Here is a 53,728-nt window from a genome sequence, read left to right as displayed (position 1 = left end):
CGAGCGCCGCCGCTACGGGTGCCAGGCCCGCCAGTGTGCGAGTGCGCATCAGTGTCTCACCTCGGCGGCCTTGCGCATCCGGCGGCGTTCGTGGAGGAACCACCACACCAGCGCGGCCGCGGCGAGCACGCAGATGACGATGATGTCCACGGTCGTCGACGACCACGAACCGACCCACTCCTGCATCTGCGCCAGCGAACTCGTCGACACCACCGACGGGGCCGACACCAGGCCGTTCGTGATCCAGAAGACCACTCCGATGACGATGAGCAGCAGACCGGTCACCATCGACACGACCGGCAGCCGACGTCCGAAGACCGTGATCGAACCGCCGCGCAGCACCTTCCGCACGCGGGCACCCAGCCGGGACCAGAGCGCGGCGATGATGAACAGCGGCACCACCATGCCCGCGCCGTAGATGGCGAGCATGAGCCCGCCGAGCACGATATGCCCCTTCGCCGCGGCCAAGGTGAGCACGGCGCCGAGGATGGGCCCCGCGCAGACTCCGGCGATCCCGCTCGTGGCTCCCAGCAGGAATGTCTTCGTCCATCCCGTCGCGGTCGATGATCTGGTGCGGGCCGCCTCGGCGCCGGGAAGATACTTCGCCGGATCGAAACCGAAACCGAAGAACTGAACGATTCCCAGAATGATGAGCACGATCGAGGCGATGCCGACGATGAGGCCGCGATGGTCGGCAAACAGCGACCCGAGCGTGCCCGCGCCCATGCCCAGCGGGATGAGCACGAGCAGCATGCCCAGATAGAAGACGAGCCCATGGCCGATCAGCTTCGATCCGGTGCCGACGGTCGAGCCGAAGAACGCGGGCAGCAGCAGGGCCGCACACGGGCTGAGCAGGGCGAGGACTCCACCGAGGAAGGCGCTGAGCAGGGTGATGTCCATCAGTTCGATCCCTTCGCTTCTTCGATGGCGTCGACGAAGACGTCCGTCGGCTGCGCACCGACGTACGGCTGCCCGTTGAGCAGGAACGTCGGGGTGGAGAACGCGCCGAGGTCGGTGCCCATGGCCGCGTTCTCCTCGACCGCCTCGGCGGTGGACTTCGCGTTCATGTCGTCGGTGAACCGGTCGACGTCGAGACCGACCGTGTCGGCCGCCTCGGTGAGGGCTTCGGGGGTGAGCTCACCGGGAGAGCGGGGTTCGCCGCCTGCGAAGAGTTCGGCGTGGTACTCCCAATGCCTGTCCTGCAGGGCGGCCTGCACCGAGGCGGAGCCGAAGACATTGACCTCGCGCCATTCGATGCGCAGATTCCCATCGTCGACGTACTCGAGCATCGTCGGCAGAGTGTCCTTGCTCCAGGCGGCGCAGAACGGGCACTGATAGTCGGAGAACACGACGAGGGTGACCGGGGCATCGGTCGGTCCATCGGCCAGCGGGTCATCGTCCTTGGCCGCGGCGTCCTTGTCGACGTCGGCCTGCTCCGGGTCCTCGACCTCGGTGACGACGGGGTTCGGTTCGAGGGGCGACCCGGCGGTGGGCGCGGAGTCCTCGCCGGTGTCGTTGACGAGGATGAGGGCGATGAGGGAAGCGGCCACGGCGATGACGAGGACGGGGATCCACCACCGGATGTGCACCCTGGGTGCGGCGTGCTTGGCCATCAGGGCTGCCCGTGCCCGTCATCGCGAACCGCGCTGTCCGCGCTGCCGGTATCGTCCGCCTCGGCGAGGGCAGAATCGACGGCGTCGACGAACTCCTTGGTCGGCTGTGCCCCGAGGATGGGGGTGCCGCCGATGATGAACGCGGGCGTGCTGGTGACCCCGATGGATCGGGCCTCCGCCGAATTGGCTTCGAGGTCTTCGTGGGCCGTGACCGCGTTCATGTCCTGGTTGAACTGCTGCCCGTCGAGGCCGAGGTCCTCGGCGAGGGTGATGAGTGCGTCCTGTGACAGCGTCGATTCCGACCGGTGCTTGCCGTCGTCGAACAGTGCGTTGTGGAATTCGAGGTAGGCGTCCTGCTCGCCGGCGGCGAAGGCGGCCCGGGCGGCTGTTCCGGATGCCTCGCCGAAGACCGCGAGGTCGCGCATCTCCAGGCGCAGCTCACCGTCGTCGACAAAGTCCATGAGCTCCGGCAGGGTTTCGTCGTTCCAGGTTGCGCAGTACGGGCACTGGTAGTCCGAATACATGATGAGGGTGACCGGGGCGTCGTCATCGCCGACGGCGCGACTGTCTTCTGCGTCGTGGCGTTCGAGGAAGCTGAAGTCGGGTTCGTCGCTCGTCTGACCGGACTCGCTCGTCTGGCCGGTTCCATCCCCTGAGCCGCTCGTGCCGGACGAATCGGCAGAACCATCGGATGCCTCAGAGGCGGCTGAGTCGGAGGAGCCGTCTTTGTTGACGACGACCACGCCGATGAGAGCGGCGGCGAGGACGACGATGCAGATGGGCACGAGCCAGAACATGGGGCCGCGTTCCGACCTGAGCACTGATTCCTCCGAAGATCGACGAGCGCCGAGGGCCCACGGGCGGGGAATCGGCAGGGGACGGTGCAGTTCCGATTCTACCGATCGGCTGTTGTCTGTCAGACTCAGGACCTAGAATAGAACACATGTCTGAATATGATCCTCCGGCGTGGATGGTCCGCTACCGGAACTTCAAAACGCTGTGCTCCTATGTCTGTGGTGAGTTCATCCGCTTCTACCTCACCACCGGCTGTGATCAGATCAGGTATACGCATTCGCAGATCACCGAGGGTCTGCCGAACTATTCGTGCCGCCTGACCTCCGACGACGGTTCGGTTCTGCTGCTGCCGCTCGACGACTGGGTCGAGTCTCTGGACGAGGTCATGCCGCTTGTGCGGATGTGGCTGGGAGAGCATTCGGATCTGACGGGGTGCACGCCGGAGAAGTCGCATTATCAGGGCGACCGCTATTGGTTCACCCGCTGGCAGGAGGCCAACCCGTGGTGAGACCGGAGTGGCGCTGTGACTCGACTGCGGCCAGGTGTGCCACGGTAGAATCCGGACCATGCGCAAACGTGTGATCGTGTTCGTCGTGGCAGCCTTGGCAGTTCTCGGGCTGATCGCCAGCATGCTGGGCGGCGTGCCCGCCTGAGTGGCTCATGTGGCCTCGCGTGCACTGCGAGCCGATGCCACATCATCGACGATGACGACGATATGGCGCAGGCTCGTGATGAGAGTGCCGTAGATGGGCCACGAGGTTCCCGTCAGCCTCCGCTCCTGAGCAATCGCCGTCGACAGCTGTTCGAGGCGATCGTAGATCGGACTGACTTCGGCATCCGGGTCGGCGATCGACCGGCCGGCATCGGCGACGATCGCCGCCCATTCCGTGCGGAAGGCGTCGTCCCAATCGCGTTCCGACGCTGAGGCTTCGCGCAGCGTGCGGGCGAGATTGCGCAGATGCGAGACGCCTTCGTCGGCCCTGAGCAGGATGCTCTCAAAACCTTCCTGCTCAGTCGTGTCGGCGGCGGGGGACCGGCGCTGCCTCCTCACCCCGAGCGCCGTTCTCGGGTTGACACGGCGGCTCTCGCGGGCGAATCGCACGGTCTGCCAGGCGGAGTCGAGCTCTCGGCTCATCGCCTCGGTCCTCTCGAACCAGTTCTCGGCAGATTCCGTGTTCCACGAATGGGTGAACTGGTCGGACATGTCGATGAGCACCTCGCCCATCTGCCGATTCACGCTGTCGATATAGCGCTCCGCCTGACGGTCGCGCAAGGGCGGCAGCACAATGAGGTTGACGGCGATACCGACGCCCACACCGAGGGCGAGCTCGAGGAGGCGGTCGGCGAGCAGCGGCTGCTGTGAATCGAAACCGGCACCGAGGATGAAGATCGCGGTCGTGGCGATCGCGACCCCTTCGTCACGGATCCAGGAGAGTCTGGCTCCGGCCAGACCGACGAACATCGCCAGAGCGAAGGTCCAGAGACTGACACCGAGGTAGCTGCCGATGAGGAAGGAGATGCCGACGCCGATGGCCGACGCGATGGTCGTCTGCACCCCTCGCGACAGCGACCTGTAGACCGTGGCATGGACGGTCAGCAGAGCCGTCCACGGAGCGAGGAACGGCATCCGACTGTCGAAGACCGTGCTGGACAGCCACCAGGCGCCGGTGGCGGCGAGCACGCCCTTGGCGATCTGGAGCAGATCGGTGGCGAACTCCGGGCGTTTGATGTGCCCGAGCGCCGCGTCCAACGCCGACCGGCCGGTCTGAGCGCGGCGGTGAGGTGATCGATCATCGGTCATGGTGAACCTTTCGATTCGCTGGGTGGCTGTCGCGGCAGAATGCGATCAGAGTCGACCTGCGCCGGGGCAGCACTGGCCCCGCGGTGCGTGGTCTTACGCGCCGCGGGGCCAGAGATCCCGGGGAACTCAGGTGAAGATGCTCACGCCTCCGGGGCCCACCAGGCATCCGACGACGATGAGGACGATGCCCCAGAGGAGCTGTTTACGGAAGATCGCGAAGATCCCGGAGATGACGAGCAGAGCTGCGATTATCCAGAGGACGAATGCCATGGCGGACTCTCTTTTCTTGTTCGGTGGCGGAGCCACTGTGTGCATTGCTGTTCCGTCGGCGCCGGGGATTCGGTGCCGGCGGCCGCTCAGCAGCATCGGGGAAAGATCCCCGTCACTGCGGAGCCGGCTGGTGGGTTTTGCGTCCGAAGCTGGACTTCAGAGCTTGGAGACCCGATCGGAGGGCGGCATCGTCATCGATGGACTTCCATGCGATCGGGCAGGAGACGGTGATCGGGATGCGACGGTTGCGGGTGTCTTCGATGGCCAGGCGCATGAGTTCCCGGCAGTGCTGATCGGCATCGGTGGGGTCGATGGCCTCGCAGTAGACGAACATGATCTCCTGCGGCGAGATCGTATAGTGCAAGGAGGCGACGAGGCGGCCCGGCAGATAGAGGTCGAACTTCGCGGCCGCACGATTGTTGAGAAGGGTGTACACAGCGGTCTCCTAAAGAAGGCAGGCCGACTGTTTGACCTGAGTGAAGTCTAGCGAAGCTCCCCACCGTCGCCAAACCTCGAACGAGAGGGCATCGCGGCCGGACCTCCGCGGCGCTCAGCCGGCGGCCGCTCCCGGCAGAATGCCCGTGGCGACGAGCTCCTCGGCGATGCTGTGGAGCTTCCTGTTCGACCGGGAGCTGGCCGCCGTGAGCACGCGGAAGGCATCGTGTTCGCCGATCTTGTGGCGCTCCATGAGGATCCCTTTCGCCTGACCGATGAGATCGCGGGACGACACCGCTTCGAAGAGCTGCCCCTGCCTCTGCGAATAGGCCAGCGCCAACGATGCATGTGCCGCCAGCGCCGATCCGATCTCCTCGGAGTCGCGGGTGAACGCGCGTGGTTCGACGGAATAGAGGTTGAGCGCGCCGAGGCTGTCGACCTCGACGAAGAGCTGGAAGGCGAGCATGCTCCGCACTCCTTCGTCGAGGGCACGGGCGGCGAAACCCGGCCACGGCGACGACTCGTCGAAGACGGGCGCGCGCACGATCCGCTCCTGACGAATCGATTCGAGGCACGGGCCCTCCTGGAGTTCGGACTGGACGGCATCCAAACGTTCCGGGATCGGATGCGATGGCGCGCATGACCGGATGCGGCGGTCGCGGCCGACGATGGACAGGGAGGCATAGTCGACTCCCGGAATCACTCGCAGGGCCTCCTGAACCATCATCTCCAGGACGAGGTCGTCGGACTCCTGGGCCATGGAGCGCGCCCATTCTCCGATCTCCGCGGTCAGGGCTGGCGAATCGGCGTCGTTATCGGCTCCCTCAGCCGGGGAGGGCTCGGTGGGACGATCATCGGTGGCTTCGACCTGATTGTCATGCATCGGTGTTCTCGCTTTCGGCGGACTGTCCTGAATCGGCGACCATCGGGGCCAGACGTCGTCACCGTAATCGATGACCCTATTGTGGCTGTCGGATGCGGCGGTGTCGACTTGTGAGGGACAGCGTCGCCGAGGCTGTTCGATCGCGGCCTCCCATGCGGCGGGAAGCGACGACCGTGAGACCCGTCAACGGTGGCGCAGCGGTGCCGTTGCGAGTTCGGCGATGCCCTCGTCGGGACCGATCCTGGCCTCAAAGCCCAGGCCGTCGGCAGCCGCCTGCGGGGAGGCGGCGACGTGCCGGACGTCGAAGGACCGGTATCGGCCGTTGACCACCGGTGCCGGGCCGTTCATCACCGCAGCCAGTCGTCGGGCCATGTCACCGATCGTGTAGGTCTGCCCCGAGCAGATGTTGTAGGCGCTCACTCCGAGAGGGTGGTCCCCGACCGCGTCGATCGCGGCGACGTTCGCACGGGCGAGGTCGGTGACGTGAACGAAGTCCCGGAGCTGATTGCCGTCCTCGAAGACCTGCGGCGGCTCTCCGTGTTCGAGCGCCGAGCGGAAGATGGCCGCGACCCCGGAATAGGGAGTGTCCGCCGGCATGCCGGGCCCGTAGGCGTTGTGGTAGCGCAGAGCGATGGCGCGGCCCGATTCCAAGGTGCACCAGGCGGCGGCATAGTTCTCCTGAGCGATCTTCGACGCGGCATAGGCCGTGCGCGGAGCAAAGGGTGCCTCTTCGCCGATCAGGTGGGGCGCGACCTCGCCTCCGCAGCGTGGGCACAGCGGGTCGAAGCGGCCCAACCGCAGTCGCCTGTCCTCCCGTGGTGCCGGCGGCACATCGCCGTCGACAGGGCAGGTGTATCGTCCTTCGCCGTAGACGACCATGGACGAAGCCAGCACCAGACGAGTCGTCTGAGTCCGGGCCATCGCCGCCAGCAGGGTAGCGGTGCCGAGATCGTTGTGGGCGGCGTAGCCGGGCAGGTCCTGGGCATCGACGCCGTTGCCGACGGTGGCGGCCTGATGGCAGACGACGTCGACATCGGCGAGCAGCTCGTCGAGGAGGTGCGGATCTCGGATGTCGCCGTGCATCACCCCGGCAGGCGCCTCGGCGGTGGTCCCGTGGGCTTGCGGAAGCATGAGGTCGACGCCGGTGACCTCGTGGCCCGCGGCGGTCGCGGCCTCATGGATGTGGCGTCCGATGAATCCGGCGGCGCCTGTCAGCAGCACCTTCATGGCAGCTCCAGCGGCAGGGTCATTCCGTCCAACGCCTTGGAGCAGTCGCACGGCCGGTCGGTCGACAGGGAGGCGATCACGGTGCGCAGGCTCGATTTCAACCGCTCGGTGTGCTCGGCGAAGACTTCGAAGACCTCGGACTGAGCGACGGCGTGTGAGGCGTCGATGCCCGCGTCGAGGTCGGTGACCAATGCTGTGGTGGCATAGCACAGCTCGAGTTCGCGGGCCAGGATCGCCTCGGGCTGGCCGGTCATGTTCACGATGTCCCACCCCTGTGCGGCATACCACTGGGACTCTGCCCGGGTGGAGAATCGCGGGCCCTCGATGACCACCATGGTTCCGCCGTCGATCGGCGGTTCGCGATCGGCGGCGAGCCCGTCGAGCAGAGCGGTGCGCAGCCGCGGACAGTACGGGTCGGCGAAGGAGACATGGCAGGCGCCTTCGTCGAAGTACGTCTGCTTCCGTCCGTATGTCCGGTCGGCCAGCTGATCGGGGACCACCAGCGAGCCGGGCCCGAGTTCGGGGTTGAGGCCGCCGACAGCGCAGGGCGCCAGCACCTGCCGGACTCCGAGGCTGCGCAGGGCCCACATGTTGGCGCGGTAGTTCACGCGGTGAGCCGGGTATTCGTGGCCCTGACCGTGTCGGGGCAGGAAGGCCACGGTCCGGTTCGTGCCCGCGTGGGCGATGCTGCCGATCGCGACGGGCGCCGATGGTGCTCCGAACGGCGTCTCGACCTCGATCTCCTCGGGATTCTCGAGGAAGGTGTAGAAGCCGGAGCCGCCGATGATGGCGACGTCGGGTGATTCAGTCATCACGTTCTCCTTCGGTTGTTGGTGTTTGTCGTCCCCGGCGCACGCAGAATCGGACTGCGTAGGCCAGGGCGCTGAGACAGCAGAACAGGAGCGTCATCCACAGCCAGCGTTCGAGGAACGGCGCATGAGTGTGTCCGGTGGCAGCCAGGTGGGTGCGCGCACCCTGTTCGATGATGCCGGGCAGGAACACGATGAGCAGCAGTCCGCTGGCGAGCACCGGCACCCGGATGTGGTTGATCACCGGAATTCGGGGACCGGTGTGCGGATCGGTACGTGGGGAGCCGAGGGCGGCGAGGAGCGCCCTGTTCGCCGCGGCGCACAGGGGAAGCAGGACGAGATCGACGACGATCGCCGCACCCACGAACCACACGGCGATGGACTGCCACCACACGTCCGCTCCGAACAATCGGTCCGGGCCCAGGGCAGTCAGTGCACAGCCGGCGATGAGGAAGCATCCCGTCAGCACCAGCAGATGCGGCAGACCGGCTCCGTAGAATCTGCGGAATCGTCCGTGAGAGTTCGGCACATCAGCTCCTGAACTCGATCGAGCGCACCCATTTGGTGTTGTGCACACCGGGCATGGCCGGGACGATGATCCGGGCCGGGAAGCCATGATCGTCAGACAGGTCTGCGTCGTTGACGCGCAGTGCCAGCAGCGAGTCGGGTGCGAGCACCTGATTGCGCTGCAGCGAGGCGGCCCGGAACGCCCCCGACTTCTGCAGCGATTCGACTCGCGCCGAGGACGGTTCGCCGACGCCGGCCAGGTCCGCCAGGTCGGCCAGGCGCACACCGGTCCAGGTCTGCGTCGTCGACCATCCCTCGACGCACGCGATCGGCAGGTCGGCGGTGTGCTGGGGCATCGCCAGCAGCTGCGCGCGGTCGACGACGACATCGTCGGGTCCGCCGCTGAGCCGCAGACGCCATGCCTCGCCGGTGTCATCGGGGCTGATCCGGGCGGCGGCGGCCGTCCGATTCACCTGGAAGTCGTTGGGTCCGTCGCCGAGGACGCGCCCTCGGGGCAGCAGCACGGACAGCGGCCGGAATGCGCCGCCGATCGACTGGCCGATGGTCAGCAGCGCAATCAGCGCGGATCCTCCGCCGACCATTGCCAGTGCACCGCGACGACTCATCGTCGGCGGGTCCGGGCGAGCGGCCACCAGTCCGTCGGCATCGGCCGGTTCCGGGTGAGTCTCGGCAAGCGGCGTGCGCAGCTCGGCGCGAAACGACCGGGAACGCAGGGACGAGATCATCGTCGGAAGTTTGAGGCACACATGAGCTACGAAGGCGGCGATGAAGACCCACGCCCCGTAGTAGTGGGCGACGTAGAAGCTGAACCCGAAGAGGTAGTCGTATTGGATGTTCAGCACGCCGGTGACGAGTTCGAACAGGATGCTGCCGACGAGCAGGAGCAGCGACAGCCGCTCGAGGGCGTGCGCAATCGAGCGCACCGGCGGCCAGGCGAAGAGCTTCGGCGTCACCGACCACAGTTTGGCGAGCACGAGCGGAATGACCGCCATGCCGAGCACGACGTGGGTGCCCTGGTTGAGCTGGTAGGCCCAGGAGGGAGAGGTCGGCCATTCGAGGGGCGGGGGCCGCAGCCAGCCCGCGTCCCCGGGGATGGCCTGTCCCAGCTGCGGTGCATAGGCGAGGTAGGAGAGCAGACCGGTCAGTGCGACGATCGGCAGTGCGACCAGGAGTACGGCGCCGAAGACCGAGGTCAGCCACGGTCCGCGCAGGGGGCTGCGCCAGCGCATCGTTCAGGCCTGCCCGTCGCGGGTCAGCTCGGCGACGTGACGGCTTCCATGGCTGTGCAGTCGGCAGCCGTGCAGACCTGCGGCTGCGGCCACGTCGGCGATGGCGTCGGCACCGACGCGTGACCAGGCGAATGCGCCGGTGAGCTGTCCTCGCACGCGGAGTCGGATTCTCTCGTGGGCCAGTCCCGTGCCGGGCGCGTCGACCTCGACGAGGACGGATCCTGCCGGGCGCATCAGCTCGCGTATCCGCTGCAGCAGCCGGACCGGATCGCCGCCGATGCCCACGTTTCCGTCCGCCAGCAGAGCGTACTGCCAGCTGCCTCCGTCGAGCACGGCATCGAAGATGCTGCCGTGGACGGCGGTCGCGCCGCGTTCCTGGGCCAGCCTCACCGCGACGGGGGAGACATCGATCCCCAGAGCCGTGCCGCCGCGAGCGGCCAGGGCTCCGGCGAGACGTCCCGCACCGCAGCCGACGTCGAGGGTCGGGCCGGTGCAGCGGTCGAGGAACAGCGCATGGTCGGCGGCGTCGGGGGCGCCGATCCACTGTTGGACATCCAAACGGATCGTCGTGCCGTCCGCCCTGACCACGTCGCAGTCGTGACCCGACATCGCGGCGTTCAAGGCGTCGAGCGGTGCGAAGTCGATGGTGTCGGTCATGGTTGGCTTCCGATCTGTTCACGGTCGGCGGCGTGTGCGACCTCGGCGGCGAAACGGCTGTGCGGGATGAGGGAGGCGACCGCGTGTGCGTCCTCCCACCGATCGACATCGGCCAGGACGGGAACGGCGGCGACCCGAGCGCCCTCGCGCAGGAGCGCCTCCTCGGTGCGCACACCGGTGTCGGGTCTCGACATCGGCACCGCAGACAGGCAGGACGACCAGCCGGGCCTGCGCACCGCCAGCACCCACCAGCCTCCGTCCTCGGCCAGGCCGAGCGCGGCGTCGTGGCTGTCCAAGGCCGTTGCCGCAGCCTCGAGGTCGGTGGCGGTGACCTGCGGCGTGTCCATGCCGATCTGGATGACACCGTGCCCGGAGTCGGCATCGTGGTGCGCGGCGATGAGCCGGGAGGCGAAGGAGTCGCCGCGTTGGGCGATGACCCGGTGCCCGGCGCACGCCGAGGCGATGTCGCCTCCTCGGGCCGCCTGATCGAGGTCACCGGTCATCGCGATGACCACGGGCCAGCCCAGGCCGTTCACGACCTCGAGCGTGTCCAGCAGCGATGCGGCGGCGATCCGTGCGGCCGTCGCGTCGCCGATGGTCGCCGCCAAACGGGTCTTGGCCTGACCGGGGACGGGTGCCTTGGCGACCACCAGCACCGTCGGCGTCGCGCTCACCTGAGCACCCCGGCGAAATCGACGATGGTCCGCCATGTCCCCACCACCGTCCCGGAGACCTTGGATTTCGTTCCCTGTGCGCGCCGACGGTAGACGATGTCTTTCTCGTGCACGGTCCAACCGGCTCGAGACGCCCGGATCATCAGCTCCAGCGGATAGCCGAACCTCCGGTCTCTGATATCCAGGGCCAGCAGATCGTCCCGGCGGCAGACGCGCATCGGGGCCAGGTCATGCACCGCGAAACCGCTGCTGTGCCGTATCCACCAGGCGAGCACGGCGGTTCCGGCCCGTGCGTGCCACGGCCAGCTGTCTCTGGTCTCCGGGCGGCGGCGTCCGATCGCCATCGTGGCCGTTCCGCGGTCCACCACGGTGACCAGCTCGGCCAGGTCGCCGGCGTCCATGGACCCGTCGCCGTCGAGCACTGCCACCAAGGGGGTCGTGGCGGCGAGGATTCCGGTGTGCACAGCGGCGCCGTAGCCGGCGACCTCTTCGTGGACCACGTCGGCGCCGAGGCGGCGGGCGACGTCGGCGGTGTCGTCGACCGACCCGTTGTCCACGACGATCACCTCCATGCGCTCGGGGATCGTGCTGAAGACTCCCGGCAGGGCCGGTGCCTCGTCGCGGCATGGAATCACAACAGTGCAGGCAAGCGGCTCACGTGCAAGGGGATCGGGCATAGGGCGACACTACCAGTGTTAGAATGTGAACGTGCCCACACAAGCCTCCTTCCCTTCGCGCAAGGTCTGGGTCGCAGCAGTCGTCAGCACACTCATCGGTGCGGTCGTCGTCGCCGTCGCCATTGCCTGGCCGCGAGTCACCGGAACCGATGTCTTTATCTACTGGCCTCCGCTGAAGGCGAGATGGACGCCGGGCTTCACCCCCACATTGCTGCTTCCCGTGCTGGTGGCACTGGCCGGTCTCCTGGTGTGGCGGCGGATGATCTCCGCTCTGAGGTGGGGCCCTTTCCTGGCCGCGGTCTTCGCCGCATCCTGGCTGTGGACGGCTGCGCTGGGACATGTCGGGGGCACGGAGAGCATCAGCAAGGTGTTCGCCCGTCCGAGCGAGTACTTCGTCGGTGCCAAGGAGGTGCCGTCGATCTCCGGGTTCCTGACCGGGTTCATCGAGCGAGTGCCCCTGGACGCTAAGGATCACTGGCCGATTCACATCGCCGGTCACCCTCCGGGCGCAACGCTGTTCTTCATCGTGCTCGACCGCCTCGGCGTCTCGGACCCGTACACGGCGGGCATCATCGTCCTCACTCTCGGCTGCACGGCAGTCGTCGCGGTTCTGCTGACGGTGCGCACCCTGAGCTCGGAGAGGTACGCACGCCGTGTCGCCCCTTGGATCGTGGCGACCCCCTCGGCGATCTGGATGGGCGTGTCGGCGGATGCGATGTTCACGGCCACGGCCGCCTGGGGGTTGGCGCTGCTGGCGCTGGCCGCGACGGCGTCCCGCCGAAAGCGACTGATCGGCTGCGGTATTCCGGCAGGGCTGCTGCTCGGGCTGTGCGTCTATTTCTCCTATGGCCTGGTGCTGTTGGGCATCCTCGCGATCGCCGTGATCTGGCTGGGCGGCCGGTGGGAGGCTCTGCCGTGGGCTCTCGGTGGTGCGCTGCTCGTCGCTGCGGCCTTCACCCTGGCCGGTTTCCGCTGGTGGGAGGGCTTCCCCGTTCTGGTCACTCGGTACTACGACGGAATCCAATCCAAACGGCAGTACGGCTACTGGGTGTGGGCGAACCTCGGCGCTTGGACCTTCACCATCGGTCTGGCGGTCTGGGCGGCCATTCCCCACGGCATCGCCGAAACTTGGCGGCGCGGCGAGAGGAATCGGCGGGCCGTCGCTGTGCTGGGCAGTGCCGGGTTGTCCACGATCCTGCTGGCGACCCTGTCGAGCATGAGCAAGGCGGAGGTCGAACGCATCTGGCTGCCGTTCACGATCTGGGTGCTGCTGCTGCCGTCGCTGCTGCCACTGCGGTGGCAGCGCCCCCTGTTGGCGACGCAGTTGGCGTCCGCGATCGCCATCGAATACTTCCTCACGACACAGTGGTGACCGCGCCGCGGTTCGACCGCGACCGCCGACGCCTCCCGACCGCGGCAGGTGTCGACGAGGTGCTCGGCGCCGGTGCCGATGAAACAGAGAAGTTCGAAAGTGATCTCGACGACGGAGCGATTCTGCTTGTGATCGACGAACCCGCTGTCCGTGCGGATTATAAAGGCGAACGCCGGAGACCGTAAGGGGGCTGGTCGCGGCCATCGAGATTTGGGACGGTGGATTCTCGGTTCGGCAGAGGCCGCGAAGCAGACACGATTCCTGCTTCGCTGAGCGCCTTGACGAACCTCGAGGAAAGGAGAAGCCGTGACCGCTAAATTCAACACCACGAACCCGGCAACCGGAGAGGTTCTCGAGGAGTTTCCCACCGCCAGCGACGCGGAGATCTCCGCCGTCATCGATGCCTCCGACGCAGCCTTCCAGTCCTGGCGGACGACCGCTGTCCACGACCGCACTGCCCCGCTCGCTCGAGCGGCAGACCTCATGGACGAGCGCAAGTGGGATCTCGCTGAGCTCCTCACAATCGAAATGGGCAAACTGCGGGCTGAGGCCGCAGCAGAGGTCGAACTGGCAGCGAGGATTCTGCGCTACTACGCGGAGGAGGGACCTCTGCTGCTCTCCGACGAACGGCTCGAACCCGCCAGCGGAGGCAGCGCCGTGATGAAATGCGAACCCATCGGCCCGATCCTCGGCGTGATGCCGTGGAACTTCCCCTATTATCAGGTCGCCCGACTCGCCGCACCGAACCTCGTGACGGGCAACACCATCATCCTCAAACACGCATCGAACTGTCCGCAGTCGGCCCTCGCCTTCGAGCAGGTCATGAACGATGCGCAGCTGCCGTCCGACTGCTATCGCAACGTCTTCGCCGACAACGACCAGATCCAGACGATCATCGCCGACGAACGGGTGCGAGGCGCATCGCTCACCGGCTCCGAAGGTGCCGGAGCAGCCGTGGCAGGGGGCGCCGGGAACAATCTCAAGAAGTCGATCCTCGAACTCGGCGGAAGCGACCCGTTCGTCGTCCTCGACTCCGCGGATCTGGACGCGACCGTCACCGCCGCCGTGAAAGGGCGGATGACGAACTCCGGCCAGAGCTGCATCGCCTCCAAGCGCCTCATCGTGGTCGAAGATCTCTATGACGAATTCGTGGACCTGCTCACGGCGAAGATGTCGCAGTTCGTCGCCGGTGACCCCGCAGACTCCGTCACCACGATGGCGCCGCTGTCCTCCGAGCAAGCCGCACAGGACCTCATGGAGCAGGTTCAGGACGCCATCGATCATGGGGCCCAGGTGCACACCGGCGGGCATCGTGTCGACAGGCCGGGTGCCTTCGTCGAACCCACGGTGCTCACCGGAGTCACGAAGCAGATGCGCGCCTACTCGGAAGAGCTGTTCGGACCGGTCGCAGTCGTCTACTCGGTCGCAGACGAGGATGAAGCGGTCGCTCTGGCCAACGACTCGTCCTTCGGCCTCGGCGGCACGGTCGTCAGCGATGACATCGAGAAGGCCCAGCGCGTCGCTGATCGGATCGACACCGGGATGGTGTGGATCAACCAGGCCACCTGGACCGAACCCGACCTGCCTTTTGGGGGCACGAAGCGCTCAGGGGTCGGACGGGAGCTCGGGGCCGAGGGCATCCGCGAATTCGTCAACAAGAAGCTCATCCGCACCCCATGACAGGGCCGCCCTGGTGCCGACCGGACAACAGCCGGCACCGGGGCGACGGGTGTTCGGCCCTGACGCACCGAGAGGGAGACATGGATCTCAATATTCGCAACCGTGCTGCACTGGTGACGGGGGCGAGTTCGGGCATCGGGCTGGAGACAGCCCGACAGCTCCTCGCCGAAGGAGCCGTCGTCGTGATGACCGGACCCGAACCCGACGAACTCAAAGCCGCGGTCGACGAACTCGCCGAGTTCAAAGAGCGGATCTACGCCCACGACGCCGACATCGCCGATGGCGAATCGGTCGCCGAACTCGCCGCGTACGTCGCCGCCGAGGTCGGCGACCTCGACATCCTGGTCAATCTCGCCGGCATTCACGGAGCCGACGGCCTGTTCCACGAGATCAGCCAGGAGGGCTGGGATCGAACCATCGATGTCGACCTCATGGGACCGGTCCGTGTCACGCGGGCGTTCCTTCCAGGACTTCGCCGAGGCGGCTGGGGCCGCATCGTGTTCGTGTCCTCCGAGGATGCGGTGCAGCCCTATGACGACGAGCTGCCGTACTGTGCGGCCAAAGCCGGCGTGCTTTCCTTGGCCAAGGGACTCTCGCGGACCTACGCCTCCGAAGGACTGCTGGTCAATACCGTCTCTCCGGCGTTCATCGCAACCCCGATGACCGACGAGATGATGAATGAGCGAGCCCAGCAGAAGGGAACGAGCTTCGATGAGGCCATCGCCTCGTTCCTGCGCGAGGAGCGTCCGTTCATGGAACTCGGTCGCCGCGGCCGACCGGAGGAGGTTGCCAAGGTCATCGCATTCCTCTGCTCGGACGCCGCGAGCTTCGTCAACGGCTCGAACTATCGCGTGGACGCCGGATCCGTCGCAACGATCTAGTCCGCCACAGTGCCCCTGAACCGAATACAGGCACAGCAGAGACGACAGGAAGAGGAGCAACCGACATGGCTGAGTACCGTTATGTGATCATCGGCGGCGGGATGGCCGCTGACTCCGCGGCCCAGGGGATCAGGGAGATCGACGGGGAGGGTTCGATCGCCGTCATCAGCGATGACGTCGACGAGCCCTATACGCGTCCCGCGCTGAGCAAGCGGCTGTGGACCGACGAGAGCTTCGACGAGAGTGACAACTACTTCGACACCGCCGAGGCGACCGGCGCCCGGATCAGCCTCGCCACGGAGGCGACCGAGGTCGACGTCGACGCGAAATCCGTGAGGACGAGCCGCGGCGACTTCACCTATGACAAGCTGCTCTTCGTCACCGGCGGCCACCCGAAGGGCATTGATCTGGACGAAGGTGAGCGGGTCATCTGCTTCCGCGATTTCGCCGACTACCGCCGTCTGCGGGATCTGTCGGGCCAGAACCTGAGCATCGCAGTCATCGGCGGCGGTTTCATCGGCACCGAACTCGCCGCCGCCCTGGTGCAGAACAAGACCCGAACGACCCTGATCTTCGACGACGACACCCTCGGCGGCGCCATCTTCCCGCCGGACCTCGCCAAGCAGTTCCACGAACTCTATCGCAGCCACGGAGTGACTCTCGTGCCGGGCACGAAGGCCTCGGGAGGGCACGTCGACGGCAATCGAGTGGTGCTCGACTGTGACGGCGGGTCCTATGAGTTCGACGCAGTGGTCGTCGGCCTCGGCATCGAACCGGCGACCCGTCTCGCAGAGGACGCGGGCCTGGACACAGACGATGGGATCATCGTCGACGAATCCCTGCGAACCTCCCAACCGGATGTCTTCGCCGCCGGAGATGTCGCCCGCTACCCCGACAAGATCCTCGGACGACAGCGTGTCGAACACGTCGACAACGCCACCCAGATGGGCAGGACAGCCGGGCGGATCATGGCCGGTGCGGACGAGTCCTACACCCATACACCGTATTTCTACACGAACGTCTTCGACTTCGGATACCAGGCGGTCGGGGAACTCGATCCCGGCCTGCGAACCGTCGAAGACTGGCAGAAGCCCCATTCGGATGGAGTGGTGTACTACCTCGGCGAGGATGGACGCGTCCGCGGAGTTCTGATGGTGAATATGGAGGACCGTCTCGACACCGCGCGGGAGATCCTCGCCGAAGACTGGGACCACACACCGGGTGACCTCGTCAAGAGGATCTCGTGAACTGATTCTCCGGGGACGGGCCCGCGGGAGTCGTAGGCTACTCGCTTTCGGGCATTTCCGCCATGTCTTGTCGGCCCTGCGGAGTGTGCTTAGACTTCCTGACATTCAGAAGACCCTGTGCGGGAAGCGTCCAGGAGGCGTGTGATGAGTGAGAAGATCGAACTCGGGACGATCAAGACCGATGTGCCGGCACGGTTGGATCGGCTGCCGTGGGCCCGGTTCCACTGGATGGTCGTCGTCGGACTCGGCAGCGTGTGGATCCTCGACGGTCTCGAGGTCACGATGGTCGGCAATGTCGCGGCTCGGATGACCGAAGAGGGCAGCGGCATCGACATGACTGCGGGTCAGATCGGCACCGCCGGTGCCATCTACGTCCTCGGCGCCTGCGTCGGCGCAATCGTCTTCGGCCAGCTCACCGACCGATTCGGACGACGCAAGCTCTTCCTCATCACTCTCGTGCTCTATCTCGTCGCCACGGTCGCCACCGCGTTCTCCTTCTCTCCCTGGTACTTCTTCCTCGTCCGTTTCCTCACCGGTGCCGGCATCGGCGGCGAGTACGCAGCCGTGAACTCTGCCATCGACGAACTCATTCCGGCCCGCGTGCGCGGTCGTATCGACCTCATCATCAACGGCTCCTACTGGCTCGGTGCCGCTGGCGGGGCCGCGACCACCCTGCTCTTCCTCAACACCGACATCCTGCCGAAGATGATCGGCTGGCGTCTGGCCTTCGCCGTCGGCATGCTGCTGGCGATCTTCGTCTTCGTCGTGCGCAAGAACGTGCCCGAAAGCCCGCGCTGGCTGTTCATCCACGGCCAGAACGATGAAGCCGAACGCATCGTCGGTGAGATCGAAGACGGCATCGAGTCGGAGACCTCGCAGACCCTGCCGCCGCCGAAGAAGACCATCACCGTCCGGCAGCGGACGACGATCTCGTTCGTCGAGATCATGAAGGTCGCACTCACGATCTACCCCAAACGCGCGATCCTCTGTCTCGTCCTCTTCGTCGGGCAGGCGTTCCTCTACAACGGCATCACCTTCAACCTGGGCACGATCTTCAACGGATTCTACGGAGTCGCGGCAGCCACCGTGCCGATCTTCATCATCCTGTGGTCGTTGAGCAACTTCGCCGGCCCCGTCGTTCTCGGCAGACTCTTCGACACGATCGGTCGGAAACCGATGATCTCGTTCAGCTACCTCGGGTCGGCGGTCGTCGCCGTCGTCCTCGCACTCGTCTTCAATGCTGAGGTCGGCGGCGAATGGCTCTTCCTCGTCATCCTCATCGTCTGCTTCTTCCTCGCCTCGTCCGGTGCCAGTGCGGCCTACCTCACCGTCAGCGAGATCTTCCCGATGGAGACCCGAGCACTGGCGATCGCGTTCTTCTACGCCGTCGGCACCGCCGCCGGCGGCATCGCCGGTCCGATGCTCTTCGGCGGCATGATCGAGTCCGGTGATCGTTCCCAAGTGGCCTGGGCGTTCTGCATCGGGGCGGCCGTCATGGCGCTCGGCGGCGTGGCCGAACTGATCTTCGGAGTCAAAGCGGAAGGTGCCGACCTCGAAGACATCGCCCGACCATTGACGGCCGAGGACGCTGAGAGTGCCGAAGCCGCCGTGGAGAGCGGTTCTGAGCAGACCGAGCGAGGAGAGCGGCCAGAATCCGCCGCGGCGGCCGAACAGGCGGCGAGCCCCGAGGCTCGAAGCCAAAGAGATCGTCTGCGTCCGGGCCCGGGATCGGCCGGCGTCTATGCACCGTGGCCTTCGGTGTCCTCACGCGACGTTCCGCCCGAAGTCTCGGCCAACGAGGTCAACGGCATCATCGATTTCGTCCGCGACATGGAACCTGTCGGAGAGGTGGAGCTCTACCGTGCGATCGGAGCTCGCCGGTGGGGCCCCGGACGCTTCCGCGCGGCGGTGCGTGAGGCGATTCGGCAGGGAGCCGTCCGTCGCAATCGCCGCGGCAGGCTGGAATACCGAAGCGACCGGTCATAGACCGGTTTCGTCGGTCAGCGAGGCTCGCGGAGGCGGGGGAAGCATATCGATGAGTTCATTGACGGCCTCGGCCAGAATGTCGTGCTGATAGGGCGTGAGGAAGTAGGCCTCGTGGAGGTAGGCGTCGAGTTCGTATTCGGTGAGGTCACCGCCGAGGCTGACATAGTGCAGCCACACTCCGGCAACCGACATGTTCCAGAATTCGACGGCCTCTTTGAGCTTTCTCCGCCTCCTGATCGCTCGCTCGGCTGGGAATGCGATGTCGGAAAGGGAATCGATGCGCTTGGGGTTCTGATCGTCCATTCGTCTGCTGGTTCGGCTCGTGACTTTCGCAGCAGGAGGTTCCTCCTGCCCGGTGTGCCAGTGATCCGGAACCCAGCGACCCTCGCCCATGTTCGGGTCACTCGTCTCGGATCTTCCGGAAAGTGTATGTTCTGTTCCTCGATTGAGGCCAGGGGCGATCTGCGATCCGCCTGCCGCGTCTGAATCGCCGCGAGCGACCACTGCTCACACCTGCCTTCGGTACCTCTCCTTCGGTACCTCTACGCAGGTATTTCCGTGAGGCCCCGTCGCCTCTGTTGCATTTGCCTCCCGTCAAATAGCGTGAGCGGGTCAGAAGCGGAATGAGGTGACGATGAGCGAATTCGGCATCGAGGAGGAATTCCTCCTCGTCGATCGACGTTCGCTGCTGCCTGCTCGATCGAAGAGCAGCCTGCAGGAGATCGAGCGTGCGGTGAGTCCGAGCAGCGGAGCAGCCTGTGCCGAATGGCTGCCTGGCCAGATCGAGTTCGCGACTCCGGTCCTGACCACGGCCGACGAGGCGTACGAATCGCTGCACACTTTTCGCCGCAGTCTTTCGGCAGCGGCTCAGGAACGCGGGCTGCTCGCAGTCGGCCTCGGCACGCCGCCTCAGATCCCGGAGGTTCCGGCGGGAGTCAGCGATGGCAGCCGTTACCGTGAATTCGCCCAGCTCGCTCCCGGGATCGCCGCAGACCAGTACGTCAACGGCATGCATGTCCATGTCGACATCCCCGATAGGGAAGCGGGCCTGAGAGCTGTCAACGGCCTGCGCAAGTGGATTCCCGTGCTCACAGCGTTGAGTGCGAATTCTCCCCTCTGGCGCGGAGCCGACAGCGGGTTCGCCAGCTGGCGTTCCATCCATTACCGGCGCTGGGTCGTCTTCGGCATTCCGCCTCACTTCCACGACCTCGACGACCACGATGCGCAGATCGATGCTGCACTGCAATCCGATGTGGTGTCAGACGAGGCGACTCTGGGGTGGCTGGTCAGGCTCTCACCCCGACACAGGACCGTCGAAGTCCGGACCTGTGACATGCAGCTGGACGCCGCGACCACTGTGACCCTCGCGCTGCTCACCCGTGCGCTCGCAGACGTCGCTATGGACGAATCCGGAACTGACGCGGTCACTGCGAATCTGCTGAACATCGCTCATTGGCAGGCTGCGCGTTTCGGTCTCAGGGGAACGTTGTTCGACCCGGAGTCGCAGACAACCGTACCGGCTGCAGAGGCCGTCCGAAAAGCCTTCGACCACGCACGACCTGCCCTGCTGCGCACTGGGGGCGTCGACCGTGTTCACCAGGGACTCTGTCGTCTTCTCAATCGGGGCACCGGGTCCGAAGAACAGCGCCGGGAGGTGGCGAGAAAGGGGGCGGGAGGCCTGCTCGAATTCGCATCACACAGATTGACAGACATTTCTCACGATGAGCCCAGGCACTATGCCGCGACACTCTGAACCGCTTCTGACCCCCCTTGACGGATCCGGGGTGGCTGAACAGACGATTGTGAAAAGGGCAGATTGCTCTTGGCTTCTGAGAAAGCCCGCAGACGCGTTCAGGACTCTGCGACGGTCTCGGATGACAGGCGGAGACGAACTCCTTCCGTACTCGTCACGAGGCGATACAACGCTCAACAGCGATCAGCACAGAAGAGCGCCAACCCATCCCATGGCAATCCCAGGCCTGGGCTCCTGGCATCCATTCTTCAATCTCGGTCCGCGCCCATCAACGCGGAGACGGAGGCAATCATGAACAACAAGATGAAGATCACCGGTCTGATACTGGCGGGCTACATGCTCGGCAGAACCAAGAAACTCGGCCTGGCACTCACGGTCGCCTCGGCTGTCGCCGGAACCACTGCCGCGAAGAATCGCGATCAGCTTCTGGGCGGGCTCAAGGATTTCGCTGATTCTTCCCCCGAGCTCAAGAGTCTCCAGGAGAAGATCACCGGCCGTCTGGCCGAATCCGGCAAGAGTGCGGTCAAAGCCGTGGCCGCGAAGGGAGTCGACCAGCTCAGCGTCAAGCTTCAGGATCAGACCGAGAAGATGAAGTCGACCCTCGACGACGCCGCCGACTCGATCGACCCCAATGTCGATGACAGCGAGGGCGCGGACGACGAAGAGGACGCTCCCGAGACAGAGGACGAGAACGTTCCCGAGAACACCGAGGAGTCTGAAGCCGACGAGGCGGAGCCGACCGACGATGAGCAGGAGGCCGACGAAGAGACGCAGGTAGAGGAGGAGGCTCCGAAGAAGCCGGCAGCCAAGCGGTCCTCGACAGCGAAGCGCTCTGCGAAGGGCACGCGTTCGTCGAAGTCCTCGACAGCTTCGCGCGGTTCGCGCACGAAGTCAGGCTCCAGGCGCTCGACGACTGCGAAGAAGACATCGTCCTCCCGCTCCGCTGCCAAACCCGAGGAGGCCGAAGATGAGTGATGACTCGATCTTCAGCGGCCTCAAACAGCAGGCTGGAGACTTTGCCAAGACCGTCGGCCGCAAGGCGGTGAACTCCGTCGGCGACAGGGTCGAGAAGATCGCCGACCGCCTCGACGGTGTGGGCGATGCTCCGGCGCCCGCGGCCCAGGCCGGCGCAGAGGAGATCGCCGAGGGCAAGTCACCGGCGAAAGCGGCGTTGTCCGCGGCGACGACCGGTGTCAAGGAGAAGGTCAAGGGTCTGTTCGGCGGCGGCTCGAGCGGTTCGGGCGGCTCCGGTGATTTCAAGTTCTCCAACATCGTGGAGACCGCCGAGGTCGGTGTTCCGCTGAACGTGGCCTACAACGCGTTCACGACGTTCGAGGACTGGCCCGACTTCATGAAGAAGGTCGAGAACGTCGAACGCACCGACGACGTCACCCTCAGCATCAAAGGGCAGGCCGTCTGGTCGCATCGAACCTGGGAAGCCACGATCACCGAGCAGGTCCCCGACTCTCACATCGTCTGGGAATCGACCGGCGAGAAGGGGTATATCAGCGGCAGCATCTCCTTCCACGAGGTCGCGCCCAGGCTGACCCGGATCATTGCGGTGGGCGAGTACCACAAGCAGGGCTTCATGGAAGGTGTTGGTGCACTGTGGTTCACCGTTCCCCGCCGTTTCCGCCTCGAACTGAAGTTCTTCGTCCGCCATGTGATGAGGCAGATCATGGTCGACCCCGACAGCGTCGAAGGATGGCGCGGAGAGATCCGCGACGGAGAACTCGTCACCTCCCACGAGGACGGCCTCGAGCAGGATCAGGCCCAGCCCGAAGACAGCGAGGACGAGCCGACCGAGGATCAGGTCGCGGATGACGACTTCGGCGCGGATGAACCCGACGAATCCGAGGCGGAGGAGACCGAGGCCGAGCCCGCCGAGGGCGAAGCCGAAGAGGAGTACGAGGAGGAGCCGGTCGAGGAGTACGAGGACGAGGGACCGGCCGAGGCAGACGACGCGGAGCCCGCAGAGGACTTCGAGGAGGAGCCGGAGGGCGCTGAGTCCGGGGAGCCCGTGGAAGACGAAGAATCTGAAGAACCCGCCGAAGACGATGAGGGACGCGGCTGAGCGCCCTCCGATTGGGAAGTAGGCAAGGACAATGAGCACGAGCACAGTAGAACGATCACGCGGAAGCTACGTCGACCGTCCGTCATCGAGTTCGCTCGCGGACGTCATCGAGATCATCCTCGACAAGGGCCTGGTCATCGATGCATACGTACGCGTCTCACTGGTGGGGATCGAGATTCTCACGATCGACGCGCGCATCGTCATCGCCAGCGTGGACACCTATCTGCGCTTCGCCGAGGCGACGAACCGCCTCGATCTGACCCAGCAGGGCGGACGCGATCTGCCGGAGATGATCGGCGGAATGATGGAGAACGGCTCCAAGGGCAAGACCCAGGGAGCCGTGGAAGGCATCAAAGATGCCCTCACCTCGGATGACTCCGATGACGACTCCGGCGAGAGTTCGAACCAGGAGAAATCGCGTCGCCGGACCAAACGCCCGGCGCGCAGCTCCTCGGAGTCCGAATGAGTGAAGAAGGCGCACCCTTGGCCGATCGGTATCTGTACGGGATCGTACGCGCCGGTGCCGAGCTGCCGAACGGGCCCGACGGAGTGCAGGGCAATGCCCTCGCTCTCGTCGAGTCCGGGGCAGTTGCGGCTGTGGTCACGGAACTCGCGGACAGTGGGATGCTGGGCACTCCCGAAGCTCTGCAGAACCACAGCGTCGTTCTCGACGAGCTGGCCGAGAAGCAACCGGTGCTGCCGCTTGCATTCGGAACTGTCGTCCCCGGAGGGGCCGATATCGCCGAGGAGATTCTCGCTCCGCAGGCGGAGGCCTTCGCCGAGGCGCTCGAACAGCTGTCCGGATGCACGCAGTTCACCCTGAGGATCACCTTCGATCGCGACGCGATACTGCGGGAGATCGTCAGCGGCAACCCCGAGGTCGCCGAGCTGAGAGAGTGGATCAGCGGAACGAGCGAAGACGAGACGAGGAACGAACGCATTCGGCTCGGAGAGATCGTCGTCACGACGATGGAGAGCTGGAGAAGGACCGAAGCTCCTCCGATCCTCGAGCAGATCCGCTCCGCGACCGTTGAGACGGCGATGCGAGAAGTCGGCCAGGCCGAGGACGTCGCCGAGGTGGCGATGTTGGTCCGCAGGGACGCCCTCGACGAGTTCGACGCCGTCATCGAGGAGTTGGCGGAGGCGAACCAGGAGCGGATGAGATTCCGGCTGATCGGACCGCAGGCACCCTACGACTTCGTCCCCGAGGCATAGGCGACGTCATGGGACTCCTGTCAGCAGTCTTCGGTGCTCCCTTGGCACCGCTCAAGGGAACCGTATGGGTCGCCGAGCAGGTCAGAGGAGAAGCCGAGAAGCGCTATTTCGATCCCGGTGCCATCCGGCGCCAGCTGGAAGAGGTCGCCGGAGCACGCGAGCGCGGATCGATCAGTGATGACGAAGCCGATGCCCTCGAGCGTGAGCTCGTCGGACGACTGCTCGAGGGCCGTCGGCGCAGAACCGAGGAGGACCGATGAGCGAAGAGTCGAGAGCGAACGAAGGGGCGAAAGCAGAGGGCAGCTCTGCAGACGACGGAGGCACGACCACGAAGCGCGCCCGGAAACCGGCGGAGAAGGAGCGCACGACAGCCGGGACGTCCCGCCGGTCGTCCGCAGCGGCGTCGTCCTCACGCGAGAAGGCGACGTCCTCGTCAACTGAGAAGGCGAAATCGTCCTCGCGCTCGGAGAGTCGGTCCCACAGCGCGACCGGTCAGAGGATCTCTGCCGTCAGAGCGGTGAAGAAGGCGATCGAGCAGTTCAGCACCCTCACCGGCAGACCTCCGGAGTCCGTGGTCGGCACGAGGTGGAAGGACGACCGCTGGTCCGTGCGTCTGGAGGTCGTGGAATCGCGACGCATTCCCGACAGCGCGGATCTGCTGGCCGAGTACGAGGTCGAGCTCGATGCGGACGGTGAGCTCATGGCCTATGACAGGAAGGATCGCTACGTTCGCGGTCGGCCGAGCGAGTGATCGAAAGGGCGATATGAGCATCATGAATCAGCCGAACGACGCGATGCAGCCGCAGCGCAGCCAGGAAGGCACGCTGCTGCACGTCGTGGAGACGCTGCTGGACAAAGGTCTGGTCCTCAACGCGGACATCATGGTCTCCGTGGCCGGTGTCGAGCTGCTGGGAATCCGGATCAGGGCCGCCCTGGCCTCCTTCGAGACCGCAGCCCGCTACGGTCTGGACTTCCCCGCCGGCACGGACCGGGAGACCGTCGCGTGGAAAGAAGCAGTCGAGCAGACGGACACCTGCCCCGAGTGCGGGAAGCGCTCCGCACTCGCGCAGCTGATGAACGACTACTGCCCCTGGTGCGGGTGGCAGAGTGCGCGTTCGAAGCGGATCGAGGCTGGTGAGCCGGCCCAGCTGAACTCCGCGGACGACGCTGACACCTCCTCGGAACAAGCCGCCGGCTCATCCGCCGATGCAGGCACTCCCGCCGCCGGCTCTCCCGGCGACGACCGCTGAGGCGACCATGCCCGGAGACGCGATCATGCAGCCCACACGCGACCCGCGAGCGACTCTGCCCGACCTCATCGAGGTGCTTCTCAACAAGGGCGTCCATCTCAACCTCGACCTCATCATCTCGGTGTCGGACATCCCGCTCATCGGAATCAATCTGCGCGCCACGATCGCGGGGATCGAGACGATGATCGAGTACGGGATGATGCAGCAGTGGGACCGCGACACCAGGGAGTGGGTGCAGAGAGCCGTCCGCACACATCTGCCGCTGGCCGCCGACGAGGAGATCCTCGCCAAGATGGCCGGAGGGCACTATCAGGACAACTTCTATCGGACGTGGCGGCCCGGCAGCGCCTATCTCACCACCCAGCGTCTCATCATCCATCGACGTGACCCTGCAGAGACACTGTGGCAGACGCGCCTGGACGCGATCGCCTCGGTCTCCGCGCTGCGCGAGCCCTCCATCGGAGGTGAAGAGCGCACGCGCATCCTCGTCGAGCTCAACGACGGCACCGAGGCGATCCTTTCGGCCCTCGAGCCCGATCGCCTCATCTCCCTGGTCCAGGCTCGGCTCGACCGGGCCGACGTCGCCTCATCCTCGACTCCGGAGGCGACGACGGCGGAGGACCGGCCTCTGCGAGAGGGTCGGATGTGGTTTCTCGAGACTCTGTCATCCGGGAGCACGTGGCGCGGCGGGCAGGCGCAGCTTTCGAACACGGAACTGACCTGGAGGTCGCCGATGGACGGCCGCGCCCGAGTGCGGATCTCCCCTGAACAGCTGAAGGCCTTGCACCGGGAAGAGCACAGCAACCCCACCGACGACGGGCAGGCTCTCATCCTCGAGACCGGGGACTCGACCATCACGCTGGCCGCAGACGATGCCGGTGCATGGGCCAGGATGCTCGACGACTGGCGAACAGGAGCACTCGTTGACAGGGGCTCCGTTCCGCTCGAGGAGCCCACGCGACCTGACAGCAACCGCGCCGACCGCGCCGAAGAAGGAGCAGCATCATGACGCTCAACGTCAACGAGGAGAGCCTCAAACACGGGGTTCTCACCCTCGTCGTCACCCTCGTCGAGGTGATTCAGGAAGCCCTCGAGACCCAAGCGGTGCGCCGGATGGAAGGCGGGGACCTCACCGAGGACGAGCAGAACCGCCTCGGCGAGGCCCTCCTCGAACTCGATGAGGCGATGGACCAGATCAAGGATCAGCACGGAATCACCGGTTCCGTCGACGATCTGCACCGAGGACTCGACGATGTCGTCGATGAAGTCGTCGACAAGCTCATCAATCCGGCCAGATGGGCCGAGGAGAACGGAAAGGGCGTCGAATGAACGCCGAGGGTGACATGCTCTACGTCTACGCCATCGTCGCCGGCGACGACTACACTCCTGCCGTCACGGGCATCGACGGTTCCGCGCTGCACACGGTCGGACGCGACACAGGCCCGAGGGCCGTGGTCCACCGCCACACCCGAGGTCCCTTCGACGGGCCGGACGATGCCGTGCGTCGGTGGGTGCTCGAACACAGCGAAGTCATCGAGGATGCCTGGCAGAACTCACCGGCCCTCCTCCCGGTCTCTTTCAACGTCATCGTCCGCTCGGACCCCGAGACCGAGGCGACGGCGACCCAACAGCTCGAACATTGGCTCGACGGCTCCGCGGAGACGTTGTCGAGACGACTCGAGGAGCTGCGCGACACCTCCGAACTGCGCGTCGAACTGTCTCTGGACGGAAGCCTGCTCGAGGAGGTCGACGCAGAGGTCGGCGACATGAGGACGGAGATGGAGAGACGTCCTGCAGGAGTGCGCCGGCTGCTCGAGAAGCGACTGGAGAAGACGGAGAAGGAGATCGTCGATCGAGCGGCCGACAGGATCTATCCGGAGGTCAGGGCCAGGATCGCCGCCCGCTGCCTCGACATCGAAGAACACCGCTCCACGAGCCTCGAGAGTGGATTGACACCGGTGATCATGGCCTCATGCCTGGTGAGAAGCACAGAGATCAGGGCGCTGGGAGCCGAGCTCACCGCGCTCAAGAAGGCCCAGCCCGCTCTGTCCATCCGCTTCCTCGGCCCGTGGCCGCCGTATTCCTTCGCCGACGTCTCCATCAGCGAGGAGCGGAACCCGAACGGCTCTGCATCAGACGCGCCGACGCCGAACCCGCAGGGGGAGACAACATGAGAGTCGCAGTCATCGGAGCCACCGGCAACGTCGGTACAGCGGTCCTCGACGTGCTCGGGCGCGCGCCCGACATCACCTCGGTGCTGGGGATCTCCAGACGGATGCCCGACATCGAGGCCGAACCGTATTCCGGGTGCGAATGGAGAGCGATCGACATCGCCGCCGCGAGCAGCGAGGACACGGCCCACCGCGATCTCACAGAAGCGCTGACCGCTGCCGACGCCGTCATCCATCTGGCCTGGCTGATCCAGCCCAACAGCGACCGGGATCTGCTCCGACGCGTCAATGTCGACGGCACGGCCCGCGTGGCCGCAGCCGTCGCGGCGGCCGGCGTCCCGCATCTCGTCGTGGCGTCCTCGGTCGGCGCCTACTCTCCCGATGACAGCATGGACATGCACGATGAGGCGTGGCCGACCGAGGGGATCCGCTCCTCCCACTACAGTGTGGACAAAGCCGCCCAGGAACGCGTACTCGACGACTTCTGCGCCGACCACCCCGAGGTCACGGTGACCCGGCTGCGTCCTGCACTCATCTTCGGTGCCCCTGCCGCCTCGGAGATACAGCGGTACTTCCTCAGCACCTGGATGCCCGTCCAGCTGCTGCGCGCGGGCCGGCTGCCGTTCCTGCCGCTGCCCGCGGGACTGCGCGGCGTCCAGGCAGTGCACTCGACCGATGTCGCCCGCGCCTATGTCGCCAGTGTCCTCCGACGCCGTTCGGGCGCCTTCAACATCTGCGCCGATGGTGTGCTCCAACCGAAGGATCTGGCCGAACTGCTCGACCACGGCAGACACGTCCCGGTGCCGAACGGCGCAGTGCGCGCAGCTCTGAGCATGGGCCACAGCAGCTCACTGGTCGCCGCCGATGCAGGATGGCTCGACATGGGACTGCACGTGCCGCTGATGGACAATGCGCGCGCACGGCGGGAACTCGACTGGGAGCCGGAGTACAGTGCCATGGATGCCGCGCGTGAACTGCTCAAAGGCATGGCCGACGGTGAGGGGGCCGCTTCCGTTCCGCTCCGTCCACGCGATGTCGAACATACGCGGCTGCGGGCAGCGGACGATACGAGCAGCGGGCACGAAGCACCGGGTGCGGACGAAGAGCACAGTGAGGTCGACATGGACCTCTTGGGGCTCTATCTCAGCGATCATCTCACCGGGGCCACCGCCGGAGCGGAGAGGATCGAACGGATGGCGGCCGACTTCGTCGACACTCCCGTCTTCGCGGCTCTGTCCGAGCTCGCCGCGGAGATCCGCGGAGAGCATCTGTACGTCCAGCACCTCATCGGCGAGCTCGGTCTCCGGCGCCGTCCCATCGCCGAAGCGGTGTCGTGGGTCGGCGAACGGATCGGCAGGCTCAAGGCCAATGGTTCGCTGCTCAAGCGCTCGCCCATGACCCTTGTGCTCGAAGCCGAGCTGATGCGCAGCGCGGTCATCGGCAAACTGGGGATGTGGCAGACGCTCGACGACAACGCCGAGGGACTCGGCCTGGATGCCGAACAGTTCCGTGAGTTCGCGCAGAAGGCAGAACACCAACGCGAAGTGCTCGACACAGTGCACAGCTATGCTCGGAGCCGAGCGTTCCGCCGGGATCTGGCTGTCTACGATCAGGCCTCGGGAGTCAGCCCTGTGCGGGGCGACTGAGACCCCCGCTCATCCGTCCCCGGCGGAGGTTCTGCCGACGGGGGTGGAGCGGGGGCACGGAAGCCGACTGCCCGATGGGAGCCGTCGCACAATGGAGGTATGCCGGTCTTGCCGCACCGGCACAGGGCAACCACCCGGCGATCGGTTGCCGTCTCTTCCCGTCCCGGCACCGTGAGGACGGTGAAGTCCCCACGGACGAGCAGAGGTCCGTCGGGACAGGGGGTGATGGTGACCGGGTCGCTCGAACTATCCACAGACTGCCTCCGTCGGGGTCTTCCTCAGCGAGGACTCTCCTGCCGACCAGGATTCGAGCATGTGGGAGCCGCTGATGTCGTCGAGGCGGAGGCAGGAGGCGGCACCGAAGAGGATGTCGGGGATGAGGTCGGGCTCGTCATCGGCGGCTCTTCCCGCGAGGTCGTGCGCCGCGATCTGCTCGTGCACGGCATCGGCCTCGACGTGCTCATCGAAATACCATGTGACGTCCCGGCCGAAGCCGTTCCTGCTGAAGGCGCGGGAGTAGAGGCCGTTGGGAATGGACGAAGTCATCTCGAATGCGGCCAGATGGCCGATCGCGGCACCTCGCAGGCGTCGGTTGAGGCCGAAGAGATTCATCGAGTTCACCGTAGCGAGAGTGATCGCGGGGACCTCGTCGAGGTAATGGTCGGGCCTGTCATCGAGGCCGAACCCGCGCATCGTCCCGGCGAAGATCTCGGCGTGGACGTGGTCGGGTCTGCCGCCTCCGTACTCGTCGGCCTGGATCTCGACGAGAGCTGCCTTCGCCCGGCCGCGGAGTCGGGGGATCGCCCAGGAATGGGGATCAGCCTCGCGGAGGGTATAGATGGACTTGTGGATGAGGAGTTCTCGGAGCTGATCGACTGAGGCGTGCCGCGCCGCCCACGTGGCCAGTTCCGGCTGTGCCACCTCACTCGTCATGGAGAACAGCGTCTCGGCGAGTTCTGTGCCGGAGCGCGGAATGAGGTCCGGCACAGGCGCGAGTGCTTGCAGCGCGGTCTCGAAGCGGCGCTCGATCCTTCCGCGGATTCCGATCAGCGAGGGGTCCCACTCCCAGTCTCCGTGCACGAAATCAGCAGGGCCGGTGTGCAGGATGTAGAGAAGGTGGAGCGCCAGCTGCAGATCCTCGTCGCGGAACATGTCGTCACTCGACACCAGCGCAGAAGAAGTGGCCGCGTCGAGTTCGGGCAGCAGCTCAGCAGCTTCCCCGCCGTCAGATGTGAGCACGCTGAGCAGCAGCGAGGTGACCTCGCCTCTCGGCCGAGGCGCGAGCCCGCGCTTCGGCGCAGTGAACGGTGCAGGGCTGTTCAGTTCGTCGATCGCACCTGTCTGTGTCATCCGCTGGTTCCTCATCGTCGGTGGTGGCTGAACTGACAGCGTGACAAAGTGCAGCGCCGGTGTCAGCGGCCGTACGAGACTCACACTTCATCGCCGCTGAGGATATGCGCAGCCGCGCAACGAGGACTTCGCCTCCGTCTGCGGTCCGGAACGGCAGCGGTGTCTGAGGCACCCGTCCGGGGCGGCTGCCCCCTGGACACCCCTCGGGAGCACTCAGCATGATGGGTGTCCCGCACCCGGAGAGTCGGTCAGCCGCCCGTTTCCGCTGCGGGAGAGCAACCGACTCGCACACTGACACGAGGAGACGATGACGATGACGACAGCACGTGAGCTGATGACTCCGGGCGCGAGGTGCGTCGGCGAGAACGAGACACTCGAAAAGGCTGCGCAGCACATGCGCGAGGACGGTTTCGGATCCCTTCCGATCTGCGGAGAGGACCACCGACTCAAAGGGATGATCACGGATCGTGACATCGTCGTGAAGTGCATCGCCGAGGGCGGAGATCCGAAGACGGCGATAGTCGGGGACCTCGCCCAGGGCAAGCCGGTGACCATCGGTGCCGATGACAATGTCGGCGAGGCTCTGCAGACGATGAAGGACCATCAGGTCCGCCGACTTCCCGTCATCGACGGGCACGAACTCGTGGGCATGCTCGCTCAGGCCGATGTGGCTCGCAGCGAATGGGACACCCGCATCGGCGACCTTGTGGAGAAGATGTCCGAGTGAGATCGGTGGCTAGTCGAGTGTGCTCTCATGCTTATGCCCCACGTTCTTGGGCAGAGTCTGCATCTGGGCACCGATCATCGGGTCGCTGTCGATGTGCTTGCGCGCGATCGGGCACGAGACGGTGATGGGGATCCGGCGATTCAGTGAGTCTTCGAGAGCCAGGCGCAGGAGTTCGCGGCAATGCCGTTCCGAATCGAGGGGCTCAATGGCTTCGCAGTAGACGAACATGATCTCGTCCGGTGTGATCGTGTAGTGAAGCGAGGCGACAAGCTGGCCGGGAAGATAGAGATCGAACTTGGAAGCGTCGCTGTTGTTGAGCAGAGTGTACACAGAGGTCCCCTTGAGTTCAGGAAGGAGGCCATCTGCTTGACCGACTTTCAGCGTAGCCCACCGGCACGCCGGACAACAAGCGGCAGATCGAAGAGAATGAAAAACAGGGCGTGCCGATCAGTCGGTGATCGTGCCCGGCAACGCACCGGTACGGACGAACTCCTCGGCGACCTCACGCAGCTTCGTGTTCGTCTTCGAGCTCACCTTCGTGAGCAGCAGGAACGCCTCGTGCTCACTGATCTTGTGCCGTTCCATGAGGATCCCCTTGGCCTGGCCGATGAGATCTCGCGAGGCCACTGCCTCGTAGAGCTGACCCTGCTTCTGCGCGTTGGCCAGAGCCAGAGAGGCATGGGCAGCCACCCCGCTTCCGATGTCCTCCGACTCCTGGTCGAAGGCGCGGGGCGTCTTCGAGTACAGGTTGAGGGCGCCGAGGCTGTCGGTCTCGACGAAGAGCTGAAAGGCGAGCATGCTCCTCACCCCCTCCGCGACCGCGCTGGAGGCGAACCGGGGCCAGGGAGTGGGATCGGTGAGATCGGGGACCCGGACGATGCGATGCTCGCGGATGGAGTCGAAGCACGGTCCTTCGTGCAACTCCGACTGCAGAGCGTCCAGTCGCTCGGGGACCATGTCTGAGGGAGCTCGGGACCGAATGATGTCATCGCGGCTGACGATCGACAGCGACGCGTAGTCGACCCCCGGGATGATTCGCAGCGCTTCGTCCACCATCACCTTGAGGACGAGGTCATCGGGTTCGAGCACGAGTGAGCGTGCCCACTCGCCGATCTGCGCCGTCAGTTGATGCCGTTCGGCCTCGGGATCGGTCGGCGCGGGAACTGCAGCCGCATCGCTGGGTATTCCAACGTGGTCGTCGGCCGGTTCTGTCGAGGTCTCATTCATCAGAGATGCCACTCCAATCGTGTCTCAGGTGTCGACCCTGGGATCGCTGACTTCAGTATTCGTCCGCGCCGGTATCGTCGTCAATGGGCTCCGACAGCGGTTTCTCGTCGTGACCCTCCCGCGACTGCTGGTCATCGCTCTGGACGTGTGGATCGCCGCTGTACGGCGCTCGCGGCGGATCCGACTGAGCATCGATGAGTTCGTTGACGGCCTGTGCGAGGATGTCGCGCTGCAGAATCGAGATCGTGTACGAAGAATTGATGTACGCTTCGAGTTCGTATTCGCCCACGCTGCCGCCGATGCTGAAGTAGTGCAGCCAGATGTCTTTGACGGACATTCGCCGGTCGTTGACAGCCTCGGCCAGCTGAAGCCTGAGCTGTTCGTCCGGACCGCTCTCCGGCTCGCCGAAGGATGGGGTATCAGGAGGCGGTCCCGTCATCGGTCTCTGTTCTCTCCTCCACGCGACGAGGCGGTGACCTCCTCTGCGTCGGAGGGCAGGTTCTGACTGCTCGCACGAGTCATGCCGATGAGCCGTGCCGGCTGATCCATTGACCGGACGAGCGGAACGCTGAGCACCGAAGGGTTCGGCGGAAGGGCGATCGCAATTGCCCGGCCATCCTTCATCATCGCAGAGTCGACTTCAGCTCGTCGATCCGTCCAGTGAGTCCGGCGATGTCGAGTCCCTGATTCTTCTCACGCAGTTCCCGAGTCTGTTCGGGACAGAGGATGCCGGATGCGAGGAGTCGGGAGACCGGTGTGCGCGGCTGGTCGTATTCGCGTCGCCGCTCTCCGGCGGGAGTGAGACGCCAGCCCACCGGGTTCTTCACGGGCATGAAGTAATTGAGGCGGTCGGCCAGGGCCGACCACAGCTCGTTGACTCTTGCGATCGCGGCATCGATGTCGTGCGGCGTACCGAGCGGAAGGTCAAGGCCGCTGAACGTTCGATCGGGCACACGAGATCCCTGCCGGAGATCGCTCGTGCAGTGGTATTCGATGAGGTTGTCCTCCGCCCACGTCTCGATGGCCCTGTCTGCGGCCGTTGACGGCAGCAGGACTCCGGTGACGATGAAAGGCACTGCACGGACCATCTGCGCGAGCATGTCGACGATCTGCGTGCCGGGCGCGAAGGTCCTCGTGTGCACCCACCCGATCTCGACGTCGGTGAATGTCACTGTGGTGCAGTCTCTGCCTGTCGGGGTCGTGATCGTCAGCAGTTCGACGAGGAAGTAGCCGGGTTCGGGCTCGAGGAGCGAACGCATGTGCTGACGGGAGAGCGAAGCACGCATCCCCGCCCCGGTGCCGGTCAGCCACGAGATTTCGTGGTCGTCTGCCTTGGCTCCGCGCAGGTACCGATCGATCGTCGCTGCGGAGATATCGAGCAGTTCCCTTCGCACCGAGGGCGAATAGCCGTGTCGTCCCTCACGGAGGTGGCCATGCCTCTCCAAGGAGTCGAGGCAGTCGGACATCGCCGCCTCGAGGTACTTGCCGCAGGGGCGGCCGGACGACTTCCACACCAATTCGAGAGCCCGCTGGGCGCGGGGGGAGAACTTCTTCGGTTTGAGGCGGCGGCGATCGACGACGGCGTCGAGGGAAACCCCGGCCCTGATCTGGTGGAACTGGCTGCGCAGCTGGTGGCGCGCGTGATCGCGAGTCCAACCGGTGGCCTCAGTGACCGTATCGAGGATCGTGCCCTTGTCCTTGCGTGACGATGCCTCATAGGAACGCGCATAGGTGCGGGCCAGTTGGATGGGTGAAGTCATGATGTCATCCTCCGAATCGGATCGAGGGGCCGCCAGGGGTCCCGTGCTGCCAGTGACGCTATTGAGGGCGACGTTCGTGCGGAAGGGTCTTTACAGATCCGCAGGTCTCGTCTAGAGGACTCGAGTGACCTCGGGGATCCTCAGCCCCACGCTCCGCAGCGGCCAAGCAGGGGTGTCTCGGCCCACGGCGGAGATTCGCTCCTCAGGCCTTTCTTTAGCTAAGCTAACGAACATGACGTCGCGAAGTCGCACCACCACCGATGACCTCTACACGCGCACCGCCGAAGATGCGTCCAGGGCCGTGATCGCGAGCTATTCGACCTCTTTCGGACTTGCGGTCAGACTGCTCGGGGCCAGGAACCGGCACCATATCCGCAATATCTACGCCCTGGTCCGCATTGCCGATGAGATTGTCGATGGCCTGGCCCTCGAAGCAGGGCTTGACGAGGCCGAGCAGCAGGAGATGCTGGGCGGGTTCGTTGCCGCCACCCACGCGGCGCTGAGCAGCGGAATCAGCGACAACCTCGTCATCCACGCCTTTGCGCGGACCGCCCGCGCAGCTGACATCGGCGCCGAGCTCATCGACCCCTTCTTCGCCTCGATGCGAGCAGATCTCGATCGCGCGGACACCGGCTCCGATCTCGGGACCGAGGAGGGGCAGACATCGCCGGTCCGCGGCTTCGATGCGAAAGAACATGCCGAGTACGTCTTCGGGTCCGCCGAGGTCGTCGGACTCATGTGCCTTAAGGTCTTCCTCATCGATCTCGACCGCACTCCCGCCGAGGTCGCGCGGCTCGAATACGGTGCTCGGCAGCTGGGAGCAGCGTTTCAGAACGTCAACTTCCTGCGCGACCTGGCCGACGACGATCAGCGCCTCGGCCGCAGCTACCTCACCCCGGGACACCGGCTCACCGAGGCCGAGAAGGCCGAGTGGGTGAACACGATCCGGCAGCAGCTCGCCGCCGCCCAGGATGCCATCACCGGACTGCCGAAGGACGCGCGCACCGCGGTCCGCTGCGCCTGTGCGCTCTTCACCGCGCTGACCGACAGGATCGCCACGACCCCCGTCGCCGAGCTCTACCGGCAGCGGGTGCGGGTCCCGAACGCCGTCAAGGCTCGACTGACAGCTCACGCACTCATGACCGCAGCCCGCGAGGGGCGGAAGTGAACAGGCGGGTCGGCTCTGCTGCCGGCAGCAGCCCACGCACCGGTGTCATCGGCGGGGGAGCCGCCGGGCTGGCCACGGCGATCCTCCTCGCCCGCGAAGGGCACTCGGTCGACCTGTTCGAGAAGAACCCCTGCCTCGGCGGGCGCATCGGCGTGTTCGAGCGTGAGGGCTTCCGATTCGACACTGGGCCCTCCTGGTATCTCATGCCCGAGGTCTTCGAACACTTCTTCGCTCTCGTCGGCACCAGCGCCGACGCCGAACTCGACCTGCGCACGCTCGATCCCGGCTACACCGTGTTCAGCCAACCGGGTCCGGCCGATGCGAGCTCGGGCGCCCCTGGGCACACTCGAGCACTCACGATCCCGCACGGCAGGTCCCGAGTCCTGGAGACCTTCGAGAACGTCGAACGCGGCACGAGAGACGCCCTCGACGACTACCTCGACTCGGCGGAGCACACGAAGGAACTCGCGCTCGCCCACTTCCTCTACAACCCCTTCACCTCACCACGCTCCCTGCTCCATCGGGACATCCTCGGCGCGCTCCCGAAACTCGTCCGGCAGCTGGGAACGTCGCTGACCGACTTCGCCGAAGCCTCGTTCCACGATCCGGTGCTGCGCCAGATCCTCCAGTACCCCGCGATCTTCCTCGGCACCGATCCGCGACGGGCACCGGCGATCTACCACCTCATGAGCACCCTCGACCTCGACCAAGGTGTCAGTTACCCGATGGGCGGGTTCCATACGATCATCGACGCCCTCATCCGATTGGCCGAACGCTCCGGGGTGCGCCTGCACACGGGAGCCGATGTCACGCACATCGACACCGAGGCAGCACCTGGCCGCGGCCGAACCGGACGCCGGGTCACCGGCCTGCGCTGGACCGACGAGGCTGGACGCGCACACAGGCATTCCGCCGATGTCGTCGTCTCCGCCGCCGACCTCCACCACACGGAGACGCAGCTGCTCGACCCCGTGGACCAGAGCTTCCCGGAACCCTCCTGGACGTCGGTGACGAGCGGTCCCGGCGCGGTGCTCGTCTTCCTCGGCATCGAGGGCGAGCTCGAGGCGCTGCCGCATCATTCGCTGTTCTTCACCGAGGACTGGGAAGCGAACTTCGACGCGATCTTCGGGTCGACGCAGAAGATCCCCTCACCGGCCTCGGTCTATGCCTGCCGACCCAGTGCCACCGACCCCACCGTTGCGCCGCCCGGGCACGAGAACCTCTTCCTCCTCATCCCCGTCCCCGCCGATGCGGGGCTCGGAGCCGGGGGCGACGACGGCGGCGGGGACCCGCGGATCGAGGCGGCCGCCGACCGTGCGATCGACCAGATCGCCCGGTGGGCCGACATCCCCGACCTGCGGCGGCGGATCAGAGTGCGCAGAACCCAGGGCCCGACGGATTTCGCCGAAGGTTTCAACTCCTGGCTCGGCGGGATGCTCGGACCTGCGCACACACTGCGACAGAGCGCGATGTTCCGACGACAGAACTCTTCGAAGGCAGTCGACGGGCTGTTCTACGCCGGTGCCACGACGGCGCCCGGGGTCGGCGTGCCGATGTGCCTCATCAGCGCCGAGCTCGTCCTCAAACGCCTCCGCAGAGACTCCGACCCGGGACCGCTGCCGATCCCCGCACAGTGAGGGGCTTCGGGCCGGCAGTCAGCGCCCGGTGCCTGCTCCACGCTCGGGCCGTGTTGCCCCACTCCTGCGCAGTGCGCCGAGGAGCCCCCGACGGAGCAGACCGCGCCGAGGTGGCGACCAGATCTCGGTTCCCTCCACCCGCCAACCGGCGAGCAGTTCGTTCGCGGCCATGAACCCCGTCGTCGCCGCCCGTTCCATGAGCGCCACGGGCGCCTCGCAGGCGACGGCGTCACCGGCGAGCACGAGTCCGGGGAACGCGGTGGCCACACCGGGGCGGTCGTTGTACGCCCGCGTGTCGGCCAGCGCGCAGTCGTCGGCGATGAGCAGCTCCTGGGCGATGATGGGACTGTCGGCCGTTTCGGGGTAGACCTCGTGGAGGTCGGCCAGCAGTTGGCGTGTCACGGCTTCCCGGTCGACGTCTTCGGACTCGAACATCGCTCGCGCGCTGCCCCGATGCGCGGTGCCGAGCGCATAGGCGTGGAGTTCGACGACGGAGCCGCCGTGTGCGCGCCGCCATCTCTCGGCCCCGGCCTCGAAGCGTTCGAGGACCGAGATGTTGTCGAGCAGAGCGTAGCCGGTCGTGCCGAGGAAGGCCGGGTAGCTCGGATCCACTTCGTCTTCCAGCCACAGTCTGAGCACCGCGAACGGGGGCGCGTTCCGCTGCGAGGTGACACTGCTCAGCCACCGCTTGCGAGTACCCGTGCCCGCGGCCGATGAGCCGGCGGCTGTCGCGTGTCCGGGCGTGTCGGTGTCGATCGAATCCTCGAGTCCGGCCAGCAGCGTCCGAGTGCTCCGCGGATCGGCGGCGAGCACGAGTGCATCGCTCTCGAGCGTCCCGCTCGTCGTCTCGACGCGCCACCCGCCCGTGCGATCCGGAGGACGGAGCGCGGTGACCGCGGTGTCGGTCTCGATCTTCACCCCCGCCTCGGCGAGGTATTTGCTCAGGGGCGACCACAGTGCGGTGTCGTAGTCGTCGTCGGGGACGTCGAAGAGCAGCCCTTCGGCCGAACCCGTGAAGTACGTGTGGAACATCGCGACGAGCTCCCCGGCGGAGAAGTCCGCAGGGTGGGCGAAGAAGGAGCGGGCGAAGACCTCGAGTGCGAGATGCCGCGCCCCGACCGGGAACCGCAGCCGGTCGAGGAACTGTTCGGCCGACTCTCCGTCGTAGCGGCGATAGGAGTCTGGGAAGTCGACGTCGATGAGTTCGAACGCCGTCGCCAGGTCGACGTCGGCCAGACCACGCAGCGGGAAGGACGGGCTGGTGAGCACGAATCCCGCGAGGCTGAGCGGGGGAGTCCGCGGAATCCGGGCGAAGGAGTCACGCAGACCGTCCCGGCCCACGAGCGGATAGTCCTTGACCGGGACCAGACGGTCCAGGCCGGGATCGGCGCGTGCGAGCAGGCTGCGGAGGTTGTAGTACTGGCGGAAGAAGGCGTGGAATCCGCGGCTCATCGTCCGCTCCCCGTCGAGACTCCAGGCCCGGACCCGTCCACCGAGGCTGGACTCGGCCTCGACCAGGTGCACGTCGGCCCCGTGCTCGGCGAGGACCGCGGCGGCGGCCAGCCCGGCGATGCCGCCGCCGACGACGGTCACCCGCTTGGGCCGGACCAGACGCGGACGGCCCGGGTGGGAGGGGGTGAGGATCGCGTGCCGGTCACGGGGGCGCGATCGCGCGGTTCGACGGTTCATGTGCTCTCCCCTCCAGAAGCCACAGCGTGCCTGTTCAGTCGCCACTGCCAGAGCATGAGGACGGCAGTGATCATGGCGAAGCCGAAGCCGAAGTCCTCGATCGGGATGTCCCATGGGAACCGGATGCCGCTGAGCCCCTGCGGGTTGTAGATGACGATGGGGTCAGACAGCTTCGTCAGCCAGCCGTCGACGAAGCACTGGAAGACCAGGCAGATGCTCAGCGCCGCCCAGTACTTCGCCCGGCCGAAGATGCCTGAGCGGAAGACGAACAGCTCGAGGCCGACGACGAGGATCATCCCGGTGACGGTCATGATCGTGTACTCGGGCACACTCATCGTTCGCCGCCTCCTTCGGATTCGGGCCGCCGGTCAGTGCGCTCGTGTGGCCGGGACTGGCTTGCGGGCCGAGGCGAATTGTCTGTGCGCGGCAGGCTTCCCCGCCTGACGCGCCTGCGCACAGCGGTGAGCACAGTGCCGACCGCCTCATAGCTGAGCAGGGCGCACAGGGGGATGACGATGAAGAACACGAGCTCCTCGAGCGGCAGGTTGCCGAGGTGGATGCCGGTGACGAATCGTGGGTTGTAGACCCAATGGTCGCGGGCGATGGCGACGACGTCCCAGAGGCAGAAGACGACGATGACGGGCACGAGAGCCCACAGCACGGTTCTCCACCGGCGGTACACCCGCGCCCGGAAGAACAGCTCGAGGGGCAGGGTGATGAGGACGCAGACACCCATGAGGAGCAGATACTCGAAGGCGCTCACGACTGTCTCCTCTCCGGGCCGGAGCCCTCGTCGAAGGCCAATTGGAGTCCGCGCAGCCGATAGCCCGAGATGACGCTGTCCCAGCCGATCTCCGGTTCGGCGACCAGGCGCGGGCCGCGGTCGAGCAGGCGGTGGACGAGCGCATCGGTCTCGAACAGCGCCAGCGACTGCCCCGGACACTTGTGCGCTCCGTCGCTGAAGCTCATGCCGACGGCCGGGACGGCTCCGGCGGTGTGCCGCACGGGGCACAGAGACTGAGGGTCGGGCCCCATCGCCTCTTCATCGGTGTTCGTCGCGCGGACGCAGACGTCGATGAGGTCCCCGGCGGGGATCGTCACGGTGCGATCCGGCGCCGTGACCTCGATGTCGGCCCGCGCGCGTCGGTAGAGGTGGCCGACGACCGGTTCGAGGCGGATGATCTCCTCGAGGATCTCCAGCCGCCGCGGCCGGTCGGCCGCGAGGTACTCTGCTGCGAGCTCGCCGTCTGAGAGCAGATGCCAGCACGCCATGGTGATGAATTCGCGGGTGGTGACCATCCCGGCCGTGCCGTAGGTGACGCACTCGACGAGGATGTCCGACGTGCTGTGTCCGGCCCCGATGAGATGGGACAGGACGTCATCGCGCTGCCTGCGGCGCCGGGCCCGAAGGGCCGGACGGACGTCGGCGAGGTAGAACCGGGCGATCGGGACGAGACCGTTGACCGCAGCCTGGAGCCACTGCTTCCGGGTCCGCCCCCAACCGGGGGCGGCGAGGTCGACCGGCGGCTGGGTGAAGAACCCCTCGAGCCGCCGAGACATGCCCGCGATGGAGGATTCGGTCAGTCCCACGACTTCGGAGGTCACAGCCACGGAGAAGTGCAGAGCCACCTCGTCGAGGCGGCACCGGCCGGCCGCGGCAACCCGGTCGACCGTGTTCTGCGCGAGAGCATCGATGCGCTGCCCGTACCTGTCGGCGATAACGGCGGGGGCGAAGAAGCGGGCGAGCTCTCGGCGCTGCGAGTCATGGGACTGCCCGTCGGAGATGAGGATCGGGTGGCGGCGGAAGACGCCGCGGGGAATCCGCTCCGCGGTGAATCCGGCCTGAGTGGTGAGGTGTCGGGCCCGCAGCACCTGACGGGCGGCGTCGAAGGAGCGAATGCGCCAGAGGTCTGGACCGTGTTCGAGGGGCACCTGCTCGACCGAGGGACCGGCCGGCTCGTCGAAGGGCATCGCCCGTCGGCTCGGACGGTGCCGATCGGCCCCGCTCATGCGCACCTCAGACTGCTGGCGGAGGTGAGGTCGGCGAGTCTGCCCGCAAGCGCCTGCGGCAGTTCCGCCTCAGCGATGAGCCCGGCGATGATCTCGCAGTGCTCGGCGATCATCGATTCGACGAACGCCCTCGCCCCGGACTCCTCGATGACCTGCCGCAGCCGGAGGCCCCCCTCGGCGTCGAGGCCCCGATCGCCGAAGAGATGGGCGACCTGGGACCAAGCCGGATCGGCTCGGGCCGTGTTGACGAGCAGGGTCTCCTTGCCTTCTCGGAGGTCGCTGAGCACGGATTTGCCGGTCTCCTGCTCATCGCCGAAGAGTCCGAGGACATCGTCTCTGAGCTGGTAGACGATGCCGATGCGGCGGCCGATGGCGCGCAGCCGCTCGACCAGGCTGTCGTCGCTGCCGGCGAGGACCGCGGCGATGGACAGCGGGGCTTCGAACGAGTAGGCGGCGGTCTTGCGTCCGATCATCGTGAGCACGTCACCGGATTCGGCCTCGTCGAGGTGGAGGCTCAGCCACACATCGGACTGCTCTCCGGCGACGCTCTCGGCGATCGTCTCATCGTAGATGTCGAGCACGGCGAGCCGGCGCGGGGTGTCGAGGTCGAGGCGCGCCAGGAGGGACTGGGCCTCGTTGAGCATGAGGTCACCGGCGAGCAGGGACGAGGAGATCCCCCACGTCTGCGCTGCGGCGCTCGTGGCTCCGAGAAGCATGGCCTCGGAGGAGAACTGTCCGGTGATGTTCATCTCTCCTCGACGCACGGTGTCGTTGTCGATGACATCATCGTGGATGATCAGGCCGATGTGCAGCAGCTGCATCGCGCCGGCGGCGTCGATCGCGGCCTGCGCTGCCGTGCCTCCCAGTCCCTCATGGGCATCGATGAGCAGGCGGGGCCTGATCATCTTTCCGCCCAACGCCATCCTCGACAGCGCCGCCCAGAGCTGCTCGTACTGCTGAGTTCGGACTCGAGAGCGTCGCCGAGCAGCGGCGAGGACTTCGACGAGGCGGGATTCGACGGTCAGGACGCTCTCCAATTTCTTTAGCCAGGCGAGAGTTCAATCTAACACGTCAGCGGTATGCTGTCAGCGTGCCGTCCGCAGACCCGAAGGCAGCTGGGCTGACCTACTTCTCGAATGAATCGGAGTTCTCCGATCGCTCGGCCCTGTCCGCATCCGAGGTCGCGGAGTGCAATGCACTCATGGAGGCGCTGCGGCAGTGGCATGAGGCCGAACGCATCCTCGCCGAGGCGTCGCGACGCTACATGCAGCTCAACGACAGCGACATGCGCACCATCCGCCTGCTCATCCGCGCGCAGCGGCAGGGGCTCGTCGTCACCCCCAAGGACATCGCTGCGGCCGTCGGCATCTCCAGCGCCTCGACGACGAAGCTCATCGATCGCCTCGTCGCCGGTGGGCACCTGGTTCGGATTCCGCATCCCCACGACAGGCGCACCACCATCATCGAGGTGACTGAGGCGACAGCCCAGGCTGCGCATGAGTCGGTCGGCCGCCAGCACGCGCGGCGCTTCGAGGCGATCGCTGCCCTGGACAGCCAGGAGCGTGAGACCGTGCTGCGGTTCCTCTCCGCCATGACCGAAGCCGACCATCCGCAGGGCGTACTGGCCGACAACGATAGGGACCGGCCGGGACAGGACAGGGCATAGCACTTGACACGGCGCTCCTCTCGCTTTCGGTCCCTCGCTTCGCCGACCGCACCCGGAGCCGACGGTCAGGGGGTGGGCTGGCCGCCGTTGACGTTGAGGGTCTCACCGATGACATAGCTCGACTCCGATGAGGTGAGGAAGACGTAGGCAGGAGCCAGCTCGGTCGGCTGTCCGGCCCGGCCCAGCGGAGTGTTCTTGCCGAAGTGCGGCAGGGCGTCCTTCGGCTGTCCGTCCGAGACCTGCAGCGGGGTCCAGATCGGCCCCGGTGCCACGGAATTCACCCGGATGCCCTTCGGAGCCAGCTGAGTGGCCAGCCCCTTCGTGAAGTTGTTGATCGCTGCTTTCGTCGACGCATAGTCGATGAGGTGGGCGGACGGCGAATACGCCTGCACGGAGGTGCTGTTGACGATCGTCGACCCGGGCTCGAGATGTTCGAGCGCGGCCTGGGAGACCCGGAACATCGCGTGGATGTTCGTCCGGAACGTGTCCTCCCACTGTTCGTCCGTGAGATCGGCGATGTCTTCGACGGCGATCTGTCGGCCGGCATTGTTGACCACCGCATCGAGTCCGCCCAGCTCCGCGGCCGCCCGGCGGACCACATCGCGGCAGTAGTCGGGGTCGGACAGGTCTCCCGGCAGCGGCACGGCCTTGCGACCGGCCTGGCGGATGACCTCGCACACGTGCTGAGCGTCTTCCTCTTCGGCGGGCAGATAGGACAGAGCGACATCGGCTCCCTCACGGGCGAAGGCGATCGCGACGGCGGACCCGATACCGGAGTCCGAGCCGGTGATCAGTGCCCTGCGGCCGCGGAGCCTGCCGGTGCCGGTGTAGCTGTCCTCACCGCGGTCCGTGCCGGGAATGAGCTCGGCGTCGAGACCCGGTTCGGGCTGATCCTGCTTCGGCGGTGAGATCTCGGGGAATCGTCGGACGGGGTCCTGGAAGGTCAGCTGGTCGCTCATCGGCTTCCTCCTTTGTCGTCGGTGGCCTCCGTGATTCCTGCCTCGCGCGCGCAGTGCGAGCAGCAGAACACGGATTCGCCGTCATGGACTCCGTGGCCGAGGATTCGGCATCCGCAGTGCTCGCACGTCGGCGCGGCCTTGTGGATCGCGCATTCGAAGCTGTCGAAGTTCCAGGATTCGGTGTCGAACGACAGAGTGAATGTCTGTTGATAGTCGTTTCCGCAGGTGTCGCAGACGGTCATCGTCTTCTCCTCTTCGGATGGGGGTGGGTGGCTCGATTGTGAGTGAGCGGCCGGCTCAGTTCGGTGTGCGGGTCTCAGCACTGATGAACCAGGCCTGCTGTTCGAGCTGGGCGATGTATTCGTGGAACATATCGGCGGTCGTCGGGTCGGCGGAGTCGACCTCGTCGTGGCAGCTGCGCATGCTGCCGACGGTGGTCTCGATCGCCCTGACGACGTGGTCGATCGCATCGTGGGTGGTGATCTCTCCGGCCGGGAACGTCGCCAGATCGGTCTGCGCGGCGATGACCGCGGGCCTGCCGTCGGGCGAACCGTGCAGCGCCCTCATCCGTTCGGCGAGGGCGTCGCTGCCGCTGCGGGCGACCGTCGTCAGCTCGTCGAGGTTGAGATGGAGATCTCGGAAGTTCGTGCCCACGATGTTCCAGTGCGCCTGTTTGGCGACCAGGCTGAGAGCAATGAAGTCGACGAGGACGTTCTGCAGGTTCTTCGTCAGCGACTCGGGCGCGACGAATCCCTTCTCGGCGTTCTCCCTCCGGGTGCTCTCGGATCCGTGCGGTTCGGGAACGGGGACTGTGTCTGTCATGGTGCTCCGATCTCTGATTGTGCGTCTGTCGGGACAGTGAGCCGGAGGTCCTCACGGTAGTCCCGGCTTTCGGCTGCCGGTAGATCTCTGCGTGCCGCTTCGTTTTCGCCGCGTCAGCCGACCATCAGGAATTCTGCTTGGTCTTCCGCTTGCTCTCCTTCTCGAGTGCGTCGACGAGCTCCTGCTTCGTCATCGACGATCGTCCCGAGATCTTCAGTCGCTTCGCCTGCTCGTAGAGGTGCTCCTTCGAGGCTTTAGCGTCGACTCCGCCGGCGGTCGTGCGGTCGGTGTTCTTGCCGCCGGCGCTCTGCGCATCCGACGGTCCGGAGGAGTCCTTCTCCTCCCATTTGTCGCCGACCTTCTCATAGCTGTGTTTGAGCGCGTCGTAGGCGACTTGGTGAGCGCGCTTCTCGTCTCCGTATTGGTCGATGGCCGAGTCGTAGGCCTTGGCGAAGGTCCGCTGCGCCTTCTTGCTCGACTTCTCCAGCGTCGAGGGCAGCTCGGTCTCCTTCGGCTTTCCTGTCTTCGTCGTCTTCGGCATGGTGGAACAGCTCCTTCGTGGTCGGTTCGAGGTTTCGGTCAGTTGGGCGGGCGGTGCGCTCAGGCCGGCGCGGCTCGGGTCGGATGCATCGGGTCTCCTCCTTCTCAGCTCTCCGCTCCGATGGGTTCCGGTGTGGAAGACGAAACCGCTGCGAGGCAGCGTCGGAAAGCGGTTGAGCGGGATGGACAGGTCCTGGGTGGGCGTCTCGGCTGCGTCGCGTGCCAAGAGCCGGGTCGCTCGCTTGAGGAGTTCGACGGTGCTCCATTCGCCCGGACAGCGGTGGTCGCTGTCGTGTCGGCCTGCTCCTTGGGCGATGAGCGTGTTGGGGTCTTCGGCCCAGCTGAATCCGCGGAAGCGTGCGGGTTCGAATGCTCCGGGGTCTGCCCACAGACGCCTGTCGTGGCAGGTGCCGTAGAGGTCGAGGATGACGCGGTCGTCGACGTCGAACCGGTGGCCGTGCCATTCGAAAGGTGTGCGGACTCGTCCGGGGACCACAGGGAAGAAGGGATAGAAGCGCCGCACCTCTTGGACGAATGGTTCGAGGTCGGACTCTTCGTCGGCGGCGAAGGCCTCGCGCCACCGCGGGTGTTCGGTGAGTGCGACGGCGGCGAAGACGATGAACCGGGCCACGGCGACCGTGGGACGGAGGATGTTGATGAGCTCGACGGCCGCGACCTCCGACGACAGAAGCTGCCCATCGGCATCCGTGTGGTGGGCGAAGACGGCCAGGGCGGTGTCGGCAGACGGCGATGAGTCTCCTCGGCGCACTTTCTCGATCTGCCGGGTCGCCCAGTTCTCCGTGCCGCGCCTGCGCCGCCGGGCCATCCAGTTGTTCGGTCCCTTCGTGCCCGCCCGGTCGACCATGAGGCCCAGCTCGCGGGTCAGCCGAGGCACATCGGTGTCCTCGATGTCGATGCCCGCCCACCGGCAGGCCGTGCGCGTGAGCACTGCGCGGGCGAAGTCGTGCAGGACGATTCGTCGCGGCCCGGGCCGAGCATCGCGGGCCAGCGCCCATTCCTCCTCGAAGATCTCGCCGAGGCGGTCGATCGATCCGCTGTCCATGAGCGAGAGGAAGGCCGCCTTCCTCCGGCGATGAGCCGGTGGGTCGAGGGCTTGGACGGAGCCTTCGTCCTGGAGCAGATGCTGGACGCTCGTGGGCATCGCTCCCGCACGGATGAGGTGCTCGCCGTCGTAGAAGATCTCCGCCGCCTCCTCACCGAGGATGAAGGTGGTCGGTTTGAGGAACAGACGTGTGGTGAAGAGGTCGGTGCCTTCGGTCTCGCAGCGGCGGGACGCGAAGGCATAGCCGTCTCTGAGAAAAGCGGCCGTGCTGTCGATGGGCTGTCTCGTCATGCCGATTCCCCTCCGCGGCTTTTCACCCGGTGCGTTTCTTCGCGGCGGACGACTTCTTCGTCCCCGACTTCTTCGACGAGGTCTTCTTCGCATTCGACTTCTTGCCGGACGTTCCCTTCTTCGACGACCGAGAACTGTCCACGGACTTCCGCAGCGCCTCCATGAGGTCGATGACATCGCCTCCGGTGTCCTCCTCGGAGTCTTCCTCGTCGAAGGTCTTCTCGATGTCGAGGCTCTCGCCCGATTCGATCTTCGCGTCGATGAGTCTGCGCAGCTCGACCTGGTAGTCGTCGCTGAACTCCTCTGGGGTGAAGTCCTCGGAGTAGGACTCGACGAGCTTCTCCGACATCTCGAGTTCCTTGTCCGAGATCTTCGCCTTCGAGTTCACGCCCTTGAAGTCGACGTCGCGGATCTCATCAGCCCAGCGCAGCGTCTGGATCATGAGGACCTTGCCGCACACCCGGAGCACGGCCAGACGCGTCCGGGTGCGCAGAGTGAGCTTGACGATCGCGGTCCGCTCGGTGTCCTCGAGAGTCTGACGCAGCAGGAGGTAGGCCTTCGGCGTCTTCGACGTCGGCTCGAGGAAGTAGGCCTTCTCGAGCATGATGGGGTCGATCTCGTCGCTGGGAACGAATTGCAGGACGTCGATATCGTCGTTGTCCTCTGCCGGAAGAGCCTCGAAGTCCTCACTTGTGAGGACCACGCGGTGCTCGCCATCGTCGAAAGCCTTATCGATGTCGTCGTACTCGACGGTCTTTCCGCATTCCTCACAGCGATGCTGGTTGCGGATTCGCCCACCGTCCTTCTTGTGGACCTGGTGCATTCGCACGTCGTGGTTCTCCGTGGCCGAGTACAGCTTCACGGGCACATTCACGAGGCCGAAGGCGATGGATCCGGTCCAGATAGCTCTCATGCCACCATTGAAACGCAGGTTTCGAGCACTGGCTAGCCCCCTCGGCCCGCCCCGCGCCCTGCAGGGGGTAGACGGTAGGAGCCCTGCGATTCAGGATGAAAGCATGGGTTCAGAAGCGAAGGTTGTCGGACTGATGGCCGATCCCGGGGTGCCGCAGAAGATCGCTGAGTCGGTCGCAGGGTCTCTGAAACGAGAACTGGCCGACCGTATCGAGGACGTCGAGTGGCACGTCGAAGTCAGCAGGGAATCGTTCTCACTCACCCCTGACGGCGATATTCCCTTCATGAACAGAGCCGAAGACCTGAGAAGTCAATATGCGTGGGACTACATCGTGTACCTGACCGAACTGCCCCGCCACCATGACACCGAGCCGATGCTGTGCGAAGTCAGCACCGCCAACCGGGCCCTGCTGGTCTCGGTTCCGGCGTTGGGTGCTCATCCTCTTCTGGCACAGACACGGAATCTGGTGGTTGCGCTCATCTCCTCGACGCAGGAGGAGACGGGGCAGAACTCGTTGGAGGACTCGGTGCGATCGATCGCGAAACTCAGAAGCGCGCGCGGGGACCGTGGGGACTCCGGTCTGGGACGGGATGACACTGAGTACATCGTGATGCCCGGATGGCTCAACCGGCTGCGGCTGCTGACGGGAATGGTGCGCAGCAACCGGCCCGGGCGGATGCTGCCCGCACTGACCACCTCCATCGCCGCCGCAGCGGCCGTGGGTACATTCGGTGTCTTCTACAGTTCGATGTGGACATTGGCCGATTCCCTGCATCCGGCGCGTCTGCTCCTGATCGGTCTGCTCGTCATCGCGGCGCTGACCTTCTGGCTGATCTTCCGCAATCGCCTCTGGACCAAGCGGCGCGATGCGGTGTACGCATGGCAGGGCGGGCTGGACAACACCACCACGGTCATCATGGTGGGCACCAGCGTGGCCCTGATGTTCCTGGTCCTATTCGCCTTCCTGTTCGCACTGGGACTCGTCGTCGTCGACGATGGTCAGCTCGGTTCCGAACTCATGCATCCCGTGAGCTTCTTCAACTACCCGAGGCTTGCGTGGTTGGCGGCTTGTCTGGGCACATTGGCCGGAGCACTCGGGTCCAACTTCGACAGCGACGATGAGATTCGGCGAGCCACGTACAGCAAGCGCGAAAACGAACGCCGCGAACGACGCGACACCGACAACGAGGCAGAGGCCTGAGTTCTTCGGGCTCAGGCCCGCGCGTACTTACTCAGGCCCGCGCGTAGCGAGGACTGCCTTCGAGGGCGTCGACGGCGCGGACGAGGCCGAGATGGCTGAACGCCTGCGGATAGTTCCCTGCCAGACGGCCGGAGGCGGAGTCGTATTCCTCGGCGAAGAGCCCGAGGTCCGAGGCGTAGCCGCACAGCGAATCCATGAGCTTGCCGCCGTCCTCGTGGCGTCCGCTCTTCGCGTACTGTTCGACGAGCCAGAAGGAGCACATGAGAAACGAGTACTCGTTGCCGGGCAGACCGTCGAGTCCGGCTTCCGTGCGGTAGCGACGAACCATGTTGTGCTCGTCGAGGAGGTCCTCCTCGATCTTCTTCACGGTGCCGAGCATCTGCGGATCGTCGGCGGCGACCAGTCCGGTGGTCGGCAGCTGGAGCAGGGAGGCGTCGACCTCCTCGTTGCCGTAGGTCTGGGTGAATGAGTCGAGCTTCTCGTCGAAGCCGTGTTCCATGATCTCCTCATACAGACGATCGCGCAGTGATCTCCATCGGCCCACCGGGCCCGACATCCCGTGGTCTTCGACGGCACGGACTCCCTGGTCGAACGCGGCGTACATCATCGCGCGGCCATGGGTGAAGTACTGCGCCGAACCGCGCATCTCCCAGATGCCGTGGCCCTTTCGGTCGAGATTGCGTTCGACGAAGCTGAGCAGGTTCTTCTGCAGCGCCCAGGAGAACTCGTCCTCCTCCACCCCCGCATCGCGCAGAGCGGACAGCGCCAGCATCACTTCGCCGATGACATCCGATTGGTATTGGGCGTACGCCCCGTTCCCCACTCGGACGGGGCGGGAGTTCTCGTAGCCGCCGAGGTGGTGCAGCTCGTCCTCATCGAGCTTGCGCTCACCGGCGATTCCGTACATGATCTGCACGTCGTCGGGGTCCCCGGCCACCGCGCGCAGCAGCCAGTTGCGCCAGTGCAGAGCACCGTCGGTGAAATCATGGTCGACAAGGGTTCCGATCGTCAGTGACGCGTCCCGCAGCCAGGTGAAACGGTAGTCCCAGTTGCGCTGACCACCGAAGTCCTCGGGCAGCGATGTCGTGGGCGCTGCGACGATGCCGCCGGTGGCCTCGTTCGTCAGTGCTCTGAGGACCAGCAGGGACCTGAGGACGAGCTCCTCCTGCCGGTTGCGGACGCTGATATGGGAGGCCCATTCCTCCCAGTCGGCGGCCGTTGCCTCGAGGGCCCGCGAGACGTCGATCGGGTCCGGCGCGTCGAGGTGGGACCGGTGCCAGGTGAGCATCCATTCCAACACGTCGCCTTCGGACATGTCGAAGTGTCCGACCAGCGCCGAGGCGGTCGCACCCTGTGGGTCATCGGGTCGGTCCTGCCCGTCGGTCGACCCTCCGCCCTCATATTCCCTGTCTCGACGTCGTTGGTCGGCACTGTCCGGGTCCAGCGCCGGTCCGGTGAGGAAGAGCGCGTCGGGCCCGGCGATCGACAGCAGGCCGGGCTCTCCGGAGGTTCCGCTGACCACCTTCCGCGTCCACGGTGTGGCTCGCCCGTAGTCGAAGACGATGCGCAGGTCGTGTTCGACGGCTGCCGAGCCCTCGACGCATTCGGCCCGTCGGATGACGCGAGTCCGCTGATCAATCTCCTTCACCTGCGTGTCCGCCTCCGCGGAGAGGAAGTCGGTGACGCGGACTCTGCCGGCAGCGGTCTGCCAGATGGTCTCGACGATGAAGGTGCGATCGAGGTATCGGCGCTCGACGACAGTCCCGTCCGGCACCGACAGCAGCCAGCGACCGTCGTCGGCGTCGCCGAGCAGGGCGGAGAAGACCGACGGGGAGTCGAACCGGGGACAGCAGAGCCAGTCGATGCTGCCCTGCCGGGACAGGAGCGCGCCCGTGCGCTTGTCCGAGAGCAGCGCGTAGTCCTCGAGCGGTGTGCGGTTGGAGTCGCGGCGATCGGTGCCCATGGGGTCAGTGAAACAGATCCTGGAGCGGATTTTAAGGGGGGTCCCGCAAACCCGGGATCGGGCGTAGGGTCCCCGACATGGATGCCATGAAGAACCTCGTGATCCTGGGGGCCTCGGGCGATCTCGCCTCCCGGCTCCTGCTGCCCGGCCTCGGCTCGCTGCTGACGGCTGCGCCCGAGAGGCGCATCTCCGTCATCGGCTCGTCGCAGACACCGGATGTCGACTTTCAGCAGGTCGTGACCGATGCCTTCGATTCGGTCGACGCGCTCGGCCCTGCCGTCTCCTACGCCCGTGAGAACTCTTCATTCACTCAGTGCGATGTCACAGACGGTGAGAGCCTCGGAGATCTTCTCTCGAAGATCGACACCCCGGCGTGTCTGTACTTCGCCCTGCCTCCCCGGATCACCATGGAGGCGCTCGACGCGATGTCCGGTCTCGACCTTCCCGAGGATCTGCTGCTGGCTCTCGAGAAGCCGATCGGCTTCGATCTCGACTCGGCCGAGGAGATCAATGCCGCGGTTGCGCGGCTCGTTCCCGAAGAACAGACCTTTCGGGTCGACCATTTCCTCAATCTGCCCGCTGTCCTCGACTTCATGGGACTGCGCTTTGCCAACCAGGTCGTCGAACCGCTGCTCAACCGCGAGAACGTCGAGTCCATCGAGATCGTCTTCGACGAGAGCCTCGGACTGGAGGGACGAGCCGCCTACTACGACGGGACCGGCGCGTTCAGGGACATGATCCAATCCCATCTGCTTCAGGTCATGGCGCTGGTGATGATGGATCCGCCCTCGGTCTTCGACCACGTCGAACTGCCGGCGCTGACCGCCCACGTGCTGCGGTCGACGAAGATCTGGGACGACGATCCGGCGACAGCGGTCGTCCGCGGCCGCTATACGGCCGGCGAACTCGACGGGCGCAGCCTTCCGGCCTACACGGCCGAGGAAGGAGTCGACCCCGCGAATGAGACCGAGACATTCGGCCAGGTGACACTCGAGGTCGGCACCTGGCGATGGAGCGGCGTTCCCGTGACGCTGCGCTCGGGAAAGGCGATCGGCAGTCCGCGCCAGGAGATCGCTGTCGTCTTCCGCCGACCACCGCACACCTACTCACGCTTCGGCGAGCCTTCTGACCTGGCTCCGAACATTCTGCGGATCAGCCTCGACGACGAATGCTTCGGGCTGGACATCAACCTCGGCGGCCCCTCTGACCAGCGGGGTCTTGCCACGGCAACGGCCCGTGCCGAGGTTGAGGAACCGGGACTCGAATCCTACGGGGGAGTGCTGCGGGGGATCCTCGACGGCGATCCGACGTTCAGCGTCCGCGGTGATGCCGCCGAGGAGGGCTGGCGCATCGTCGAGGACATCCTCGACGCCTTCGACTCCGGAGCCGTGCCCCTGCGGGACTACCGCGCCGGAGGCGCCGGGCCGACAGCCGCGAAGGAGCCGACGGGCCACAACACTGCGAGCACAAGCGAAAGGCGGCAGAGATGAAGTTCCTCAACACGACCATGGATAAGATCGAATCGGGGCGCGCTCTCGACCCGCTCTCCGCACCACTGGCGAAGGCTGTGCGCAAGCTGACGGAGTTCGGTCCGGTCAAGGATGCGCTGTCAGGCTCGTGGCTCGGTCATCCGCTGCACCCGATGCTCACGGACGTCCCCATCGGAGCGTGGTCGATGGCCACACTGCTCGATCTCACCGGTGGGGAGGAGAGCGCAGCGGCCGCGAAGAGACTCGTCGGAATCGGTGTGCTCTCGGCCGTGCCGACCGCCTGGTCGGGTGCCTCCGACTGGAGCGAGACCCACGGCCCGGCTCAACGAGTGGGCATCGTCCACGCAGTGGCCAATTCGGTCGGCGCCTCTCTGCAGACGGCCTCCTGGCTGGTCCGAGCGAAAGGGCGTCGGAAGACGGGGATCCTCCTGTCCCTCGCCGGACTCTCAGCAGTGGGAGTCGGCGGCTACCTCGGTGGGCACCTGACCTACGCCCAGGGAGTCGGGGTCAATCGGACTCTCGGGCGCTGCGTGCCGAGGCGACGTCGTCGACGATGACGACGATATGGCGCAGGCTGGTGATGAGTGAGCCGTAGATCGGCCACGTGGTCTCCGGAAGCGACCGATCCTGGGAGATGTCGGTCGACAGCTGCTGGAGACGGTCGAAGATCGGTTCGACGTCGGCATTGGGATCGGCGATGGACCGTCCGGCATCGGCGACGATCGACGCCCACTCGTCGCGGAACCAGGTGTTCCATTCTCTTTCGGATGAGGAGGCCTCACGAAGAGTGCGGGCGAGGTTCCGCAGGTGGGAGATGCCTTCGTCGGCTCTGAACAGGATGCTCTCGTAGCTTTCCTTCTCCGCGGAGTCGGCCGTGTCTCCCCGGCGTCGCAGTCTCCTGGCACGGATCGCTGTGCGGGGATTGATGCGGCGGCTCTCACGGGCGAACCGCACGGTCTGCCACGCCGAGTCGAGTTCTCGGCTCATGGCCTCCGTCCGCTCGAACCACTCCTGGGCGGCATCCGAGCCCCAGGAGCGGGAGAACTGATCCGACATGTCTGTGAGCACTTCGCCCATCTGCCGGTTGACGCTGTCGATGTAGCGAGCCGCCTGCCGATCACGCAGAGGCGGGACCATGAGGAGATTGACCACAAGGCCGACGGCCACTCCGAGGGCGAGTTCGACGAGACGGTCGACGAGCAGAGGCTGCTGAGAATCGAATCCGGAGCCGAGGATGAAGATCGCCGTCGTCGCGATCGCCACTCCTTCGTCACGGATCCAGGACAGGCGGGCACCGGCCAGACCGACGAACATCGCCAGAGCGAAGGTCCAGAGACCGACCCCGAGGTAATTGCCGATGAGGAAGGACACGCCCACGCCGATCGTCGACGCAATCGTCGTCTGCACCCCTCGCGAGAACGATCTGTAGACGGTGGCGTGGACCGTCAGCAGCGCCGTCCACGGAGCAAGGAACGGCATCTGACTGTCAAGCACGGCGTCGGAGACCCACCAAGCTCCGGTCGCGGCGATCACGCCCTTGGCGATCTGCAGGAGGTCGGTGGCGAATTCCGGCCGCCGGAGGTATCCCTCCAGTGAGCGGTTATGGGGCATGGCTGGCTCCTTGCCTCGAAGTCCGGTCAGAACAGTTCAGCTACGGCAACAGTGTACGGGGGTGTCCCGCACGCTCTTCCATCGAATTCGCTGTCCGGGACTGTCGTTCCCGGTTCCATCTGATGAGGCACCGCCGCCGTCCTGCCGGGTCAGCGAAGCGGTGTTAGATTGGCGATTCGACAGCGAACCGGTCGTCTGTTCGCCGTCCTCGCAACCACCGAATGAAGGAGCAATCATGGCTGTCATTCTCTGGATCATCGCAGCGCTGCTCGTGGTCTCCGGTATCGCTGCCCTCTTCAGGAAGCAGATTCTCTGGGGCGTTGTGCTCATCGTCCTCGGCTGCCTCGTCGGACCCGGGGGCGTGAGCATCTTCACCTGACGGAGTCTGACGGATGTTAGCTGAGGGAAGCGGGCGGGTCGGGAGGGATAGAGTGAGCGAATGTCTCCGCTGAGAAATCCTGCTCTCCGCCAGGTCGGCCGTCTGCGGCGAATCGTGCCCTGGGCGGTCGCCGGCCTCGCCAGTGCAGTGCCGGCGACCGTCGCCGCCTCGATGGCTGTCGACCTTATCCAGAAACGAGGGCGGAAGTCGCGACCCGCGCCGCGACCGGGCACGTTCAGTTCGACGGTCGAAGAGTCAGAACTCGACATCTACACCGATGGTGCCACTCTCTACGAGGACATGCTCGATGCGATCGGCTCCGCACGCGAGTCGATCCTCATGGAGACGTTCATCTGGAAGAACGACGAGGTGGGGCAGCGATTCATCGA

61 protein-coding genes (2 of these 61 running past the window's edge) are annotated in these 53,728 nt (G+C 65.8%); 27 read left to right on the top strand and 34 right to left on the bottom strand.

From position 1 onward, the window contains the following. The 4 genes in view from QYM46_RS15305 to QYM46_RS15290 are tightly spaced (each overlapping or abutting the next) and all read right to left on the bottom strand, a layout consistent with a single transcriptional unit that may run on beyond the window. A protein-coding gene (locus QYM46_RS15305; protein ID WP_432789652.1) for a hypothetical protein crosses the window boundary here: on the bottom strand, positions 1 to 49 show its 5' portion. Its footprint begins 1,130 nt before the window's first position; the window shows 49 of its 1,179 coding nt (coding positions 1-49); it begins with the start codon at positions 47 to 49; the stop codon falls past the left edge of the window. Next, positions 49 to 900: a cytochrome c biogenesis CcdA family protein gene (locus QYM46_RS15300; protein ID WP_432789651.1), complete on the bottom strand. Its 852-nt coding sequence runs from the start codon at positions 898 to 900 to the stop codon at positions 49 to 51. The genes QYM46_RS15305 and QYM46_RS15300 overlap by 1 nt, the downstream gene beginning before the upstream one ends. Then, on the bottom strand, positions 900 to 1,613 hold the full coding sequence (locus tag QYM46_RS15295; protein WP_432789650.1) for a DsbA family protein: 714 nt from the start codon (positions 1,611 to 1,613) through the stop codon (positions 900 to 902). The genes QYM46_RS15300 and QYM46_RS15295 overlap by 1 nt, the downstream gene beginning before the upstream one ends. Then, entirely contained in the window at positions 1,613 to 2,434 is an 822-nt protein-coding gene (locus QYM46_RS15290; RefSeq protein ID WP_432789649.1) for a DsbA family protein, read from the bottom strand. Before QYM46_RS15290 ends, QYM46_RS15295 begins: the two co-directional genes overlap by 1 nt. Positions 2,435 to 2,556: 122 nt before the next feature. Here QYM46_RS15290 and QYM46_RS15285 point away from each other — a divergent pair, with 122 nt between their 5' ends. Then, positions 2,557 to 2,916, top strand: coding sequence for a hypothetical protein (locus QYM46_RS15285; RefSeq protein ID WP_432789648.1), 360 nt, complete (start codon positions 2,557 to 2,559; stop codon positions 2,914 to 2,916). A 150-nt stretch (positions 2,917 to 3,066) separates the two neighbouring features. Here QYM46_RS15285 and QYM46_RS15280 read toward each other — a convergent pair whose 3' ends face one another. The 11 genes from QYM46_RS15280 to QYM46_RS15230 form a co-directional block, all read right to left on the bottom strand. Next, a complete protein-coding gene (locus tag QYM46_RS15280) occupies positions 3,067 to 4,209 on the bottom strand; it encodes an FUSC family protein (protein ID WP_432789647.1) in 1,143 nt (380 codons plus the stop codon). A gap of 126 nt (positions 4,210 to 4,335) precedes the next feature. After that, on the bottom strand, positions 4,336 to 4,479 hold the full coding sequence (locus QYM46_RS15275; protein ID WP_169253102.1) for a GPGG-motif small membrane protein: 144 nt from the start codon (positions 4,477 to 4,479) through the stop codon (positions 4,336 to 4,338). A 112-nt stretch (positions 4,480 to 4,591) separates the two neighbouring features. Further along, positions 4,592 to 4,915 (bottom strand): hypothetical protein, encoded by a 324-nt coding sequence (locus QYM46_RS15270; RefSeq protein ID WP_169253101.1) that lies wholly within the window; start codon positions 4,913 to 4,915, stop codon positions 4,592 to 4,594. Between the two features lie 114 nt (positions 4,916 to 5,029). Beyond that, positions 5,030 to 5,797 (bottom strand): ANTAR domain-containing protein, encoded by a 768-nt coding sequence (locus QYM46_RS15265; RefSeq protein ID WP_432789646.1) that lies wholly within the window; start codon positions 5,795 to 5,797, stop codon positions 5,030 to 5,032. Positions 5,798 to 5,980: 183 nt separating this feature from the next. Beyond that, complete coding sequence (locus QYM46_RS15260; RefSeq protein ID WP_432789645.1) at positions 5,981 to 7,024, bottom strand: NAD-dependent epimerase/dehydratase family protein; 1,044 nt, start codon at positions 7,022 to 7,024, stop codon at positions 5,981 to 5,983. Next, on the bottom strand, positions 7,021 to 7,836 hold the full coding sequence (locus tag QYM46_RS15255) for an S-methyl-5'-thioadenosine phosphorylase (protein WP_432789644.1): 816 nt from the start codon (positions 7,834 to 7,836) through the stop codon (positions 7,021 to 7,023). Before QYM46_RS15255 ends, QYM46_RS15260 begins: the two co-directional genes overlap by 4 nt. Continuing rightward, positions 7,829 to 8,362, bottom strand: a complete 534-nt coding sequence (locus QYM46_RS15250; RefSeq protein ID WP_432789643.1) for a hypothetical protein — start codon at positions 8,360 to 8,362, stop codon at positions 7,829 to 7,831. The genes QYM46_RS15255 and QYM46_RS15250 overlap by 8 nt, the downstream gene beginning before the upstream one ends. Before the next feature lies 1 nt (position 8,363). After that, entirely contained in the window at positions 8,364 to 9,590 is a 1,227-nt protein-coding gene (locus tag QYM46_RS15245; protein WP_432789642.1) for a molybdopterin-dependent oxidoreductase, read from the bottom strand. Positions 9,591 to 9,593: 3 nt separating this feature from the next. Further along, positions 9,594 to 10,247, bottom strand: coding sequence for a methyltransferase domain-containing protein (locus QYM46_RS15240; protein WP_432789641.1), 654 nt, complete (start codon positions 10,245 to 10,247; stop codon positions 9,594 to 9,596). Then, complete coding sequence (locus QYM46_RS15235; RefSeq protein ID WP_432789640.1) at positions 10,244 to 10,921, bottom strand: TIGR04282 family arsenosugar biosynthesis glycosyltransferase; 678 nt, start codon at positions 10,919 to 10,921, stop codon at positions 10,244 to 10,246. Before QYM46_RS15235 ends, QYM46_RS15240 begins: the two co-directional genes overlap by 4 nt. Next, positions 10,918 to 11,598: a glycosyltransferase family 2 protein gene (locus tag QYM46_RS15230; protein ID WP_432789639.1), complete on the bottom strand. Its 681-nt coding sequence runs from the start codon at positions 11,596 to 11,598 to the stop codon at positions 10,918 to 10,920. The genes QYM46_RS15235 and QYM46_RS15230 overlap by 4 nt, the downstream gene beginning before the upstream one ends. 31 nt (positions 11,599 to 11,629) lie before the next feature. On the opposite strand from QYM46_RS15230, the gene QYM46_RS15225 reads away from it, so the two are divergent. The 5 genes from QYM46_RS15225 (at position 11,630) to QYM46_RS15205 (ending at position 18,764) form a co-directional block, all read left to right on the top strand. Continuing rightward, complete coding sequence (locus QYM46_RS15225) at positions 11,630 to 12,970, top strand: hypothetical protein (protein WP_432789638.1); 1,341 nt, start codon at positions 11,630 to 11,632, stop codon at positions 12,968 to 12,970. 306 nt (positions 12,971 to 13,276) lie between these two features. Further along, positions 13,277 to 14,650, top strand: coding sequence for an NAD-dependent succinate-semialdehyde dehydrogenase (locus QYM46_RS15220; RefSeq protein ID WP_432789637.1), 1,374 nt, complete (start codon positions 13,277 to 13,279; stop codon positions 14,648 to 14,650). An 80-nt stretch (positions 14,651 to 14,730) separates the two neighbouring features. Further along, positions 14,731 to 15,531 (top strand): SDR family NAD(P)-dependent oxidoreductase, encoded by an 801-nt coding sequence (locus QYM46_RS15215; RefSeq protein WP_432789636.1) that lies wholly within the window; start codon positions 14,731 to 14,733, stop codon positions 15,529 to 15,531. Positions 15,532 to 15,596: 65 nt separating this feature from the next. After that, positions 15,597 to 16,778 carry an NAD(P)/FAD-dependent oxidoreductase gene (locus tag QYM46_RS15210; protein WP_432789635.1) on the top strand — a complete coding sequence of 394 codons (1,182 nt, stop codon included), beginning with the start codon at positions 15,597 to 15,599 and terminating at the stop codon, positions 16,776 to 16,778. A gap of 144 nt (positions 16,779 to 16,922) precedes the next feature. Continuing rightward, the gene (locus QYM46_RS15205) at positions 16,923 to 18,764 is read left to right on the top strand and encodes an MFS transporter (RefSeq protein ID WP_432789634.1); all 1,842 of its coding nucleotides are present in this window, start codon (positions 16,923 to 16,925) and stop codon (positions 18,762 to 18,764) included. On the opposite strand, the gene QYM46_RS15200 is transcribed toward QYM46_RS15205, so the two are convergent. Beyond that, the gene (locus QYM46_RS15200) at positions 18,759 to 19,067 is read right to left on the bottom strand and encodes a hypothetical protein (protein WP_432789633.1); all 309 of its coding nucleotides are present in this window, start codon (positions 19,065 to 19,067) and stop codon (positions 18,759 to 18,761) included. The genes QYM46_RS15205 and QYM46_RS15200 overlap by 6 nt on opposite strands. Before the next feature lie 331 nt (positions 19,068 to 19,398). Here QYM46_RS15200 and QYM46_RS15195 point away from each other — a divergent pair, with 331 nt between their 5' ends. From QYM46_RS15195 to QYM46_RS15140, 12 genes are all read left to right on the top strand, one after another. After that, entirely contained in the window at positions 19,399 to 20,517 is a 1,119-nt protein-coding gene (locus QYM46_RS15195; protein ID WP_169253087.1) for a carboxylate-amine ligase, read from the top strand. Positions 20,518 to 20,808: 291 nt separating this feature from the next. Further along, positions 20,809 to 21,492 carry a hypothetical protein gene (locus tag QYM46_RS15190; protein WP_432789632.1) on the top strand — a complete coding sequence of 228 codons (684 nt, stop codon included), beginning with the start codon at positions 20,809 to 20,811 and terminating at the stop codon, positions 21,490 to 21,492. Further along, positions 21,485 to 22,591, top strand: a complete 1,107-nt coding sequence (locus QYM46_RS15185) for an SRPBCC family protein (protein WP_169253085.1) — start codon at positions 21,485 to 21,487, stop codon at positions 22,589 to 22,591. The genes QYM46_RS15190 and QYM46_RS15185 overlap by 8 nt, the downstream gene beginning before the upstream one ends. A gap of 31 nt (positions 22,592 to 22,622) precedes the next feature. After that, entirely contained in the window at positions 22,623 to 23,057 is a 435-nt protein-coding gene (gvpJ, locus tag QYM46_RS15180) for a gas vesicle protein GvpJ (RefSeq protein ID WP_432789631.1), read from the top strand. After that, the gene (locus QYM46_RS15175) at positions 23,054 to 23,806 is read left to right on the top strand and encodes a GvpL/GvpF family gas vesicle protein (protein ID WP_432789630.1); all 753 of its coding nucleotides are present in this window, start codon (positions 23,054 to 23,056) and stop codon (positions 23,804 to 23,806) included. The genes gvpJ and QYM46_RS15175 overlap by 4 nt, the downstream gene beginning before the upstream one ends. An 8-nt stretch (positions 23,807 to 23,814) precedes the next feature. Beyond that, complete coding sequence (locus tag QYM46_RS15170) at positions 23,815 to 24,066, top strand: gas vesicle protein GvpG (RefSeq protein ID WP_039206887.1); 252 nt, start codon at positions 23,815 to 23,817, stop codon at positions 24,064 to 24,066. Further along, positions 24,063 to 24,557 (top strand): gas vesicle protein, encoded by a 495-nt coding sequence (locus tag QYM46_RS15165; protein WP_432789629.1) that lies wholly within the window; start codon positions 24,063 to 24,065, stop codon positions 24,555 to 24,557. The genes QYM46_RS15170 and QYM46_RS15165 overlap by 4 nt, the downstream gene beginning before the upstream one ends. Positions 24,558 to 24,570: 13 nt before the next feature. Further along, positions 24,571 to 25,056, top strand: coding sequence for a gas vesicle protein (locus QYM46_RS15160; protein ID WP_432789628.1), 486 nt, complete (start codon positions 24,571 to 24,573; stop codon positions 25,054 to 25,056). Beyond that, the gene (locus QYM46_RS15155; RefSeq protein WP_432789627.1) at positions 25,013 to 26,065 is read left to right on the top strand and encodes a gas vesicle protein; all 1,053 of its coding nucleotides are present in this window, start codon (positions 25,013 to 25,015) and stop codon (positions 26,063 to 26,065) included. Before QYM46_RS15160 ends, QYM46_RS15155 begins: the two co-directional genes overlap by 44 nt. Then, positions 26,062 to 26,385 carry a gas vesicle protein K gene (locus QYM46_RS15150; RefSeq protein ID WP_167198780.1) on the top strand — a complete coding sequence of 108 codons (324 nt, stop codon included), beginning with the start codon at positions 26,062 to 26,064 and terminating at the stop codon, positions 26,383 to 26,385. Before QYM46_RS15155 ends, QYM46_RS15150 begins: the two co-directional genes overlap by 4 nt. After that, entirely contained in the window at positions 26,382 to 27,230 is an 849-nt protein-coding gene (locus tag QYM46_RS15145; RefSeq protein WP_432789626.1) for a GvpL/GvpF family gas vesicle protein, read from the top strand. The genes QYM46_RS15150 and QYM46_RS15145 overlap by 4 nt, the downstream gene beginning before the upstream one ends. Continuing rightward, on the top strand, positions 27,227 to 28,873 hold the full coding sequence (locus QYM46_RS15140) for an NAD-dependent epimerase/dehydratase family protein (RefSeq protein ID WP_432789625.1): 1,647 nt from the start codon (positions 27,227 to 27,229) through the stop codon (positions 28,871 to 28,873). Before QYM46_RS15145 ends, QYM46_RS15140 begins: the two co-directional genes overlap by 4 nt. Here the strand turns inward: QYM46_RS15140 and QYM46_RS15135 are convergent. Both QYM46_RS15135 and QYM46_RS15130 read right to left on the bottom strand, forming a co-directional pair. Further along, positions 28,837 to 29,043, bottom strand: coding sequence for a CDGSH iron-sulfur domain-containing protein (locus tag QYM46_RS15135; protein WP_432791749.1), 207 nt, complete (start codon positions 29,041 to 29,043; stop codon positions 28,837 to 28,839). The genes QYM46_RS15140 and QYM46_RS15135 overlap by 37 nt on opposite strands. A gap of 76 nt (positions 29,044 to 29,119) precedes the next feature. Next, positions 29,120 to 30,223: an iron-containing redox enzyme family protein gene (locus QYM46_RS15130; protein WP_432789624.1), complete on the bottom strand. Its 1,104-nt coding sequence runs from the start codon at positions 30,221 to 30,223 to the stop codon at positions 29,120 to 29,122. 313 nt (positions 30,224 to 30,536) lie between these two features. Here QYM46_RS15130 and QYM46_RS15125 point away from each other — a divergent pair, with 313 nt between their 5' ends. Continuing rightward, positions 30,537 to 30,950 carry a CBS domain-containing protein gene (locus QYM46_RS15125; protein WP_432791748.1) on the top strand — a complete coding sequence of 138 codons (414 nt, stop codon included), beginning with the start codon at positions 30,537 to 30,539 and terminating at the stop codon, positions 30,948 to 30,950. Positions 30,951 to 30,959: 9 nt separating this feature from the next. Here the strand turns inward: QYM46_RS15125 and QYM46_RS15120 are convergent, their stop codons facing one another. From QYM46_RS15120 to QYM46_RS15105, 4 genes are all read right to left on the bottom strand, one after another. Further along, on the bottom strand, positions 30,960 to 31,280 hold the full coding sequence (locus tag QYM46_RS15120) for a hypothetical protein (RefSeq protein WP_432789623.1): 321 nt from the start codon (positions 31,278 to 31,280) through the stop codon (positions 30,960 to 30,962). Positions 31,281 to 31,397: 117 nt separating this feature from the next. Then, positions 31,398 to 32,177, bottom strand: a complete 780-nt coding sequence (locus QYM46_RS15115; RefSeq protein ID WP_432789622.1) for a GAF and ANTAR domain-containing protein — start codon at positions 32,175 to 32,177, stop codon at positions 31,398 to 31,400. Positions 32,178 to 32,229: 52 nt separating this feature from the next. Then, positions 32,230 to 32,616, bottom strand: a complete 387-nt coding sequence (locus tag QYM46_RS15110) for a hypothetical protein (protein ID WP_432789621.1) — start codon at positions 32,614 to 32,616, stop codon at positions 32,230 to 32,232. A 184-nt stretch (positions 32,617 to 32,800) separates the two neighbouring features. After that, positions 32,801 to 33,937, bottom strand: coding sequence for a hypothetical protein (locus QYM46_RS15105; RefSeq protein ID WP_432789620.1), 1,137 nt, complete (start codon positions 33,935 to 33,937; stop codon positions 32,801 to 32,803). Between the two features lie 232 nt (positions 33,938 to 34,169). Between QYM46_RS15105 and QYM46_RS15100 the strand changes: the two genes are divergently transcribed. Together QYM46_RS15100 and crtI are read left to right on the top strand one after the other, a co-directional pair. After that, positions 34,170 to 35,105: a phytoene/squalene synthase family protein gene (locus QYM46_RS15100; protein WP_432789619.1), complete on the top strand. Its 936-nt coding sequence runs from the start codon at positions 34,170 to 34,172 to the stop codon at positions 35,103 to 35,105. Beyond that, a complete protein-coding gene (gene crtI / locus QYM46_RS15095) occupies positions 35,102 to 36,742 on the top strand; it encodes a phytoene desaturase family protein (RefSeq protein ID WP_432789618.1) in 1,641 nt (546 codons plus the stop codon). The genes QYM46_RS15100 and crtI overlap by 4 nt, the downstream gene beginning before the upstream one ends. 18 nt (positions 36,743 to 36,760) lie before the next feature. Here crtI and QYM46_RS15090 read toward each other — a convergent pair whose 3' ends face one another. Genes QYM46_RS15090 through QYM46_RS15070 form a run of 5 tightly spaced genes read right to left on the bottom strand, consistent with a single transcriptional unit; the run spans position 36,761 to position 41,478 of the window. Then, positions 36,761 to 38,431 carry an FAD-dependent oxidoreductase gene (locus QYM46_RS15090; protein ID WP_432789617.1) on the bottom strand — a complete coding sequence of 557 codons (1,671 nt, stop codon included), beginning with the start codon at positions 38,429 to 38,431 and terminating at the stop codon, positions 36,761 to 36,763. Further along, the gene (locus QYM46_RS15085) at positions 38,428 to 38,766 is read right to left on the bottom strand and encodes a lycopene cyclase domain-containing protein (RefSeq protein ID WP_432789616.1); all 339 of its coding nucleotides are present in this window, start codon (positions 38,764 to 38,766) and stop codon (positions 38,428 to 38,430) included. The genes QYM46_RS15090 and QYM46_RS15085 overlap by 4 nt, the downstream gene beginning before the upstream one ends. Further along, positions 38,763 to 39,194: a lycopene cyclase domain-containing protein gene (locus tag QYM46_RS15080; RefSeq protein WP_432789615.1), complete on the bottom strand. Its 432-nt coding sequence runs from the start codon at positions 39,192 to 39,194 to the stop codon at positions 38,763 to 38,765. Before QYM46_RS15080 ends, QYM46_RS15085 begins: the two co-directional genes overlap by 4 nt. Next, positions 39,191 to 40,441 carry a cytochrome P450 gene (locus QYM46_RS15075; RefSeq protein ID WP_432789614.1) on the bottom strand — a complete coding sequence of 417 codons (1,251 nt, stop codon included), beginning with the start codon at positions 40,439 to 40,441 and terminating at the stop codon, positions 39,191 to 39,193. Before QYM46_RS15075 ends, QYM46_RS15080 begins: the two co-directional genes overlap by 4 nt. Then, a complete protein-coding gene (locus QYM46_RS15070) occupies positions 40,438 to 41,478 on the bottom strand; it encodes a polyprenyl synthetase family protein (RefSeq protein WP_432789613.1) in 1,041 nt (346 codons plus the stop codon). The genes QYM46_RS15075 and QYM46_RS15070 overlap by 4 nt, the downstream gene beginning before the upstream one ends. Before the next feature lie 53 nt (positions 41,479 to 41,531). Between QYM46_RS15070 and QYM46_RS15065 the strand changes: the two genes are divergently transcribed. Then, the gene (locus QYM46_RS15065; RefSeq protein ID WP_432789612.1) at positions 41,532 to 42,107 is read left to right on the top strand and encodes a MarR family winged helix-turn-helix transcriptional regulator; all 576 of its coding nucleotides are present in this window, start codon (positions 41,532 to 41,534) and stop codon (positions 42,105 to 42,107) included. Positions 42,108 to 42,172: 65 nt separating this feature from the next. Here QYM46_RS15065 and QYM46_RS15060 read toward each other — a convergent pair whose 3' ends face one another. The 5 genes from QYM46_RS15060 to QYM46_RS15040 all read right to left on the bottom strand — a co-directional run bounded on the left by QYM46_RS15060 (position 42,173) and on the right by QYM46_RS15040 (position 46,695). Continuing rightward, a complete protein-coding gene (locus QYM46_RS15060; RefSeq protein WP_432789611.1) occupies positions 42,173 to 43,066 on the bottom strand; it encodes an SDR family oxidoreductase in 894 nt (297 codons plus the stop codon). Next, positions 43,063 to 43,308: a hypothetical protein gene (locus tag QYM46_RS15055; RefSeq protein WP_432789610.1), complete on the bottom strand. Its 246-nt coding sequence runs from the start codon at positions 43,306 to 43,308 to the stop codon at positions 43,063 to 43,065. Before QYM46_RS15055 ends, QYM46_RS15060 begins: the two co-directional genes overlap by 4 nt. A 55-nt stretch (positions 43,309 to 43,363) precedes the next feature. Next, positions 43,364 to 43,888 (bottom strand): Dps family protein, encoded by a 525-nt coding sequence (locus QYM46_RS15050; protein WP_432789609.1) that lies wholly within the window; start codon positions 43,886 to 43,888, stop codon positions 43,364 to 43,366. A gap of 124 nt (positions 43,889 to 44,012) precedes the next feature. Next, complete coding sequence (locus QYM46_RS15045) at positions 44,013 to 45,782, bottom strand: ChaB family protein (RefSeq protein ID WP_432789608.1); 1,770 nt, start codon at positions 45,780 to 45,782, stop codon at positions 44,013 to 44,015. A gap of 22 nt (positions 45,783 to 45,804) precedes the next feature. Then, positions 45,805 to 46,695 carry a Ku protein gene (locus tag QYM46_RS15040; protein ID WP_432789607.1) on the bottom strand — a complete coding sequence of 297 codons (891 nt, stop codon included), beginning with the start codon at positions 46,693 to 46,695 and terminating at the stop codon, positions 45,805 to 45,807. A 103-nt stretch (positions 46,696 to 46,798) separates the two neighbouring features. On the opposite strand from QYM46_RS15040, the gene QYM46_RS15035 reads away from it, so the two are divergent. Beyond that, complete coding sequence (locus tag QYM46_RS15035) at positions 46,799 to 47,896, top strand: hypothetical protein (RefSeq protein ID WP_432789606.1); 1,098 nt, start codon at positions 46,799 to 46,801, stop codon at positions 47,894 to 47,896. A gap of 31 nt (positions 47,897 to 47,927) precedes the next feature. On the opposite strand, the gene QYM46_RS15030 is transcribed toward QYM46_RS15035, so the two are convergent. Then, positions 47,928 to 49,859: a glycoside hydrolase family 15 protein gene (locus QYM46_RS15030; RefSeq protein ID WP_432789605.1), complete on the bottom strand. Its 1,932-nt coding sequence runs from the start codon at positions 49,857 to 49,859 to the stop codon at positions 47,928 to 47,930. A gap of 77 nt (positions 49,860 to 49,936) precedes the next feature. Between QYM46_RS15030 and QYM46_RS15025 the strand changes: the two genes are divergently transcribed. Together QYM46_RS15025 and QYM46_RS15020 are read left to right on the top strand one after the other, a co-directional pair. Next, the gene (locus QYM46_RS15025) at positions 49,937 to 51,349 is read left to right on the top strand and encodes a glucose-6-phosphate dehydrogenase (protein WP_432789604.1); all 1,413 of its coding nucleotides are present in this window, start codon (positions 49,937 to 49,939) and stop codon (positions 51,347 to 51,349) included. Further along, a complete protein-coding gene (locus QYM46_RS15020) occupies positions 51,346 to 51,906 on the top strand; it encodes a DUF2231 domain-containing protein (protein ID WP_432789603.1) in 561 nt (186 codons plus the stop codon). Before QYM46_RS15025 ends, QYM46_RS15020 begins: the two co-directional genes overlap by 4 nt. On the opposite strand, the gene QYM46_RS15015 is transcribed toward QYM46_RS15020, so the two are convergent. Then, positions 51,857 to 52,960, bottom strand: a complete 1,104-nt coding sequence (locus QYM46_RS15015) for an FUSC family protein (RefSeq protein ID WP_432789602.1) — start codon at positions 52,958 to 52,960, stop codon at positions 51,857 to 51,859. The two genes, QYM46_RS15020 and QYM46_RS15015, sit on opposite strands and share 50 nt — an antisense overlap. Before the next feature lie 235 nt (positions 52,961 to 53,195). Here QYM46_RS15015 and QYM46_RS15010 point away from each other — a divergent pair, with 235 nt between their 5' ends. Next, a complete protein-coding gene (locus QYM46_RS15010) occupies positions 53,196 to 53,339 on the top strand; it encodes a GPGG-motif small membrane protein (RefSeq protein ID WP_169253065.1) in 144 nt (47 codons plus the stop codon). A gap of 60 nt (positions 53,340 to 53,399) precedes the next feature. Next, positions 53,400 to 53,728, top strand: partial view of a phospholipase D-like domain-containing protein gene (locus tag QYM46_RS15005; RefSeq protein WP_432789601.1) — the beginning only. Its footprint extends 928 nt past the window's final position; 329 of the gene's 1,257 nt are visible here — the first part of the coding sequence; its start codon is at positions 53,400 to 53,402; the stop codon falls past the right edge of the window.

This window comes from Brevibacterium sp. K11IcPPYGO002, from assembly GCF_050920635.1.
Classification (GTDB): Bacteria; Actinomycetota; Actinomycetes; order Actinomycetales; family Brevibacteriaceae; genus Brevibacterium.
This window is presented reverse-complemented; position numbering and strand designations above follow the sequence as displayed.

Excerpts from the sequence above, each read along its gene's own strand:
- QYM46_RS15300 (WP_432789651.1), bottom strand. The coding sequence starts at position 900 with ATGGACATCACCCTGCTCAGCGCCTTCCTCGGTGGAGTCCTCGCCCTG.
- QYM46_RS15295 (WP_432789650.1), bottom strand. The coding sequence starts at position 1,613 with ATGGCCAAGCACGCCGCACCCAGGGTGCACATCCGGTGGTGGATCCCC.
- QYM46_RS15285 (WP_432789648.1), top strand. The coding sequence starts at position 2,557 with ATGTCTGAATATGATCCTCCGGCGTGGATGGTCCGCTACCGGAACTTC.
- QYM46_RS15280 (WP_432789647.1), bottom strand. The coding sequence starts at position 4,209 with ATGACCGATGATCGATCACCTCACCGCCGCGCTCAGACCGGCCGGTCG.
- QYM46_RS15275 (WP_169253102.1), bottom strand. The coding sequence starts at position 4,479 with ATGGCATTCGTCCTCTGGATAATCGCAGCTCTGCTCGTCATCTCCGGG.
- QYM46_RS15265 (WP_432789646.1), bottom strand. The coding sequence starts at position 5,797 with ATGCATGACAATCAGGTCGAAGCCACCGATGATCGTCCCACCGAGCCC.
- QYM46_RS15260 (WP_432789645.1), bottom strand. The coding sequence starts at position 7,024 with ATGAAGGTGCTGCTGACAGGCGCCGCCGGATTCATCGGACGCCACATC.
- QYM46_RS15255 (WP_432789644.1), bottom strand. The coding sequence starts at position 7,836 with ATGACTGAATCACCCGACGTCGCCATCATCGGCGGCTCCGGCTTCTAC.
- QYM46_RS15245 (WP_432789642.1), bottom strand. The coding sequence starts at position 9,590 with ATGCGCTGGCGCAGCCCCCTGCGCGGACCGTGGCTGACCTCGGTCTTC.
- QYM46_RS15240 (WP_432789641.1), bottom strand. The coding sequence starts at position 10,247 with ATGACCGACACCATCGACTTCGCACCGCTCGACGCCTTGAACGCCGCG.
- QYM46_RS15230 (WP_432789639.1), bottom strand. The coding sequence starts at position 11,598 with ATGCCCGATCCCCTTGCACGTGAGCCGCTTGCCTGCACTGTTGTGATT.
- QYM46_RS15215 (WP_432789636.1), top strand. The coding sequence starts at position 14,731 with ATGGATCTCAATATTCGCAACCGTGCTGCACTGGTGACGGGGGCGAGT.
- QYM46_RS15210 (WP_432789635.1), top strand. The coding sequence starts at position 15,597 with ATGGCTGAGTACCGTTATGTGATCATCGGCGGCGGGATGGCCGCTGAC.
- QYM46_RS15205 (WP_432789634.1), top strand. The coding sequence starts at position 16,923 with ATGAGTGAGAAGATCGAACTCGGGACGATCAAGACCGATGTGCCGGCA.
- QYM46_RS15200 (WP_432789633.1), bottom strand. The coding sequence starts at position 19,067 with ATGGACGATCAGAACCCCAAGCGCATCGATTCCCTTTCCGACATCGCA.
- QYM46_RS15195 (WP_169253087.1), top strand. The coding sequence starts at position 19,399 with ATGAGCGAATTCGGCATCGAGGAGGAATTCCTCCTCGTCGATCGACGT.
- QYM46_RS15190 (WP_432789632.1), top strand. The coding sequence starts at position 20,809 with ATGAACAACAAGATGAAGATCACCGGTCTGATACTGGCGGGCTACATG.
- QYM46_RS15185 (WP_169253085.1), top strand. The coding sequence starts at position 21,485 with ATGAGTGATGACTCGATCTTCAGCGGCCTCAAACAGCAGGCTGGAGAC.
- gvpJ (WP_432789631.1), top strand. The coding sequence starts at position 22,623 with ATGAGCACGAGCACAGTAGAACGATCACGCGGAAGCTACGTCGACCGT.
- QYM46_RS15175 (WP_432789630.1), top strand. The coding sequence starts at position 23,054 with ATGAGTGAAGAAGGCGCACCCTTGGCCGATCGGTATCTGTACGGGATC.
- QYM46_RS15170 (WP_039206887.1), top strand. The coding sequence starts at position 23,815 with ATGGGACTCCTGTCAGCAGTCTTCGGTGCTCCCTTGGCACCGCTCAAG.
- QYM46_RS15165 (WP_432789629.1), top strand. The coding sequence starts at position 24,063 with ATGAGCGAAGAGTCGAGAGCGAACGAAGGGGCGAAAGCAGAGGGCAGC.
- QYM46_RS15160 (WP_432789628.1), top strand. The coding sequence starts at position 24,571 with ATGAGCATCATGAATCAGCCGAACGACGCGATGCAGCCGCAGCGCAGC.
- QYM46_RS15155 (WP_432789627.1), top strand. The coding sequence starts at position 25,013 with ATGCAGGCACTCCCGCCGCCGGCTCTCCCGGCGACGACCGCTGAGGCG.
- QYM46_RS15150 (WP_167198780.1), top strand. The coding sequence starts at position 26,062 with ATGACGCTCAACGTCAACGAGGAGAGCCTCAAACACGGGGTTCTCACC.
- QYM46_RS15145 (WP_432789626.1), top strand. The coding sequence starts at position 26,382 with ATGAACGCCGAGGGTGACATGCTCTACGTCTACGCCATCGTCGCCGGC.
- QYM46_RS15140 (WP_432789625.1), top strand. The coding sequence starts at position 27,227 with ATGAGAGTCGCAGTCATCGGAGCCACCGGCAACGTCGGTACAGCGGTC.
- QYM46_RS15130 (WP_432789624.1), bottom strand. The coding sequence starts at position 30,223 with ATGACACAGACAGGTGCGATCGACGAACTGAACAGCCCTGCACCGTTC.
- QYM46_RS15125 (WP_432791748.1), top strand. The coding sequence starts at position 30,537 with ATGACGACAGCACGTGAGCTGATGACTCCGGGCGCGAGGTGCGTCGGC.
- QYM46_RS15115 (WP_432789622.1), bottom strand. The coding sequence starts at position 32,177 with ATGAATGAGACCTCGACAGAACCGGCCGACGACCACGTTGGAATACCC.
- QYM46_RS15110 (WP_432789621.1), bottom strand. The coding sequence starts at position 32,616 with ATGACGGGACCGCCTCCTGATACCCCATCCTTCGGCGAGCCGGAGAGC.
- QYM46_RS15105 (WP_432789620.1), bottom strand. The coding sequence starts at position 33,937 with ATGACTTCACCCATCCAACTGGCCCGCACCTATGCGCGTTCCTATGAG.
- QYM46_RS15100 (WP_432789619.1), top strand. The coding sequence starts at position 34,170 with ATGACGTCGCGAAGTCGCACCACCACCGATGACCTCTACACGCGCACC.
- QYM46_RS15090 (WP_432789617.1), bottom strand. The coding sequence starts at position 38,431 with ATGAACCGTCGAACCGCGCGATCGCGCCCCCGTGACCGGCACGCGATC.
- QYM46_RS15085 (WP_432789616.1), bottom strand. The coding sequence starts at position 38,766 with ATGAGTGTGCCCGAGTACACGATCATGACCGTCACCGGGATGATCCTC.
- QYM46_RS15075 (WP_432789614.1), bottom strand. The coding sequence starts at position 40,441 with ATGAGCGGGGCCGATCGGCACCGTCCGAGCCGACGGGCGATGCCCTTC.
- QYM46_RS15060 (WP_432789611.1), bottom strand. The coding sequence starts at position 43,066 with ATGAGCGACCAGCTGACCTTCCAGGACCCCGTCCGACGATTCCCCGAG.
- QYM46_RS15055 (WP_432789610.1), bottom strand. The coding sequence starts at position 43,308 with ATGACCGTCTGCGACACCTGCGGAAACGACTATCAACAGACATTCACT.
- QYM46_RS15050 (WP_432789609.1), bottom strand. The coding sequence starts at position 43,888 with ATGACAGACACAGTCCCCGTTCCCGAACCGCACGGATCCGAGAGCACC.
- QYM46_RS15045 (WP_432789608.1), bottom strand. The coding sequence starts at position 45,782 with ATGACGAGACAGCCCATCGACAGCACGGCCGCTTTTCTCAGAGACGGC.
- QYM46_RS15040 (WP_432789607.1), bottom strand. The coding sequence starts at position 46,695 with ATGAGAGCTATCTGGACCGGATCCATCGCCTTCGGCCTCGTGAATGTG.
- QYM46_RS15035 (WP_432789606.1), top strand. The coding sequence starts at position 46,799 with ATGGGTTCAGAAGCGAAGGTTGTCGGACTGATGGCCGATCCCGGGGTG.
- QYM46_RS15030 (WP_432789605.1), bottom strand. The coding sequence starts at position 49,859 with ATGGGCACCGATCGCCGCGACTCCAACCGCACACCGCTCGAGGACTAC.
- QYM46_RS15025 (WP_432789604.1), top strand. The coding sequence starts at position 49,937 with ATGGATGCCATGAAGAACCTCGTGATCCTGGGGGCCTCGGGCGATCTC.
- QYM46_RS15020 (WP_432789603.1), top strand. The coding sequence starts at position 51,346 with ATGAAGTTCCTCAACACGACCATGGATAAGATCGAATCGGGGCGCGCT.
- QYM46_RS15015 (WP_432789602.1), bottom strand. The coding sequence starts at position 52,960 with ATGCCCCATAACCGCTCACTGGAGGGATACCTCCGGCGGCCGGAATTC.
- QYM46_RS15010 (WP_169253065.1), top strand. The coding sequence starts at position 53,196 with ATGGCTGTCATTCTCTGGATCATCGCAGCGCTGCTCGTGGTCTCCGGT.